General features: G+C 44.3%; 44 protein-coding genes and 1 tRNA gene (2 of these 45 cut by a window edge). 13 read left to right on the top strand and 32 right to left on the bottom strand.

Annotated elements, in window-relative coordinates; translation table 11 throughout:
* The 4 genes in view from RDN79_RS01590 to RDN79_RS01605 are tightly spaced (at most 22 nt apart) and all read right to left on the bottom strand, a layout consistent with a single transcriptional unit that may run on beyond the window.
* Positions 1-597, bottom strand: the 5' end (the start) of a protein-coding gene (locus RDN79_RS01590; RefSeq protein ID WP_308572796.1) for an OstA-like protein. Its footprint begins 1,083 nt before the window's first position; only the first 597 of its 1,680 coding nucleotides appear in the window; its start codon is at positions 595-597; its stop codon lies off the left edge, out of view.
* Complete coding sequence (locus tag RDN79_RS01595; protein ID WP_298550389.1) at positions 594-1,958, bottom strand: peptidylprolyl isomerase; 1,365 nt, start codon at positions 1,956-1,958, stop codon at positions 594-596. Before RDN79_RS01595 ends, RDN79_RS01590 begins: the two co-directional genes overlap by 4 nt.
* A 22-nt stretch (positions 1,959-1,980) precedes the next feature.
* Complete coding sequence (locus RDN79_RS01600) at positions 1,981-2,838, bottom strand: peptidyl-prolyl cis-trans isomerase (RefSeq protein WP_298550388.1); 858 nt, start codon at positions 2,836-2,838, stop codon at positions 1,981-1,983.
* 15 nt (positions 2,839-2,853) lie between these two features.
* Positions 2,854-4,416 carry a peptidylprolyl isomerase gene (locus RDN79_RS01605; protein WP_308572797.1) on the bottom strand — a complete coding sequence of 521 codons (1,563 nt, stop codon included), beginning with the start codon at positions 4,414-4,416 and terminating at the stop codon, positions 2,854-2,856.
* Between the two features lie 308 nt (positions 4,417-4,724).
* On the opposite strand from RDN79_RS01605, the gene lpxK reads away from it, so the two are divergent.
* From lpxK to RDN79_RS01620, 3 genes are all read left to right on the top strand, one after another.
* Positions 4,725-5,864, top strand: a complete 1,140-nt coding sequence (gene lpxK, locus RDN79_RS01610; RefSeq protein ID WP_298550384.1) for a tetraacyldisaccharide 4'-kinase — start codon at positions 4,725-4,727, stop codon at positions 5,862-5,864.
* Positions 5,830-6,861 (top strand): thiamine-phosphate kinase, encoded by a 1,032-nt coding sequence (thiL, locus tag RDN79_RS01615; RefSeq protein ID WP_298550382.1) that lies wholly within the window; start codon positions 5,830-5,832, stop codon positions 6,859-6,861. The genes lpxK and thiL overlap by 35 nt, the downstream gene beginning before the upstream one ends.
* 77 nt (positions 6,862-6,938) lie before the next feature.
* A tRNA-Phe gene (locus RDN79_RS01620) sits at positions 6,939-7,011 on the top strand.
* 171 nt (positions 7,012-7,182) lie between these two features.
* Here the strand turns inward: RDN79_RS01620 and RDN79_RS01625 are convergent.
* The 6 genes from RDN79_RS01625 to tig form a co-directional block, all read right to left on the bottom strand.
* Positions 7,183-7,611 carry a DUF3788 domain-containing protein gene (locus tag RDN79_RS01625; protein ID WP_298550380.1) on the bottom strand — a complete coding sequence of 143 codons (429 nt, stop codon included), beginning with the start codon at positions 7,609-7,611 and terminating at the stop codon, positions 7,183-7,185.
* A 145-nt stretch (positions 7,612-7,756) separates the two neighbouring features.
* The gene (gene guaB / locus RDN79_RS01630) at positions 7,757-9,232 is read right to left on the bottom strand and encodes an IMP dehydrogenase (protein ID WP_298550378.1); all 1,476 of its coding nucleotides are present in this window, start codon (positions 9,230-9,232) and stop codon (positions 7,757-7,759) included.
* A 28-nt stretch (positions 9,233-9,260) separates the two neighbouring features.
* Positions 9,261-11,441 carry a DNA helicase RecQ gene (gene recQ, locus RDN79_RS01635; RefSeq protein ID WP_298550376.1) on the bottom strand — a complete coding sequence of 727 codons (2,181 nt, stop codon included), beginning with the start codon at positions 11,439-11,441 and terminating at the stop codon, positions 9,261-9,263.
* Between the two features lie 27 nt (positions 11,442-11,468).
* The gene (gene clpX, locus RDN79_RS01640; RefSeq protein WP_298550374.1) at positions 11,469-12,698 is read right to left on the bottom strand and encodes an ATP-dependent Clp protease ATP-binding subunit ClpX; all 1,230 of its coding nucleotides are present in this window, start codon (positions 12,696-12,698) and stop codon (positions 11,469-11,471) included.
* A gap of 51 nt (positions 12,699-12,749) precedes the next feature.
* Positions 12,750-13,415: an ATP-dependent Clp endopeptidase proteolytic subunit ClpP gene (gene clpP / locus RDN79_RS01645; RefSeq protein ID WP_298550372.1), complete on the bottom strand. Its 666-nt coding sequence runs from the start codon at positions 13,413-13,415 to the stop codon at positions 12,750-12,752.
* A gap of 187 nt (positions 13,416-13,602) precedes the next feature.
* Positions 13,603-14,958 (bottom strand): trigger factor, encoded by a 1,356-nt coding sequence (gene tig / locus RDN79_RS01650; protein ID WP_298550370.1) that lies wholly within the window; start codon positions 14,956-14,958, stop codon positions 13,603-13,605.
* A 325-nt stretch (positions 14,959-15,283) separates the two neighbouring features.
* Between tig and RDN79_RS01655 the strand changes: the two genes are divergently transcribed.
* Positions 15,284-15,526: an RNA-binding protein gene (locus RDN79_RS01655; protein ID WP_298550368.1), complete on the top strand. Its 243-nt coding sequence runs from the start codon at positions 15,284-15,286 to the stop codon at positions 15,524-15,526.
* 69 nt (positions 15,527-15,595) lie between these two features.
* Positions 15,596-16,492 carry a CPBP family intramembrane glutamic endopeptidase gene (locus RDN79_RS01660; protein WP_298550366.1) on the top strand — a complete coding sequence of 299 codons (897 nt, stop codon included), beginning with the start codon at positions 15,596-15,598 and terminating at the stop codon, positions 16,490-16,492.
* A gap of 4 nt (positions 16,493-16,496) precedes the next feature.
* Here the strand turns inward: RDN79_RS01660 and lptB are convergent, their stop codons facing one another.
* Positions 16,497-17,249 carry an LPS export ABC transporter ATP-binding protein gene (gene lptB / locus RDN79_RS01665; protein WP_036658357.1) on the bottom strand — a complete coding sequence of 251 codons (753 nt, stop codon included), beginning with the start codon at positions 17,247-17,249 and terminating at the stop codon, positions 16,497-16,499.
* Between the two features lie 88 nt (positions 17,250-17,337).
* Positions 17,338-18,903 (bottom strand): ATP-binding protein, encoded by a 1,566-nt coding sequence (locus tag RDN79_RS01670; RefSeq protein WP_298550362.1) that lies wholly within the window; start codon positions 18,901-18,903, stop codon positions 17,338-17,340.
* Between the two features lie 237 nt (positions 18,904-19,140).
* On the opposite strand from RDN79_RS01670, the gene RDN79_RS01675 reads away from it, so the two are divergent.
* Both RDN79_RS01675 and RDN79_RS01680 read left to right on the top strand, forming a co-directional pair.
* The gene (locus RDN79_RS01675; RefSeq protein ID WP_298550601.1) at positions 19,141-19,887 is read left to right on the top strand and encodes an ABC transporter permease; all 747 of its coding nucleotides are present in this window, start codon (positions 19,141-19,143) and stop codon (positions 19,885-19,887) included.
* A 3-nt stretch (positions 19,888-19,890) separates the two neighbouring features.
* Entirely contained in the window at positions 19,891-20,679 is a 789-nt protein-coding gene (locus RDN79_RS01680; RefSeq protein ID WP_298550360.1) for an ABC transporter ATP-binding protein, read from the top strand.
* A 100-nt stretch (positions 20,680-20,779) separates the two neighbouring features.
* Here RDN79_RS01680 and RDN79_RS01685 read toward each other — a convergent pair whose 3' ends face one another.
* The 17 genes from RDN79_RS01685 to RDN79_RS01765 all read right to left on the bottom strand — a co-directional run bounded on the left by RDN79_RS01685 (position 20,780) and on the right by RDN79_RS01765 (position 48,343).
* Positions 20,780-22,888: a hypothetical protein gene (locus tag RDN79_RS01685; protein WP_298550358.1), complete on the bottom strand. Its 2,109-nt coding sequence runs from the start codon at positions 22,886-22,888 to the stop codon at positions 20,780-20,782.
* 47 nt (positions 22,889-22,935) lie between these two features.
* Positions 22,936-25,893, bottom strand: coding sequence for a glycosyl hydrolase (locus tag RDN79_RS01690; protein WP_298550356.1), 2,958 nt, complete (start codon positions 25,891-25,893; stop codon positions 22,936-22,938).
* 107 nt (positions 25,894-26,000) lie between these two features.
* Entirely contained in the window at positions 26,001-27,788 is a 1,788-nt protein-coding gene (locus RDN79_RS01695; protein WP_298550354.1) for a RagB/SusD family nutrient uptake outer membrane protein, read from the bottom strand.
* A 19-nt stretch (positions 27,789-27,807) separates the two neighbouring features.
* Entirely contained in the window at positions 27,808-31,032 is a 3,225-nt protein-coding gene (locus RDN79_RS01700; RefSeq protein ID WP_298550352.1) for a TonB-dependent receptor, read from the bottom strand.
* A 295-nt stretch (positions 31,033-31,327) separates the two neighbouring features.
* Positions 31,328-32,344, bottom strand: a complete 1,017-nt coding sequence (locus tag RDN79_RS01705) for a FecR family protein (protein WP_298550351.1) — start codon at positions 32,342-32,344, stop codon at positions 31,328-31,330.
* Between the two features lie 54 nt (positions 32,345-32,398).
* Entirely contained in the window at positions 32,399-32,974 is a 576-nt protein-coding gene (locus RDN79_RS01710; protein WP_298550349.1) for an RNA polymerase sigma factor, read from the bottom strand.
* 122 nt (positions 32,975-33,096) lie between these two features.
* Positions 33,097-36,009, bottom strand: coding sequence for a pitrilysin family protein (locus RDN79_RS01715; RefSeq protein WP_298550346.1), 2,913 nt, complete (start codon positions 36,007-36,009; stop codon positions 33,097-33,099).
* Positions 36,010-36,145: 136 nt separating this feature from the next.
* Entirely contained in the window at positions 36,146-37,432 is a 1,287-nt protein-coding gene (gene metK, locus RDN79_RS01720) for a methionine adenosyltransferase (RefSeq protein WP_298550344.1), read from the bottom strand.
* Between the two features lie 261 nt (positions 37,433-37,693).
* A complete protein-coding gene (locus tag RDN79_RS01725; RefSeq protein ID WP_008150011.1) occupies positions 37,694-37,885 on the bottom strand; it encodes a hypothetical protein in 192 nt (63 codons plus the stop codon).
* A complete protein-coding gene (gene folK / locus RDN79_RS01730) occupies positions 37,882-38,340 on the bottom strand; it encodes a 2-amino-4-hydroxy-6-hydroxymethyldihydropteridine diphosphokinase (RefSeq protein WP_298550341.1) in 459 nt (152 codons plus the stop codon). The genes RDN79_RS01725 and folK overlap by 4 nt, the downstream gene beginning before the upstream one ends.
* 12 nt (positions 38,341-38,352) lie before the next feature.
* The gene (gene queA / locus RDN79_RS01735; RefSeq protein ID WP_298550338.1) at positions 38,353-39,402 is read right to left on the bottom strand and encodes a tRNA preQ1(34) S-adenosylmethionine ribosyltransferase-isomerase QueA; all 1,050 of its coding nucleotides are present in this window, start codon (positions 39,400-39,402) and stop codon (positions 38,353-38,355) included.
* 36 nt (positions 39,403-39,438) lie between these two features.
* The gene (gene truB / locus RDN79_RS01740; protein ID WP_298550337.1) at positions 39,439-40,149 is read right to left on the bottom strand and encodes a tRNA pseudouridine(55) synthase TruB; all 711 of its coding nucleotides are present in this window, start codon (positions 40,147-40,149) and stop codon (positions 39,439-39,441) included.
* A 2-nt stretch (positions 40,150-40,151) separates the two neighbouring features.
* The gene (locus tag RDN79_RS01745) at positions 40,152-40,952 is read right to left on the bottom strand and encodes an undecaprenyl-diphosphate phosphatase (protein ID WP_298550335.1); all 801 of its coding nucleotides are present in this window, start codon (positions 40,950-40,952) and stop codon (positions 40,152-40,154) included.
* Entirely contained in the window at positions 40,949-41,191 is a 243-nt protein-coding gene (locus tag RDN79_RS01750) for a DUF3098 domain-containing protein (RefSeq protein ID WP_298550334.1), read from the bottom strand. Before RDN79_RS01750 ends, RDN79_RS01745 begins: the two co-directional genes overlap by 4 nt.
* 4 nt (positions 41,192-41,195) lie before the next feature.
* Positions 41,196-42,047: a cell division protein FtsX gene (locus RDN79_RS01755; protein WP_374044459.1), complete on the bottom strand. Its 852-nt coding sequence runs from the start codon at positions 42,045-42,047 to the stop codon at positions 41,196-41,198.
* A 99-nt stretch (positions 42,048-42,146) separates the two neighbouring features.
* Positions 42,147-44,201: an ATP-binding protein gene (locus tag RDN79_RS01760; RefSeq protein ID WP_298550330.1), complete on the bottom strand. Its 2,055-nt coding sequence runs from the start codon at positions 44,199-44,201 to the stop codon at positions 42,147-42,149.
* A gap of 251 nt (positions 44,202-44,452) precedes the next feature.
* A complete protein-coding gene (locus RDN79_RS01765) occupies positions 44,453-48,343 on the bottom strand; it encodes a DUF6383 domain-containing protein (protein WP_298550327.1) in 3,891 nt (1,296 codons plus the stop codon).
* Between the two features lie 700 nt (positions 48,344-49,043).
* Between RDN79_RS01765 and RDN79_RS01770 the strand changes: the two genes are divergently transcribed.
* Together RDN79_RS01770 and RDN79_RS01775 are read left to right on the top strand one after the other, a co-directional pair.
* Entirely contained in the window at positions 49,044-50,762 is a 1,719-nt protein-coding gene (locus tag RDN79_RS01770) for an AAA family ATPase (protein WP_298550325.1), read from the top strand.
* A 37-nt stretch (positions 50,763-50,799) separates the two neighbouring features.
* Positions 50,800-51,234, top strand: a complete 435-nt coding sequence (locus tag RDN79_RS01775) for a DUF6078 family protein (protein WP_298550324.1) — start codon at positions 50,800-50,802, stop codon at positions 51,232-51,234.
* 186 nt (positions 51,235-51,420) lie between these two features.
* On the opposite strand, the gene miaB is transcribed toward RDN79_RS01775, so the two are convergent.
* Complete coding sequence (miaB, locus tag RDN79_RS01780; protein ID WP_298550322.1) at positions 51,421-52,794, bottom strand: tRNA (N6-isopentenyl adenosine(37)-C2)-methylthiotransferase MiaB; 1,374 nt, start codon at positions 52,792-52,794, stop codon at positions 51,421-51,423.
* Between the two features lie 463 nt (positions 52,795-53,257).
* Here miaB and RDN79_RS01785 point away from each other — a divergent pair, with 463 nt between their 5' ends.
* The 4 genes from RDN79_RS01785 to RDN79_RS01800 all read left to right on the top strand — a co-directional run bounded on the left by RDN79_RS01785 (position 53,258) and on the right by RDN79_RS01800 (position 56,069).
* Positions 53,258-53,443: a type II toxin-antitoxin system HicA family toxin gene (locus tag RDN79_RS01785; RefSeq protein ID WP_298550320.1), complete on the top strand. Its 186-nt coding sequence runs from the start codon at positions 53,258-53,260 to the stop codon at positions 53,441-53,443.
* Positions 53,444-53,490: 47 nt separating this feature from the next.
* A complete protein-coding gene (locus RDN79_RS01790; protein ID WP_298550318.1) occupies positions 53,491-53,907 on the top strand; it encodes a helix-turn-helix transcriptional regulator in 417 nt (138 codons plus the stop codon).
* Between the two features lie 153 nt (positions 53,908-54,060).
* On the top strand, positions 54,061-54,495 hold the full coding sequence (locus RDN79_RS01795) for a hypothetical protein (protein ID WP_298550316.1): 435 nt from the start codon (positions 54,061-54,063) through the stop codon (positions 54,493-54,495).
* 77 nt (positions 54,496-54,572) lie between these two features.
* The gene (locus RDN79_RS01800; RefSeq protein ID WP_298550315.1) at positions 54,573-56,069 is read left to right on the top strand and encodes an acetyl-CoA hydrolase/transferase family protein; all 1,497 of its coding nucleotides are present in this window, start codon (positions 54,573-54,575) and stop codon (positions 56,067-56,069) included.
* A 186-nt stretch (positions 56,070-56,255) separates the two neighbouring features.
* On the opposite strand, the gene RDN79_RS01805 is transcribed toward RDN79_RS01800, so the two are convergent.
* Both RDN79_RS01805 and RDN79_RS01810 read right to left on the bottom strand, forming a co-directional pair.
* Positions 56,256-57,386, bottom strand: a complete 1,131-nt coding sequence (locus RDN79_RS01805) for an ATP-binding protein (RefSeq protein WP_298550313.1) — start codon at positions 57,384-57,386, stop codon at positions 56,256-56,258.
* Positions 57,387-57,667: 281 nt separating this feature from the next.
* Positions 57,668-57,671 carry the end of a gluconate 5-dehydrogenase gene (locus tag RDN79_RS01810; protein ID WP_298550311.1) on the bottom strand. Its footprint extends 788 nt past the window's final position, so 4 of the gene's 792 nt are visible here — the last part of the coding sequence; the start codon falls outside the window, past its right edge; its stop codon occupies positions 57,668-57,670.

Consider the following 57,671-nt stretch of genomic DNA (forward strand, 5'->3'; position numbering starts at 1 on the left):
AGAATATTGCCCGTAGAAAGAGGAGAGCTGATTGAGGGAATCCACGATCAATCCGCCTTCAAAATAATATCCGATATTCGGAATGCGTTCATAATTGAGGCTATCCGTGAAGAGCGTCACCTGCCCGTTCTCCATCCGGACATTCTCGCGCAGATAAGCGACCTGCGTGTTCCCGTCATAAAAAAGATAATCCCCGTAGACAAACAGGGTGTCACCCTGCTCCATCCTGACATTGCTGAACGCTTCGAGCGAATTGGTCTGCTCGAAGAAATAAGCGCTGTCGCAATACATATATGAACTGTCATGCCGGAAACACACATCGCCGTTCAGGATCTGCGCATCCGGCTTCACGGCCTTATCGAAGGACAACGTATTGGAATGGATCAGGTAGACTTTCGTTTTTTTGTCCGGAACGGTATCCGCCGCGACCAGCAAACTATCGGCAGCCACCAGGCTGTCCACCGGGGCGACCGTCACGTCCTGTGCGCTCATGATAATCGTATCTGCACGCACAATGCTATCTTGAGCCTGTGCAAAAGCACAGACCGTCAACAGAAAAAACAGGCCTGTTAAAATAAATCTATTTACACTCCTCATTCTTTAATCCAGCCGGGATACTGGAAGTCACAATTACGCCAGCCGTCGCTGATACGCACGTATGTGCTTTTCTGCTTCTTAATGATCCAGTCATGCAGCAACTCTTCCCGCTTCCGGGATTCGACGATCGACTTCAATGCCTGATAGTCATCCGATATGTTTGCCTTATGCTGATCCACTCTGGCTTTCAGTTTTACAATAGCAACAATTTCCTTCTGCTTGTCGTTGATCATGGTGAAAGGTTTGGAGATATCGCCCACCTGCATCGTGTAGACCACCTTGCCGATTTCCTGCGGCAACTCGGACATTCCGAATTTCGGAGTGCTATGGTTGTCACTTTCATAGTTCTGGTTCACCATCAAACCTTTATTATTTCTCGTATCCTTGTCGGCAGAGATAAAAGTCGCCGCTTCTTCAAATGTGAATTTCTTTGCCGTCAAGTCGTTGTACAACGAGTCCATGCGCGTCATGCACTCGTTCAATTCCTTGTCCGAAACTTTCGGCTTCAGCAGGATATGGCGGCAGTTGATACGGTCGCCACGCTTTTCGATCAATTGGATAATATGATATCCATATTCGGTCTGCACGATCTGGGAAATCTTTTTCGGATCTTTCAGATTGAAAGCAACGTTGGCAAACTCAGGCAACAAACTGGTCTTGCCCAAAAATCCCAACTCGCCACCTCTTTTGGCCGATTCCGGATCTTCCGAATACAAACGGGCCAATGTCGAGAACTCATATTTCCCGCTGTTGATATCATCGGTAAACTGGCGAAGACGCGCCTTGATGGCATCCGTCTCTTCAAACGGGATCTTCGGTTCCATCGTGATGATCTGCACCTCTACCGTTGTCGGGATATTAGGCAGACTGTCTTTAGACAACTGACTGTAATATTTACGGACTTCGGAAGGCGTCAACTTGATCTCACCGATCAGCTGGCGCTTCATCTGTTCCACGGTCTGTTGCTCCATGATCATTTCCTTACGTTCGTCCTTCAGCTGGGAAATCTTTTTACCGAAATATTCCTCCAACTTTTCCTTGGAGCCCAACTGATTGATTGCTAAATTGATCCAACGGTCCGTTTCCTGGATCACCTGGCTTTCGCTCACTTCCACACTATCGATCTTCGCCTGGTTCAGGAACAGTTTCTGAACGGCCATCTGTTCGGGGAGCACGCAATAAGGATCACCGTCGAAACGCTGCCCCTCGTTTTGCAGATACAAACGCTGGCTCTCGATGTCCGAACGCAAAATCGCATCATCTCCTACCACCCACACAATTTCATCGATCACATTATCCTGTGCATACACCACACAAGATAAACAGGCAAGAATGAATACTGTTAAAATCTTTTTCATCATGTACTTCTCTATAAACTGCCGATCACGGTTCCGCGTAAAACTTGACGTCACCGCTCCTGACTGCGTCATTATATAATTCTTCTTCAAATTTCTTCAAAAATTCCACCTTGCGCAGATTCGTCAGCATCTCTACGATCTGCGCACTGGCATAGTCATAAGGCGCCACACTTCCCACAGGCAGATATTCCTTAATATTCAACAGATAGCAATATGTACTATCCGAAACTTCGACAAACTTGTTTGCCTTCAGGAAGTCGTTTGCATTCGACACATGCACCGGAATATTATCCATCACCTGGTCGAAGTCCACCCATTTGTCGTAAAAGTAGTCATAAATACTGGCATTCTGCACACTATACTTCTCAATTTTTTCTAAAGAAGCCTCAGAAGTCGATCTATACCATCCCTTTACATCAGCGATCCCGGGGGCATCCACCGGGATTTTCAAGAAGAGGCCTTTTACCAAAGCCTTGTCCAACACAAACTTTTTCTGGTTTTCTTCGTAATAACTCAGCTTGTCGCTTTCCTGAAATTCGGAAGAAAGCCTTTCTCTTATCAACTGCTCCTGATACCGGTAGCGGATCAGCGAATGACGGTATTCCTCCACCAGCTTATCCACTTCCGCCTTGTCTTCCCCCTCCAAGTTGCGCAAGGCCACATCGTAGACCAACGCATCCTTCACCCATTTCTTTTCCAGGCTTTCGGCGAGCAACATGCTGTCAGCCGAGGATAATCCGCGCGGGATCAACTGTTTCACCTCCGAACGTCCGAGCGTCCGGTCCTTCACTTTTACCAGCACATCCGCATCATCCGCAGGCTGCGTTCCCTTACAAGAACACAGCAAAGATACGAATGCTATAAAAATGAAGCAATATCTCATATAAAATTCTCTTTATTATTTCTTTGTCATTTTACTCACTTTCTTCACCAGCTTCCAGTTTATCGTCACCGGATATTTCTGATTCAGCCGTTCGATCCACTCGGCTTCCGCCTGGGCCTGTTGGTCCATCGGCTTGTTCCAGATTTCCTTGTTGCTGATGTCGAACAGCAGGATGCCATCCCGATATTCTTTCATAAGAAGTTCGAACTCCGGATGTTTTGCCGTCAGATTCTTACGTTCGGCAGTGGTCACGATATCGCGGATAAAAAGGTCGTAAACTTCCTGCATGAAATCTCCCGCATACGATTTCGTTGAGAACGGGCAACGCTGTATATAATAAGCGAACTCGCTCTGGGGGAAATCCGTGCCATTCAGATGAAACAAGGTCTTGTTCATCTCTTTCGCCTTCTCGTAGAAAGCAGGATCGGACGGGAAATAGTCGTTGCACAAGGCTTGCAGTTCGGCGTATGCTTCGGGATAGAAACGATAGCCGTACTCTTTCTTCATCCGCTCGTCGAACGCTCCGTAATATTCGAAGTTCCGTTCCCCCTGCGCCATCTGGCGGGACCACCCTTTTTTCTTGTCATCGAAAGACGGAATGCCTTTCTTCTCGATCAGCCTTATGATGTGATAACCGAAACGGGTTTGCACCGGCCGTGACAATTCCCCCGGAACGTTCAAGGCGAAAGCAGCCGCTTCGAACGGTTCCACCATCTCGCCGACACCGAAAGCAGGCAACTCGCCTCCCCGCTTGGCCGAACCGGCATCGGATGAATATTCTTTTGCCAACCCGGCAAAGTCCGCCCCGTCTTTCGCTTTCCGGTACACTTCTTCCGCACGGGACAATGAGTCGGTGAGGACATGCGCCACACGCACCAGCCCCGGATTCTGTTTCCGGCTGTGTATTTTTATGATATGGAAGCCCATGGTCGTCCGGACCGGCAAGGAGACGGAACCGACGGGCATCGAATAAGCGACATTTTCAAAAGCCTTAACCGTCTGCATCGGCAGCAGGCAGTGTACATATTCATAACCGACATTTTCCTTATCGGCATCTTTCAGTTCGTTGCCGACAGCGGCAAAGTCCTCTCCCGCCTGAATGCGGTTATAAGCCTCGATCGCTTTCTGATAGACAGCAACCGTATCTTTCGACAACGTACGCTGCGGCAAACGGAACAAAATATGGCTCAGTTCCAGCACTTCGCCATACCGGTCATATACGGCACGCACGGCCGCTTCCTCTCCGTCCTTATCCGACAGATAACTTGAAGTCAATTGGGCCCGATAGCCATCCAATTCATCTTTGAACGCTTTCGTCTTGTCCAGTCCCAAATCTTCCGCTTCCGCTACTTTCAGCTTGAAGTTCTTGAACAACTCCACATAGGCGTTCACGGATTTACGGTCGGACAGGTTAACTTCGCTATTCTTTTGCGCAATAAAAATAAATTCATCCAAGGGAATCTGCTTTCCGGCAACCGTCATCACAACCGAATCGGCCGGAACTTGTGCATTTCCTGTCATACAAGCGAATACCAAAGATAATACAAGCAACTTCTTCATTAATCCTTCTTTTACCATATCACGATATCGTTTACAAAAATAACACTAATCTAACGGAGATGCAGCCTAAAAAGTACATTGTTCCGTTAAATTAGTGTTTTTTATCAAATACGATACCATTCAATGTCTGTCACACCTTGCCCGAAAGATCAGCCAACCAACCGTAATTATCGAGAGTACTCATCAGGCAGGCCATATTCACCTCATTCATCAGGAAAGAAATCAATCCGGGAACACACAAGAATGAAATTGGAGAAAAAATAAACAAATAAAAAGCTGATAGCCACCGATAAGTTAACTATATTTGTCAGCAGAAAAGAAGTTACATGCAAAAAAACGACGACATAAAACTCAATTTCTGTCTGAATCCTCTCTCTTTTTTATATGGGGTTGGGGTATGGGTACGAAATCGACTTTTTGATTGGGGTGTTTTACATTCCCAACAATATTCTATTCCTGTGATTTGCATAGGGAACTTATCTGTAGGTGGAACGGGCAAAACTCCCCATACAGAATATATCATTCGTTTACTGAAAGATAAATACCGAATAGCAGTTTTAAGCCGGGGGTACAAAAGAAAAACATCAGGGTTTATTCTTGCCAATCCGGAAAGCACCAGTTTAGAGATCGGGGATGAACCTTTTCAAATGAAAAACAAATTCCCGGATATACTTGTAGCTGTCGATGCTAATCGCCGCCGGGGGATCCAAAATCTTTTATCCCTACCGGAAAAAGACAGACCTGAAGTGATCTTGTTAGACGATGCATATCAACATCGGTATGTGCGCCCCTCACTTTCGATCGTGTTGAGTGACTACCATCGTTTGTTTTATCATGACAAACTAATGCCTACGGGACACCTGCGCGAACCGATAAGCAATATAAACCGAACGGACATTGTGGTTGTTACTAAATGTGACGAAGATATGAAGCCAATCGATTTCCGTATTATTGAAGAAAATATGAAGTTGCGGGCTCATCAGTTACTTTTTTTCACCCATATTGTTTATGGAGAAGTCGAACCTGTATTCCCCTCAGATGCTCGTTCCTTAAACCATAAGAATATCAGGAAAGATGATGATATTTTATTGATATCGGGAATTGCGGCTCCCACTCCGTTTATTCGTAAGGCAGAAGAGTATTCAAACAAAGTGGTACCGATAATTTTTCCCGATCATCATACATTTAGCAAATCGGATTTCAAAAAGTTGGAGGCGACATTCGAAAGGATGGCTTCACCGGGAAAACTGATTCTGGTGACAGAAAAAGATGCAGCACGTCTAAAAAACAATCCGCTTGTTCCGGAAAGTTGGAAGAAATTTTTATATTATCTGCCGATTGTAATCCGGTTTTGCAATGAGCAGAACTTTGATGAGACAATAAAAAAACATATCATCACATTCAAAAAAAATAGTATTTTACAAAACAAATATGAGCAACAGAACAGAAATATCAACATTAGGTGAATTCGGTTTGATCCGCCACCTGACTGACAGAATTGAAATAAAAAACGATAGTACGATAAAGGGCGTAGGTGACGATGCCGCAATCCTTTCCTATAAGGATAAACAAGTGCTTATCACCACCGATCTGCTATTAGAAGGTATTCATTTCGACCTGACTTATGTACCGCTAAAACATCTCGGATATAAATCGGCTGTTGTAAATTTCTCCGATATCTACGCTATGAACGGCCTGCCCAAGCAGATCACTGTATCGCTTGGCATCTCCAAACGTTTTTCTGTTGAAGATGTAGAAGATTTTTATGCCGGGCTAAAGTTAGCCTGCGATGTGTATGGGGTCGACATTGTGGGAGGAGACACTTCTGCATCTCTCACAGGACTTTGCATCAGTATCACTTGTATTGGAGAAGGAGAAAAAGACAAGGTCGTTCTTCGCAGCGGAGCCAAAGAGACGGATTTGATATGTGTTTCCGGTGATTTAGGAGCCGCTTATATGGGATTGCAGTTACTTGAACGCGAAAAGCGGGTATTCAAAGGTGAAAAAGATTTCACACCGGATTTTACAGGCAAAGAATATCTATTGGAACGCCAGCTAAAACCGGAAGCCCGTAAAGATATTGTCGAGATGCTTCATTGTGCAGGGGTTATCCCTACAGCAATGATGGACATATCAGACGGTCTTTCTTCCGAACTTTTACATATTTCAAAAGAAAGCAATGTCGGATGTCGCATATATGAAGATAGAATTCCTATCGATTATCAAACTGCTGCGATGGCTGAACAATTTAATATGAACTTGGTAACCGCAGCTTTAAATGGCGGTGAAGACTATGAACTACTTTTCACTGTTCCTCTCACCGATCATGACAAAGTCTCTGAAATGAAAGGTATTAAAATAATTGGTCATATCACAAAACCCGATCTCGGTAACTACCTGGTAGGCCGCGATGGAGGCGAAGTCGAATTAAAAGCACAAGGTTGGAATTCTCTGGAAGAATAAAAATTCAATAAAAAGTCGCTCCATCTATTGCAAGATTCAAAAAAGTCCGTATCTTTGCACCCGTTAAACAAAACAACGGTGCCATAGCTCAGTTGGTAGAGCAAAGGACTGAAAATCCTTGTGTCCCCGGTTCGATTCCTGGTGGCACCACTTTGTAAAAATGCTAATTGCTAATAATAAGGCGGTTAGCATTTTTACTTTATCTCGATTCTTGAACATTGATACAGTTTTGATACCACACACAATATCAAGCATCTCGTACATCGACATGTCTACTGTATATTTCCCGTCTTTCAGACAGTAGTAACAGAAGATACTTCTTTAAGATAATGATTTTCTATTTGGCAATCTTTTGATTTCTAAAAGGCGTTCTATATCACTAAACAACACGGTATTTTTCAACTCAAACATAATCCACTTACCGTCATGATAAATAGTAGCTTCATCATATAATGTTTGTACTTCTTTTGAGAACAGTTCTCGTTGCATTTCAAATTTATCACGTTCTCCTTTGCCTAATATAACCATAAAGCCAAAGGAATTTTCTTTAGCGTATAAAGCGCAGAGAGTTTTTCCACCTCTGCGATACTTATATTCATATTTCCATTTTTTCCCGCCACTGTTCCACAACCGTTCCATCTCATACTTATGCTCAATTAAAAGACAGAGGGTATTCCATATTTGATAAAGTCCTTTTCCTATCAAAGACTCTATAACTTCCGGAGTAGGTATTTGAAAGTCCTTCTCCATGATAAATTGTAACAACTTGATTTATATGGCAAAATAGCTATTTTTTTATTTATTCAGTTATCTAAAAGGTTGCCCTACATCAACCGGCTTTATAACCGGAATGCGGACAACCTTTTATAAAGTATAAGTATATTACAAGTCTTTACTATTCTCCCCTACTGTAATTCGGAGCCTCCTGCGTTATTGCCACATCATGCGGATGGCTTTCCAAGACTCCCGCATTCGTGATACGCGCAAACTTGGCATTATGCAATTCGCCGATATTATGCGCTCCGCAATATCCCATTCCGGCACGTAATCCGCCTACCATCTGGTAGATGACTTCATACAACGAGCCTTTATACGGAACGCGGGCAGCAATACCTTCCGGAACCAGCTTTTTCACATCATCTTCCACATCCTGGAAGTAGCGGTCTTTCGAACCTTTCTGCATGGCCTCCAACGACCCCATCCCACGATACGACTTGAACTTACGTCCGTTGAAGATGATCGTTTCGCCCGGCGACTCTTCGACACCGGCCAACAAGGATCCCATCATGACGGAAGATCCTCCGGCTGCAATCGCTTTCACGATATCACCCGAATAGCGCAGGCCGCCATCGGCAATCAATGGGACGCCTGTGCCCTTAAGCGCCTTCGCCACATCGTAGATGGCAGACAGTTGGGGAACACCCACACCTGCAATCACGCGGGTCGTACAAATGGAACCCGGACCGATACCCACTTTTACGGCATCCGCACCGGCTTCAACCAAGTATTTGGCAGCTTCGCCCGTTGCGATATTACCGACCACACAATCGATATGCGGGTACTGGGATTTGATCTGCTTCAACACATCGACAACTCCTTTGGAGTGTCCGTGTGCCGTATCGATCACCAGCGCATCCGCACCGGCTTCAACCAACGCAGCCACACGTTCGAACGTATTGAAGGTCACGCCTACGCCGGCAGCCACACGCAGGCGGCCTTTTGAATCCTTGCAGGCGGTCGGTTTATCTTTTGCCCGTGTAATATCTTTATAGGTAATCAGGCCGACCAGCTTGTTATGGCTGTCGACAACCGGAAGTTTCTCGATCTTATGCTGTTGCAGGATGCTGGCAGCAGCTTCCAAATCGGTCGACTGGTCTGCAACAATCAGGTTTTCTTTCGTCATCACCTCGTCGACCGAACGGTTCATATCCCGTTCGAAACGCAGATCACGGTTCGTCACGATACCCACCAGACAGCCCGATTCGTCGACGACGGGAATGCCCCCGATCTTATATTCCTTCATCATCCCCAAAGCATCGCCGACGGTCTTTCCCCTCGCAATGGTGACGGGGTCATAGATCATACCGTTCTCGGCACGTTTCACGCTCTGAACCTGCTTGGCCTGTTCTGCGATCGTCATGTTCTTATGGATCACACCGATACCGCCTTCGCGGGCGATCGCAATTGCCATCTTCGCTTCGGTAACCGTATCCATGGCTGCCGAAACCATCGGGATATTCAAAGCGATGTTACGGGAAAACCGTGTCGTAAGATCGACATTACGAGGGAGGACTTCCGAATAAGCCGGAATCAACAACACATCGTCGAACGTCAGTCCGTCCATAACCACTCTATCTGCAATAAATGACATAGAACTTATGCTTTAAAATTATTATTATTTAATTTGCCATCTCCGACAGGAACTTAATACGGACAAGACGGATCTCTTCTTCAGTATAGTCGCCGCCCAATTCCTCAATGGCATCTTCCAGATCGTCCGTTTCCGAATCCTTGAAGTATTCATAAATGTCGTCGATATGGTCTTCGTCCATCACATCGTTCACAAAGTAGTCGATATTGATGCGGGTTCCGGAATAAACGATCGCCTCTACTTCGTCGAGCAGTTCGTTAAACTCCAACCCGTTCGTCATGGCGATCTCGTCTAACGCCACCTTACGGTCGATGCGCTGGATGATCGAAACCTTCAGTTTGGATTTGTTAGCAACGGTGCGGACGCGAAGGTCTTCGGGACGTTCGATCTCGTTTTCTTCCACGTGTTTCTTGATCAATTCAACAAACTCCTTGCCATATCTCTTTGCCTTACCAGCTCCGACACCCGGAATATTCTGCAATTCCTCCAATGTCACCGGATAGGTGGTGGCCATCGCTTCCAGAGACGGGTCCTGGAAAATAACGAAAGGAGGCACTTCCAGACGTTTGGACAGCTTCTTGCGCAAATCCTTCATCATCGAATAGAGAATCGGGTCGACGGCACAGGTCGCTCCACCACGTACGGGGACTTCTTCTTCCTCTTCGTCGAATTCGTTGTCCTCGGTAATCTTGAAAGAGACCGGTTTCTTGATAAATTCTTTTCCTTTATCCGTAATCTTCAACAAGCCGTAATTTTCGATGTCCTTTGCCAGGTATCCGGCAATCAGGGCCTGACGGATAACGGCATTCCATCTCTTCTCATCTTCATCCGAACCGGAACCGAAAACTTCCAGTTCATTGTGTTTGTAAGATTGTATTTCGGAGGTCTCGTTGCCAACCAACATATTGACAATATATTCTGCCTTGAATTTTTCCTTTAACGTACTTATTACTTCAAGTACGGCGCTTAATAATTCCTTTGCTTCCACTTTCTTTTTGGGGTTCAAACAATTATCACAATTTCCACAATTTTCTTCCAGGTATTCTTCACCGAAATAGTGCAACAAGACTTTTCGCCGACATACGGAAGTTTCGGCATATGCGGCAGTTTCCAGAAGCAGCTGCTTCCCGATCTCCTGCTCGGCCACCGGTTTCCCCTGCATGAATTTTTCCAACTTCTGCAAATCTTTGTAGGCATAAAAGGCGATACACTGGCCCTCGCCGCCATCACGGCCGGCTCGTCCGGTTTCCTGGTAATATCCTTCGAGGCTTTTGGGAATATCATAATGGATGACATACCGCACGTCGGGCTTGTCGATTCCCATACCGAAAGCGATGGTAGCGACGATCACGTCCGCTTTTTCCAGCAGGAACGCATCCTGGTTACTCGAACGCTGCTGCGTCTCCATGCCGGCATGATAAGGGAGCGCCTTGATGCCGTTTGCTTTCAGTATATCGGCAAACTCTTCCACCTTCTTGCGGCTCAAGCAATAGATAATACCGGATTTTCCCTCGTTGGATTTAATATATTTGATAATCTCGCGGTCGATATTCGCCGTCTTGGGACGAATCTCATAATATAAATTAGGACGGTTGAAGGAGGATTTAAAAACAGAGGCGTCGATCATTCCCAGGTTTTTCTGGATATCGTGCTGCACCTTCGGAGTGGCTGTCGCCGTCAAGGCAATCAACGGGCGTTTGCCGATTTCGTTTATGATGGGACGGATACGACGATATTCCGGGCGGAAATCATGTCCCCATTCGGAAATACAATGGGCTTCGTCTACAGCATAAAACGAAATATCGATTTGACGCAGGAACTCCACATTCTCATCCTTGGTCAACGATTCCGGAGCCACATAAAGCAACTTCGTCCGGCCGCTGCGGATGTCGTCTTTCACTTGGTCGATAGCCGATTTATTCAAGGAAGAGTTTATGAAATGGGCAACCCCGTCCTCTTCGCTGAAATTGCGCATGGCATCCACCTGGTTTTTCATCAGGGCTATCAAGGGAGAAATCACAATGGCCGTCCCCTGCATCATGAGAGAAGGCAGTTGGTAACACAAAGATTTTCCTCCTCCGGTCGGCATCAATACAAAGGTATCATTTCCTGCCAACACATTTTCGATGATCGCTCTTTGATTTCCTTTAAAAGTTCCAAAACCAAAATGTTTTTTGAGCGCTTCCGTTAATTTATCCTTCTTCGCCATACTTATTCATATTTTAAAAACCGCCGATCAGGCCATCTGTAGACGGTTTACGTCCGATTTTTCAAACTTTTCCTTCGCATACTCCAGCGTAACATGGAGCTTCTTTTTATTTGCGGATGGCATACTGTACATGGCATCCATCATCACAGCCTCCACAATGGAACGCAAGCCGCGTGCTCCCAATTTGAATTCAAGCGCCTTGTCGACAATGAATTCGAACACGTCTTCGTCAAATGTCAGTTTAATATCATCCATCGCAAACAATTTGATGTATTGCTTGATGATCGAGTTCTTCGGTTCCGTCAGGATATTACGAAGCGTGCTCCTGTCCAACGGGTTCAAATAGGTCAAGATAGGCAGACGTCCGATGATTTCCGGAATCAGACCGAACGATTTCAGGTCGGTTGGCGTGATATATTTCAGCAGATTGTTACGATCCACCTGCGCCGTGTTTTCGTTTGCGGCGTATCCTACGACACGGGTATTCAAACGTTGGGCGATTTTCTTCTCTATTCCGTCGAAAGCGCCACCACATACAAACAGGATATTCTTCGTATCCACGGCAATCATTTTCTGTTCCGGATGCTTGCGGCCTCCCTGCGGGGGTACGTTCACAATGGAACCTTCCAAGAGTTTCAGCAAGCCTTGCTGCACGCCTTCGCCACTCACATCACGGGTAATAGAGGGATTGTCGCTCTTACGGGCGATCTTGTCTATTTCGTCGATAAAGACGATACCGCGTTGCGCCGCCTCCACGTCATAATCGGCCGCCTGCAACAGGCGGGTCAAAATGCTTTCTATGTCCTCCCCCACATAACCGGCTTCCGTCAGGACCGTCGCATCCACAATGGCAAACGGTACATGAAGCAGTTTGGCGATCGTACGGGCAAGCAGCGTTTTACCTGTCCCCGTAGCACCCACCATAATAATATTCGATTTCTCGATCTCGACATCATCCGATGTCACTTTCTGGATCAAACGTTTGTAGTGATTATACACTGCAACCGACAGATAACGTTTCGCGTCGTCCTGTCCGATCACATATTGGTCCAGAAAAGCCTTAATATCCTCCGGCTTCGGCAGGTCTTTCTTGTTCAACCCGAAAGAACTCCCTTTGCCAGGCATTTGTTCTTTTACTATTTCGTACGCTTGCTGTGCACATTCATCGCAGATAGCACCCGAGATTCCGTTAATCAACATATTAACGTCCCGGGCACTGCGCCCGCAAAACGTACAGCTATCGCCTGTTTTGGCCATTCCGTATTTGTTTTTTAAAAGGGGCTTTTGAGACAGCCCCTTACATTAATATTATTTGTTACGAACCAAGACTCTATCAACCATACCGTAGGCCAAGGCTTCTTCTGCCGTCATCCAGTAGTCACGGTCGCTATCGTGTTCAACCTTTTCATAAGGCTGGCCGGAATGAGTCGATATAATCGTGTAGAGTTCCTTCTTTACTTTCAGGATTTCACGGGCTGTGATCTCGATATCCGAAGCCTGTCCCTGCGCACCGCCTAACGGCTGGTGGATCATCACGCGGGAATGAGGCAACGCCATACGCTTGCCTTTCGTTCCGGCTACCAGCAATACCGCAGCAAAAGAAGCAGCCATGCCTGTGCAGATAGTCGACACGTCGCTACTGATAAACTGCATCGTGTCATAAATGCCATATCCTGCATAAACAGAACCGCCGGGCGAATTGATATAAATTGAAATATCCTTGCCGGGATCGCTTGAATCCAGATACAACAACTGCGCCTGGATTACATTTGCCGTATAATCGTCAACCTGTGTACCTAAAAAAATGATACGGTCCATCATCAACCGTGAAAAAACGTCCATCTGAGCAACGTTCAATTGGCGCTCTTCGATAATCGTCGGAGATATGTAACTGCTGGTTATATTCATATAACTGTCCAGCGCGTTACTGTTCATCCCTAAATGCTTCGTTGCATACTTTCTGAAATCTTCCATAATCTATAGTCTTATTGTGTTGCCGAAAAGTCATAAAAAAAGGGATTCCCCTCTTACTTATCGGAATAACAAAGTTATAAATAAATTTCTGAAAGAAACAACTTATTTGCTGTCCGATAAGATATTTTTTCGAGAGAAAGCCCTTTTTAGATAAAAAAAGCAGCTACTGCTGCTTTTTCTGGTCGTTTTATTCTTCAAAAAGTTTATTGAACTCGTCGGCTGTCACATCCTTAGTATCCAGCTCGACCTGTCCTTTCAACCAGCCTGCCAGTTTTTCTTCAACCGCACGGTCGATGATATTCTGCAGCGTCTGCTTGTTTTTCAAAATGTCTTTAGCATAGTTAGCCAATATGTCTTCCGGCACGGAAAGCATTCCATACTGGGCGAACTGTGCTTTCGCTACACGCTTGGCGAAGTCTTCGATGTCAGCATCTTCCACTTTCAATCCGTTTTCCTTCACCAGATTTTCTTTGATCAACTGATATTTCAAATCTTCTATGATCTGAGGATATTCCTCGTCGATCTTTTCTTTCGTGTTCTTGTCATTGGCAACCAGCAACCAACGTTTCAGCAGGTCTTCAGCAAATGCCATTTCACCGGCTTTCTGAACCAGCAGGTCACGGGCGTCAACCAGGAATTTGAAGTCGCTCTGCGGAGTAAACTGTTCAGCCAGAGCTTCACGGATCTTGTTCTTGAATTCTTCTTCGCTGGTGACGACACCTTCGCCGAAGACTTTGTCAAACAATTCCTGGTTCAGTTCTGCATTCTTATGACGAGTCACTTCTGTGATTTCAAAACTGAAATCGCCAGTGATACCGCTAACGGCTGCTTTGTCCACTTTCAGGAAAGAAGCGATTTCGGCTTCTGCACCTTCATATGCCTTGTTCGGATTGAATACGATTACGGAGTTCTTCTTTGCACCGATGAATTTGGCTTTTTCAGCTTCATCCTTAATATACATCGGCATCAAAACGGCATCTTCAACAACGATACCTCCTTCTTTCGGAGAACCGTTTTCCAGTTCGGCAACCGTACCTTTCACCAAGTCTTTTTCTTCTACATCCTCAACCTGGTCGTATGCTCCGAAGTTAGCCTGATAAGCCTCAACTTGTTTGCCGATCATTTCGTCGTCGATATTAACTTGGTAATAAGGAACTTTGTCATTTTTGGACAGTTCGATCTTGATTTCCGGAGCCAACGCTACATCAAAACAAAATTCGAAGTCTTCCTGAGTATCGAAGTTGATTTCTTTCTGTTCAGTTTCGTTAGGCAGCGGTTCACCCAAAAGGTTCAGTTTGTTTTCACGGATATAGTTGTACAGATTTTCAGAAACCAGTTTATTGATTTCATCAGCCAATACATGCTTACCATACATTTTCTTTACCATACCCATCGGGACCATACCTTTACGGAAACCCGGTACATCTGCTTTCTGACGGAAACTGCGAAGGCTCTTTTCAACCTTGTCTGCATAGTCAGCTTTCACTATTTCCAATTTCACAATGCCTTTTGTAGCATCAATGTTTTTAAACGAAACGTTCATTCTGAATGATTTATTTAATTAATAGTCTTGTTCGAATTTTAGGGTGCAAAATTAGACTTATTCTTTTAATCTCGCAAATTGTTTGCTTAATTTGTCATAACCGAGATAAATTTAGGAGCAATATTATTTTTTTCAAGCTAAAATGTTGTTTATCTAAAATAAATGCATTCCTTTGCGATGTGAAAGGGCATTAACCTTGAACGTACCTAACATTGTTTTTTATTTCTTCATTTACTCGTTACTTGTCGAATATCTCTCACTGTTACGAAATTCCGGTTTACAACTTTCATTAAGTAACAATTTTATTTTTAAATTTTCTATTTTTATGAACATTTATGTTGGTAACCTGAACTATCGTGTTCGGGAAGATGATTTGAAACAAGTAATGGAAGAATACGGTACGGTTGAATCCGTAAAGATCATCAAAGACCGTGAAACAGGCAAATCAAAAGGCTTTGGCTTCGTTGATATGCCGGACGATGAAGCTGCCAAGAAAGCGATCGCCGAGTTGAACGAAGCTGAATTCGAAGGCCGTCAGATGGTAGTTAAAGAGGCCCGTCCTAAATAATTACTTTTCCGGGAAAAAATAAGAAACTTCTGCTTATCTTTGGGCAGAAGTTTTTTTATGCTTAAAAATATGTTCTTAAAAGGTATATATGCCGGAAGGCCGGCCATCTTCCAATTGATCGTCCTGCTTCTGCTGGTTCTCGCAGGTGCAGTTTTTTCATCGCTGATTGTCATGGGGTCATTCTACATGATCTATGGTTTGCAGACCGAGATAACACAATATCCCGACATGATGCGTTTGCTGCAACTTTTTTCAGCTATCGGGACATTTCTCTTCCCGGCATTGTCACTTGCGTGGTTGTGCAGCAACAATCCGAAAGAATATCTGTCGATCGGGAAAGTACCTAAAGGGCATATTTTGTTTCTTACGTTTCTAAGTGTCTTTTTACTTTCTCCTACCATCAGCCTGACCGGATTACTGAACAAGCAGATGGAATTACCTTCTTTTATGGAACCTGTTGAAAACTGGATGCGGTCACAAGAAGAAACCGCCGAACGGTTAACCTTGACATTGCTGGCAGGGAAGGGGATCATAACCCTGCTTTTTAACCTGATCGTCATTGCCGTGGCTGCCGGAGTGACAGAAGAATTCCTTTTCAGAGGCGCTTTACAACGGATTATCGGGAAATGGACACATAATCATCATATCGTTATCTGGAGTGCAGCCATTATTTTCAGTGCTTTCCACATGCAGTTTTTCGGTTTCCTGCCCCGTATGCTGTTAGGCGCTTATTTCGGATATTTGCTCTATTGGAGCCGGAATATCTGGATACCGGTCTTTGCCCATTTCGTCAACAATACATTTGCCGTAATCAGCATGTCGGACGCCCGGTTGAAAGATAATGAATTTATCACCGGGGATATCTCCACAGAAAATCTGCTGCCTTACACAATTGTAGCCATTATCACGCTTTATCTGTTTCATTATTGTACTAAACACATAAAAAAACAACTCGCAGACCAATAAAAAGTCAGAAATCTTTTTTGCGAAGCACAAAGTCTTTACCCAGATATTTTTCACGCACAATTTCGTTCTCGGCCAACTGCTCGGCTGTTCCCTGGAAAAGCACTTTTCCTTCGAACAGCAGGTAGGCGCGGTCACAGATGCTCAAAGTCTCGTACACGTTATGGTCCGTGATCAGAATCCCGATATTCTTGTGTTTCAGCTTCGCGACAATACTCTGGATATCTTGCACGGCAATCGGGTCTACTCCGGCGAACGGTTCGTCAAGCATGATAAATTTCGGATCGATAGCCAGACAGCGGGCGATCTCGGCACGTCGGCGTTCACCTCCGGACAACTGGTCCCCTAAATTCTTCCGTACCTTATTCAAGCCGAATTCGGCAATGAGGCTTTCCAGTTTTTCTTTCTGGTATTCAGGAGTCGTCTCAGTCATTTCCAGTACGGAACGGATATTATCCTCCACCGTCATTTTACGAAAAATAGACGCCTCCTGGGCCAAGTAACCGATACCGTTACGGGCGCGTTTATACACAGGAAACTTCGTGATCTCCATATCGTTCAAGAATATCTTCCCTTCATTGGGAGTCACCAATCCTACCGTCATATAGAAAGTTGTCGTTTTCCCGGCTCCGTTCGGTCCGAGCAATCCCACGATCTCTCCCTGCTTCACATTGATCGAAACATGATTTACAACGGTACGCGTCTTATATTTCTTAACGAGATCCTCCGTACGGAGCACCATTTGTTGTTCGTCTGCCATATCCAATATCTTTACCGCAAAGAAACGGAATTAATTCCTTCTATACAAATTGTTTTGAATTTACAGAAAAAACGATTCGAAATACGAGTCAACCGACTATAAGCCAACTTCCCAAATTTCGCTCCTCCGCACTGAAAGAGACACCGACTTTTATCAACTTGCGGCCATCTGCAAAATAAGGGATCAAATAACCTTTTTCATCTATTTGCCGGAGCGCATCTTCGGCACTACCATCAAGTTTAAATTCAAAAACATAGATAAAGTCAGGAGTACGGACTACAGCATCTGCACGTCCCCGACAACTTTGTATCTCAACATCGGCATATTGTCCTAACAGTTTGAAAACCAAGTAAAAAACAACCTGATAGTGGCGTTCGGTCTTTTCATTCAAAGCATACGGAAAATCGGCAAAAAAGGATTTCAAGCGAGTGAGAAAAGCCTCGGTTTCGCCGGCCCACAATTCATCGTTGAATTTACCGATATAAAACGGACCGTCAGCACCAGATACCGGCGTGTAAAGCGGAATCAGAAAATTCAGGAATCCATATTTCACTTCTTCATTCGGATAGCCCAATTTATAGAGGGCATAGCGGTTATTAAATCCTTTAATTGTCAGATAACCACTCTGATAAAGCATGGGGACAGGATTTCGGTAATCCGCACGATAATCGGTCAGGCTTGCAGCCGTCACTTCGATTCCTTCCAAATCACGGAGATCATAGTTCGTCTTCTTCAACAAATCGACTAAAAAGGTTGGTGTACCGGTAGCAAACCAGAAATTAGCCAATCGCTTTTTTGATAATGCACTTAATACACTGAAAGGATTGAACATGCCTTCCACAGCATCTTCACAGAAATAATAACCATCATACATTTGAGCCATCTTAGCAAGGATTCCGTCAAAAGAAAGTTTTTCCTTTTCCGCCAATGCCCATAACTCAGGTTCGAAATTTTCAGCAATTTCCCGACAGGTCAAACCGCAAAGTTCTGCATATTGCTCATCCAAACTAATATCATTCAACTGGTTTAACGTACTAAAGACGCCTACCTGGGCGAATTTCGTGACTCCGGTTATAAATATAAACCGTATATAAGGATCGGCACTTTTCAACACCGTATAAAAAGCAGTCAAAATGCGACGAAATTCATCCTGCAAATCCGTATCATGAAAAGTCTGTAACAAAGGTTTATCGTACTCATCAACCAAAATGACAACACGCTGTCCTGTTTTCTCATAAGCTGTACGAATCACATTCATAAAACGAATGGAAGAACTAATCTCGACCGACTCTATACCATATCGTTTTTCCCAATTAAGCAGCTGTTCATTCAACTTACCCTCCAAACGTGCTCCAGAGTCATATTTCTCCGCATTCAAATCCAAATGCAACACCGGATATTCAATCCAGTCTTTCTCCAGTTGTCCTATCGCTAACCCTTCAAACAGCTCTTTCTTTCCCTGAAAATAGGCCTCTAATGTAGACAGTAAAAGACTTTTGCCAAATCTCCTGGGACGGCTCAGGAAATAAGGTTTTCCCATTGTGACCAATTGATAAACTAAAGAGGTCTTATCAACATAAAGATACCCTTCCTGTCTTAGGAATTCAAAACTCTGTATCCCAATCGGTAATTTACGCAACGTAACTGTACTCATATTTCTTTATTTTCAGAATAAGACAAATGTAAGAATATAATCTTGAATAATCGATTATATTCTATAAAACAAAATACTCAAAGGCTGTGTTTCCGAACAACTCGTCCATGCGTCCTTATTGACTTACAGCCCAGTTTAGTTTAGATACAAACCAGAAGTATCAAGCAGGAAATGAACAGTTGTTCCCAGATTTGCGTTATATTTGCAGACTGTAATTGAATAGAAACATAATAAATGATGAATAAAGCATTACATCAAGTAGGTGAGTATGTCATGTTGATGGGGAAATGTATCTCCGTTCCAAACCGGTGGAGCATGTTCTTCAAGCAGCTGATAAAGGAAATATACAAATTAGGAGTCGATTCGCTCTGGATTGTCATTATCATTTCCATTTTTATCGGTACGGTTATCGCCATCCAGATTTCGCTGAACATCAGTTCACCGCTTATCCCTAAATTCACGATCGGATACACGACACGTGAAATTATCCTGCTGGAATTCTCTTCTTCCATCATGTCGTTGATTCTGGCGGGTAAAGTCGGCAGCAACATTGCCTCCGAGATCGGGACCATGCGTGTGACGGAGCAGATCGACGCGATGGAGATCATGGGAGTCAACTCCGCCAATTTCCTGATCCTGCCGAAGATGGTCGGTATGATGACTTTCATTCCGGTATTGGTTATCTTCAGTATGTTCACCGGTATTTTGGGAGGTATCGCAGCCAGCCATTCCACGGGCACAGGTATGACTCCCGCCTCTTTCGAATATGGTTTGCAGTTCTATTTCAATGAGTTCTACATCTGGTACTCCATCATTAAATCCGTCGTGTATGCGTTTATTATTTCATCCATAGCCGCCTATTTCGGTTATAATGTGAAAGGCGGTGCACTGGAAGTAGGCAAAGCCAGTACGAACGCAGTCGTTATGAGCAGTATCATGATTCTGCTGGCCGACGTGATCTTAACCAACTTAATGCTGACATAAAAAATGGTAGAAGTAAAACATATCACCAAGTCCTTTGAAGGACGCGTTGTCCTGAATGACATCAGCGCCGTCTTCGAAACGGGAAAAACAAACCTGATTATCGGGCGAAGCGGCTCCGGGAAAACGGTTCTTATCAAAAATATTATCGGGTTGATGCGTCCGGATTCGGGAGAGATTTTGTATGACGGCCGTGACTTGACATCGATGGATAAGCACGAATTGAACATGTTGCGCCGTGAAATGGGTATGCTGTTCCAAGGATCGGCCTTGTTCGACAGCATGACGGTTTTGGAAAATGTCATGTTCCCGCTGGATATGTTCTCAAACGACACTTACAAAGACCGCCTGAAACGCGCCCAGTTCTGTCTGGATCGTGTGAACCTGTCGGAAGCCGGCCATCTCTATCCGTCCGAGATCAGCGGCGGTATGATGAAACGTGCCGCTATTGCCCGCGCCATCGCCCTGAACCCGAAATATCTGTTCTGTGACGAACCGAACTCCGGCCTGGACCCCAAGACTTCGTTGATTATCGACGACCTGATCCACGATATCACCGCCGAATACAAAATGACGACTATCATCAACACGCATGACATGAACTCCGTCATGAATATCGGTGAAAACATTATCTTCATCAAAGAAGGCGTAAAAGAATGGCAGGGTAACAGTAAGGAAGTCATCACTTCCAAGAACAAAGCACTGAACGACTTCATCTTCGCTTCCGACCTGTTCCGTAAGGTAAAAGAGGTCGAGGAAGAAGAGTTAAAAGAAGAAAAACTGAAAGCAAAGTAAAAAATTATCCGATGCCCATCGGATGAAAAAACTATGGGCATCGGATCGGAAAGGGATAGGCATCGGATTATTTACTGATGCCTATTTTTTATCTATACCTTTAAAGGGCCGGTTTCAAGCCCTCCCATTTCACATTCCACTGTCCGTTTTTAGGGAATCCGGGATTTCCTTCCGTACAACCGTCCCAACCGGCACACATCATCGCGACAACGGTAAGCAAGCCGCCATTTCCCGGCAGGTAAAGCGGAAGTCCTTCATTCTGGAAATTGTGTCCATTAGGCAGATAAGTATTTTTCTGTACACTCTTCAACAAGGCTTCCAACGCCCACTCCGGCTCATTCAAGCGGATGGCAGTCATGGCTATCAAAGGGAAATCCCATCCCCAAGTATCAGCCCAGTCCCAATTGTCCAGAACATGGCGCAACGTTTTACGCATAACTTCCTTATCCAAGTAAGCCGATGCCGGAAGGAAACCGTAAGCGGCCAATTGAGTCGGATGCCCTCCGTCTTTCTCCAATACTGATTCAGCCTCGACATAAACGCCATTGACAATAGGCCAGGGAGCCATCTGATCTGCCATCCGGTCCCAATCGGCATTCCGTTCCCGTCCCATCCTCTCTCTCCAATCATTCGCCTTTTTCAACCCCCAGCTCCAATATGCCAATTCGAAAGCAGGATTGATATTTTCACGGAAAGTTCCACTGTTTCCTTCACGGGCGGAGATGATCGGAGGTCCCAGAACATAGCATTTCCGGGAGGGATCCCAATGAGCATAATCAAACATAAACTCTGCCGTCGCATCTATCAGGTCGCCGAACCGGTTCAATGTCTCCTGTGTCGGATTTTCCCGATAAAGCAATTCCGCATAAAAAATCAGATGCGGCTGCTGCCAGACCAATAAGGGGCCGACACCGGAAGGAGCCTCCATACCGTCCGGACCGATCATCTTCGGCCAACGGACTCCCTTATATCCTTGCGTGGCAGCATAGGATTTTGCCACTTCAAAAATCTCATCGTACCAGCCTAAGGTATTCGACAAGTAGGCGGACCGTCCCCACAAAGCAAAATGAACAGAATGCCACCAATGCATCTCCAGATGGAATTTGCCATACCAGCTATTGCAGGTCAAACCCGTCTCCTGAGGCGGATACTGTTGCCGGGACTGGATAGCGGTCAAATACTGCGACAGAACGATCCGGCGTTCCAGTTCCTTCCACCGATGATCTTTACTCCCCGACAGATCGACAGCACCGCCGCTCATCCAGAAAGTTTCCCATGCCTGTCCGTTTGCCCGGACAGCAGAGGCATAATCATCGGAAGTATTCAACGTGTTTTCATCTGTAGAAAAATCGACTAACAGCGTAAACTCATCTTTACCGGAAAGTAATTCCAGGAAATAGTTATGACGGGATGTTTCTCTCAATGCAGCCTTCACGGATGTCCGTATACGGCAATAATAGACAAAATCATCCGTCTGATGTTTAATGATCCAATCGTTGTCACCGCATCGGACAATCCAGGACCGATGGCCGTCTTCCATATCCCAGACAGCCGGTTCCTTGCCAAATGCAACACTGGGAAAAGGGAAACAGATCCGTACTCCCAGCCTCTTTTCGGAAAAGAGAGGAGATTTCAAACGATAGGCCAACTCATCCTTATCGGGATGACAAAGTGTCGTGACTTCTACAGGAGAGCCTGACAGCTTAAAACGGCTTTCCAACGTTCCTTCCCAGACATTCAACTGTTGAGAAGGTTCGCTCAGTTCCCTCACAGAAAGCGTCTTTCCTTCCGCCTTCTGCAAACCGATCAAAGCCAATCCCGTTTGATGGGGATTGGCACGAAGATATTCACGACCGGGAGAAGAGCCGACCGGATAAGGGACTTTCTTGCCATAAGCATCCAGATATTTGAAGACATCAGGCAACTGATAGTTTTCCGTATTCGGAAAACGATGCCAGCCCCATTCCGACATTGTCGACAAAGGGATCCCTTCCCGGTACAATTCCGGAAAGGTTTGCATCCCCGTTATGTCGGCTGTATAGCAGAAACGCCCGTTCCCGACGGAAAAAGGGGAAAATTTGTCAATCTGCGTCTGCGTAACATTATGACGCATGACAAGCGCTTTCCGGTCTATCTTGTTACTTCCGGCCATTCCCGCACCACAACAGGCAAACAGGAAAAGAAGCATAATCAGTCTTTTTATATTCATATCCTGCTTTATTTTTGAATCTATTACATTACTGATATCCATTCCTCTTACATCTGTTCCACCGCCACCTGTATCGTTACGGGTCCCAACAGACCGGAAGGCTCCAACGCAATCTCGGATACGGCATTTCCCCTAAAGTCATTTCCCAAAACGATATTCGTTTGCGTATATTTAGTCGGGGACACCGCCATCTCATCACCCGCCACCCGGTTAAACCAAGAATTGGTCACTTCCACAACCACATCGTTTTCTCCTTCCTTCAAACCGTCTGTTATATCCACACGGAAAGGCTTTGTCCAGACAACTCCCCTGTCTTTCCCGTTAATACGGACAGAGGCAATCCCGACATCCTTTACATTTTCGAGTTGCAGGTAATACCGGTTTGCGGGATTCTTTTCAAAATTAGCAGTAAATTTCTTATTATAGACTGCTGTTCCCGAATAATATTTGATTCCTTTATCCGGATGCGTCGTCCAGTCCATTAATTCCGGGAAGACAGCAGATGACGGACCTCCCCATTCCGGATCGAAATTGACAGTCCAGGCACCATCCAACGTTTGCAAAATCTCATAATCAGGATCATTGCCGGCTTCCGTTCCTTGCTTGTTCCGACCAATCTCCTTATGGAACACCACGAACATAGAACCGTAAGGCTCCAGTGTCAAGGGAACGGTCGTCTTCTCATCTTTCTGAGTGAAAGCCCCGGCCTCACGCATCTCTCCGGTAAGGGCATCCCACAATTCCGGCTGTAGTCCCGATACACGGAAACAGGCGTCGATCTTCTGCCGTTCCGCTGTCTGATTGCTGACAAAATAAACATGAGTATCCTCGATCACATAATGGATGTAATCAAAATCCGTCTTGCTATCATTTCCTTCGACAGCGAAATCAACCGGTTGGTTTCGGGAAAGAAGATATTCCCTGGCACTTATCCCCCAAGAGACAAGCCCCTTTCCATATTGATTCTGTCCGGTTGTCCCGGTTGCCATTCCCCAAAGCAGGTCTGCCAATTCTTTGAATTCAGCACCTCCCTTCTCACCTCCGAGCAGCGATACGGCTTTCTGCGGTTTCGGACCGAGAACAGAAGCGCCTTCTTTTACCAACATTTCCAACTTCTTCAATACGGGTAACGACAAGATCCGATGATCCGGTAAAACCAACACTTTATATTTCCTGCCACCCGGAACAACGATATCTCCATCTTCGACACCTAATTTCATCAAAATGTTTTCATCCGTCACATCGTAATCAAAACCGAACATCGCACCGGGCATATCCGAATGTTTAAACGGATAGACATTCGGGACGTGATCGCCATAATAATAAAGGACATCGGCAACGAACGTTCCTTCCTGCGCCAACATCTGTACACGGTGCATGTAATCGATGAAAGGAGCCGATTTACTCCACCAGGTAACACGCGGGTTCACATGTGTACCGGCAAAATATTCCTGTCCCGGTATTCCCTGTTCCGCAGGGGAACAAGTAAAGGTATGGAAATACACCCGGTTCAGACCGGCACATATTTCATGGTCGAATGCCGATTTCTGGTCATGCCACAGTTCATCGTTCCAATGCGGGCCGATCGTCGTGAAAGACTCGGCTCCCACAATCTTCTTTCCATAAATATGGGCGGCGGAAGAGGCCTGCTTGATAAAGAAACGATCCTGCGGCCGCGGACGGTGCGGGGAGGGCGACCAGAACTCGCTCATCACAATATCACTGAAGCCATAATTCTTCATACCGTCCAACGGTCCGGCATGGGGTCCTGCCGACTCCGGTTGGATCCCCATGTTGTGCCGGTGGGCATGTTCGGCAAAGCGGGCATAATGATTCGTGGCGACCAGATGAGCTATCGTCTTGCGGAAGTCAGCCAGAAAAGCATTTGAAGTGTCGATATTATCCACGACATGCCCGGCTATAAGGGGCAAATATAATTTCAAATCGTATCCGCAATACGAACGGAACTCATCGGCAAACGTATCCGTCCAGTTCATTCCTCCGCATTCCCAGCTGTCCGTCTCCATAAATTTCAATGTCGATCCCACATGCTTTTCACCTGCCGCCAGAAGGATCGGTTCGACGATCGTGTTCCAATAATAATCGAATGCATTCCGATCCATATAATCCAGGACACTGCCTTGCCAATCCCTGCTGGAGGTCGAAACTTCGGACCGGGTACAAGTATAACCGATACGCATAATATTCCAGTCGCCTTCAGGTGCGTCCCAGCTAATCAAGCCCTTTTCATCCATCTGCCCTGTAAGGTCGACTATCCGGGCCATATCGACAAGATATACCGTTTTATCCGTTTTCTTTTCTCTGCCACGCACATTATTCTCCAATAAAAAACGGCAGTCGGGAGCAGAACCTCCTAATTCGTGAAAACCTAATTTCAGATCCAGATTACTGACCGGTTCGTCCGCTTTGTTTTCCTTATTCGATGGAAAAGCGAGGACGACGATATCCTTATAGAATCCTTTATGAATTTCAGGTTCCGCCAATTGCAAACGAAGCATTTTCCCGCCTGTCGCCTTTTGCTCGGAATAAGTCAGTTGCTTGGCTGCATACTGCGGAGTGACACACGGCCCCCCCAGGTTCCATCCACTCTGGATATTGAAACCGATTTCCAATCCTAAACGCTTGGCCTCATCCAAAGCAAAGACAAACAAATCTGTCCATTCCTCACTTCCGAAAAGCGGCCCGGCAGGGATATCCTTATTCCCCCGCTGATTATGTCCACCGGCATCAAAGATCATCGCTCCTTGGAAGTTCCGGGATTTCATCGCTTCCAAATCTTTTGTGATCGCTTCTTTTGTCACGTTTCCATTCAACCACCACCACCAGCAATTGACTCCATAGGTTCTATCCGGTTGCTGAAAATTGCTTTTCAAATAGTCATAGTCTATTTGCCATTTTCTATCCGCAAGATCCTTATCCGAACCCGTACAACTAAAGAGAAAGCCCAATAATATCGCTTCCCAACATATTGTTTTCCAACTCATCACTCACATCTATTATCTATCTTAATAATCAGACCCGCTAAAATTTTATTCATGGTCCGATTCATAAAACTTTAGCGGGTCTTAGTAAAAATCACTATGCTAACCTATTAATTCCAACCCGGATTTTGTTCCATCACTATATCCTTATTCGTATCGATTACAACCTGGGGAATCGGCCATAAATTGAAATTCTTGGTCAATGTCGTTCTCGGATCATCCCAGTAAGCGTATTTCTTAATCCGGTCTACGGCAATGGTTCCACCCATTCGCAAAAGGGTATTCCAACGACATTCTTCATACACCAGTTCACGGGCACGTTCATCCAGTATCAAGTCGACATTCACATCCGTAGCTTTCACCAGATAATCACATTGCGCACGCTTACGCAGCAAATTAATATCATCCGCCGCACCGGCATTATCCCCGGAGCGCATCTTGGCTTCTGCACGTAACAAGATGGTTTCCGGCAAACGGATCAGATACTCGTCACGAAACAAATTACTTCTGTTTTCCCCGGCATTTAAGCCTCTGTACTTATCAGTCGAGATCTTACAGGAAATGGGGAAACATTGTGTCCAAGCGCCATCTATCGCATCTTGGTTTTCACCATCCTTATAAATGACGCTCCAAGGAACGGGTACTCCATAATAAGGAGAAGAAGGCATGTTTCCTAACAAAGTTCGTCTGAGTACAGCTTCCGAATTACGAAGATCTTTCTCCCATTTACCTTCATAAACAAGGTCTCTCGTATACTTTGTCGGAGTCACCTGTACAATGCCGCGCCCCCCGACGTCCTCCAATGTCGAATTCAAATGGGCTGACATAGGATCTCTGTAAACAGGGCCAAAAGAACGGGAATACTGCAACTTTGACTGTCCATCTTCTGCTTTATAAGCATCATAGTCAATCTGGGCCACCCAAATCGCCTCTTTATTGCCTTCCTGGTAATTTTGGTTGCCTTCTTGAAACAAATCCCAATAAACATTTCCTTCTATCGGATAGCCGGCTGCCGAATATAAATGCTCCGGCGTTTGCATATCTTCCGCAGTCGCATAATAATAAACCGGATCTTCATCCGCCCTGGAGCCGAAACGTTCCGTCATCAAGCTGTAGACCTGCCCGTCGATCACGTCATTGCCATAAGTAATCGCTTTCTGATAAGCAGCAGGAGCCTCACCGCCCTTACCTTCCTCTTCCAGAGCCACCCCCTTGTCAAGATACAATTGGCAAAGATTGTGCTGGGCAGCACCTCTGACCAGACGCCCCGGAGTTCCAGTCGTCTCAGGCAAATCTTTCAAAGTGGCTTCCAACTCGTCTATAGCAAACTGATAAGTTTCAACACGGCTGCTACGCTTAAAATCATAACGCGGTGTTGTCGTAATTTCCGTCACAAGGGGAACACCTCCATACAATTCACCTAAATTACGGTAAGCAAAAGCTCTGAAAAAACGTGCCTGTGCGATCACGTAAGACTTTTCCGCATCTGAACTCCAAGATATCTGCGGAAGTTCTGCGGCATACAAGGCAAGGTTTGCTTTCGATATCAATTGATACCAATGAGAATAATTCGTATAAAAGACTTCCGAAGTCGAATTTAATATACTATAGTCATTGAAACGGTTGCTACGGCGAATCGTTGCCACATCAAACATATCCGTCCCGTTGCCTCCACGGAAGGCAAAAGCCGTGTTGCTCTCTTCAACCATACACATCATGACGCGTATGTGAGAATAGCAGCCTACCAGAACCTGGTCTACCTGTTCGGAAGTGGAAAAGACATTATCTATCGTATAAAATGTTTCAGGATCCTCTTCCAAAAACTTAGAATCATTGCAACTGCTGAACAAACCAACGCTCAGCAGACCATAAACACCATATTTTAATAAGTTCTTCATTTCTGTATTATTTTAGCCATTAGAAACTGATGTTAACACCCAAAGAGAAAGAAGTCAATACCGGATAAGTGTTTTCACTAACGGTAACACCAACTTCCGGATCTCCCCCCTGCCAATTAGTTATCGTAAACAAATTCTTTGCCGTAAAGAATACTTTCAAGTTCTGGATATTGGCTTTCTGTATCCAGGATTCACGGAACGTATATGACAAAGTCACATCTTGTAAACGTACAAACGCACGATTCTGCAAGCCCAAGAAACGACCGCCGTCACCATTAAAGGTTGCAGAAGGATATTCGTTGCTCTTATTTTCCGGAGTCCACCAAGGGATATAAATGCCATTGGTATTGAATCTACCCGAACCATTGGTCAAGTAAGCTCCTTTATTTGATTTTTGATAATACCCGCCTCCGCCGAATGTTCCGGTCAACATGAAATACAGATCCCAGTTCTTATATGAGATCGTGTTGCTCATATTCAACTTAAAGTTAGGAGTTGAATAACCCAAAATAACACGGTCGGACGATGTAATCACCCCATCACCGTCCATATCCTTATATTTAGGAATACCCGGAGTCGCTCCATTCGCCTTCATATATTCGGCATCCGATTCCTGGACTATGCCATCTTGTTGATAGCCATAGATAGCTCCTAATGGTTTACCGATAAAACGGGAATTAGAAATATCGTCATCTTCTTTACCATCACCGTCCAAATCATCTCCATACAGATGGGTTAATTTATTACGGTTCAACCAGAATGTCAAGTTCGTCATCCAATGCCAATCTTTCGTATCGATATTCACAGAACGAATCGTCAATTCCACCCCTCTATTATTTACCTGTCCCATAGAAGACTTCATGTTCTTAAAGCCGGTCATTACAGGGATATCCCTCGTGAAGATCTGATCCGTAGTCTTAGAAAAATAAAGATCCAGATCGACAAACAAACGATTACCCAACCAAGCGGATTCAAAACCGGTATTCCAGGACTCCGTTGTTTCCCAACCTAAATTGGCATTACCAAGTGCCTTCTGATTCAATCCATAAATAATATCGCTTCCTCCGAATTCATAACGGACGCCTCCGGAAGCCCCGTTGTTAATAGTAGACAATGTACCGTAAGGATCCAATCCCTGGTTACCGTTCTTACCCCAAGACAACTTCAATTTCAGATCATCCAAGAAAGAGAACGGCTCCATAAACTTTTCACCGCTCAATCTCCAAGCTCCACCGAAAGCAAAGAAATCTCCCCATTTCTGATTAGCACCGAAAACGGAAGCCCCATCGCGCCGATAAGAGCCGGTAAAGAAATAACGGTCAACGTAAGAATAAGAGACACGCCCTAAATATCCGATATTAGAACGCTGGTTATTATCCATATTGACTTTCTGTACTGTCGCTTTGTGCAAACCGTTAAGTCCCAAAGTCGTATTCCCATTTGCAGCATAATTGGAACCGGTAGTTTCTATTTTCTCATACTTTTTCCTATCGCGCGTTGCAACAGCTGTCAGATCAATCGTGTGCTTGCCAAAAGTATTTTTATAATTCAAGATATTATCGATCACCCAACTATCGGTTGTATTATTATTGACTTTCCCATTTGCACTGGTCAATAAGCTTTGGAGCGTGGCAGGGGAATAACGCGTTTCATCATCATAAGCCCCTTCCTTGACATAATATCCTTCATAATAGAAATCGCCCGACTGGTTTTTGCTTAAATTTCCAGCATAATTAAAGCGATAACTTAATCCCTCGACCCAAGGGAGCTTGACTACGGCATAAGCATTTGCACGGAAATTATTCCGAATATCCTTATTATCCCGAACTCTCCTGTCGGTATCCCATAAAGCATTCACACTTGACTGCGTATAGGGATATTTTTCCAACAATTTTTCTGATTCGTTTCTGTACATCACGCCATAAGGAGACGTTTGAGTCGCCTCACCGATGTTAGCTCCTACACCGGAATAGTCAGACTTCGTAAAAGCCGCATCCACTCCGATTTGCAACCAACTCGTAATATCCGTATTAATTTTTGCCAAAGCCGTAATTCTATTGTAATCATCACCTATGACCACTCCTTGGTTATCAGAATAGGCAGCAGACAAATAGTAGTTCATTTTTTCACCGGCCCCCGAAACAGATACCTGGTAATCCTGTACCCAGCCTGTACGGGTTGACGCATCCAGCCAATTAGTTTCCCGGCCTGCTTCCTTATTGGCCAGTTCTTGAGGTTTCAACCAGCTCAAATCCGTACTGTTATTTCGCGCCATAACAGATTCAAGCCATTGTTCGCCTTTCATCAGTTCAGGTTTATTCTGCCAGGTTTGCATACTACCTGTTGCATTAAAGGTGATGACCGGTTTTCCTGTTTTTCCTCTTTTAGTCGTTATAATAATCACTCCATTTGCCGAACGGGAACCATAGGCCGCTGCAGATGTTGCATCTTTCAATATATCGTACGAAGCAATATCGTTCGGATTTATATCGTTGATACTCCCCATAAAGATCACTCCGTCCACCACAATCAACGGATCGTTCGATCCGGAAATAGACTTTTGTCCACGCATCTGCATGCTCGGCTCCCCACCGGCAGAATTAGTCGCGCCGATATCCAGACCTGAGACATTTCCTTTTAGAGATTCCAATGCATTCAAATTCGGAGACAGGGCAATCGGAGAATTCTCCAATTTAACGGAACTGACGGAACCTGTGAAATCTTTTCTTTTTGTCGTTCCATAACCAATAACGATGACTTCATCCAATGTCTCCATATCTTCCTTCAATAATACATCCAACGTATTGTTCTTTCCTACCGGAATTTCCTGCGTAATGTATCCGATATAGGAAACAACCAGAATACTGTTCGAACTCACTTCAAGCGAATATTGTCCATCGATATCCGTAATCGTTCCATTTGTTGTTCCCTTCTCAACAATATTAGCCCCAATCACCGGTTCACCGCTTTGGTCCTTAATGATACCGGTAATCTTCCGGGTATTTTGTTGTGTCGACGAAGAAACATAACCGGGGGCAGATAATACAATTTGATTGTTTTCTTTAATTATATAAGTGATCTGTGCCTGTTGCTTTATCTGTTCCAACACCTCCCGGATATTTTTTCCTTGGGCGGAAACCGAAATCTTTGTATTCAGACCGGATAGATTGTCATTATAGAAAAATCGATAATCACTTACTTTTTCAATTTCGCGAATCACCTCGCGAGTGGATTTGTTTTGCATGGATAAGGATATCTGTGCAGAAAGTATAGTGCCCGAAACAAGGCAAAAACTTCCAATTGTGATTCCTTTCCGTAATAATTGCTTTAAGGTATTCATTTTTTTTAGAGTTCTTCATTAATTAGTAATAAATTAATCAGGTAACTTTGTTTCTGAAATCAAGTGGTGAGAAGCGATGATTTCAAATTAGCAAAATTACATTGCATAGATCTCAGGTGTGTCTATTCTTAATAGATGCACCTGTGTTTTTATACTTCCTTCCCCATAGGCATTCTGTTCATGTTAATATTCCATTCTATTATTTTCTCTCCTCTATAATAATCTCGCCACCAACCTTTTTGTACATAATCGGTGCCGTAAGACTAATCAATTCAATCACATTTTCCAGACTATTATTTTTGATAACTCCGGAAAAACGATAACGCCTTACCTTTTCAGAAGCGAACCGTACTTTCACATTGTATAAACGATCCAACATTACGGCTACTTCTTCCATTGTTTCTCCTTTAAAAACAAGCTCATTATCTTTCCACATCCGAGCGTAGGCTGCAAGGTCATCGGATACAATCATTCTGCGTGAAGACTTATCAAAACTCAAACTCTCATCAGGTTTCAAAATGACTTCATCTTTTCCTACCGATGTACGGACTTTCCCTTCAAAAAGGGTTGTTGTCAGCTCTCTATCCTCCTGATAGGCTCGCACATTGAAAGTTGTGCCTAACGCCTCGACCTCCATTTCTCCGGCTTTCACTATAAATCGCGAAGTGGAATCTTTTGCTACTTCAAAATAGCCTTCTCCAGACAACACAACCTGACGATTCCCTTTCCCGTAATTACCATTATAACTCAATTCCGTATGAGAATTCAACCAGACTCTTGTTCCATCCGGCAATATGACGCTGGCCCGTTGTCCTTTATCGACCAAAACCTTATAGGTCTGCGATGAATAATTTTCCGTTTTATCCGCCCAATTCATATATAGATGACCAAAAGTCGTTAAGATTAAAAGGAACACAACAGCTGCGGCATACGGCAACCACTGAAGAAACGATCGCTTTCGAACTGATTTTTGTTCCTTCTTCCTCTCTCTTCCTGCATGTATCCGGCTCTGAATATTCCGGAACATCCGATTCTGAATTTCGGCCGGAAGTTCTTTTCCCCCTGCCTCCGCCCAAGATTGGCGATAATGTTGAAACAATAACTCACGGGCTTCAGGTTGTTTGAACCATGCCCACAACTCATGTTCCTGTTCAGCAGGAAGTTCACCACGCACAAAGCGATTCAGCAACTCGATGTATATATCTTTTCTTTCCATCCTCTATATTGTATATCCTACATAAGGAGAAATCACTTACAAAGGCATTTATATTTAACACTGATTAACCAAATAACAAAAAAGGAGTATCCACCTTTTATCCGAAGGCAGTTTAGATCGTAAATATTGAAAAGAGCGATAAAGCTGTGTCTCTACCGTTTTTTCTGAAATGGATAATTTATGGGCTATCTCTTTATTGGAAAGTTGTTCGAAACGGCTTAAACGAAATATTTCTCTTCGGGCAGGAGGCAGGTTTTCAATTAAAAGTTCAATATATTCAAGAAGGGAATTCGTATCGTGTCGTTCCTCTTCTCTTGAATCATCACTTAGATCAATATTCTCAACATGCAACGTTGCATGTTGAGACAGACGGAATTCCGTCTCCTTAAAAACAAAATGCCGGGCAATCGTAAACAGGTAAGCCGTGATCCCTAACTCAAGCTCTATTTGTTCGCGCTTTTCCCAAATTTTCAGAAAGACATTCTGCGTCAAATCTTCTGCAAGAGATTTATCAAACAATAAAGAGTTGATGAAGTTATAAACTTGAGGGCTGTAAGTCCAATACAAATCCTCAAAAGCTTTTTCTTCACCAGCTTTCAAACGTTTCAATAAATCTTCATTGACTCTCATCTTATGTCGTTTTTTATAAATTCGCATTAGACAAATTTACCCAAGTATATAACAATAAACTATATACTTGGGTAATCTTATTCAGAAGAGACCATCTTCTTCCTCTACAAAAATTGCGACAATCAATATCCGAACAACTCTTCCTGCGTCAGCTTCTGGATCGGACCATATTGTGACAGGCCTTTCAGATCGAGATCCTTTTCATCGCCTAATACACAATAGATATAGGTACGCCCTTTTACCCATTTTTCCTGGAATGCCTTGATTTCGGGCAATGTCATTGTCTGCGCCTTCTCGAACAGTTCTTTACGGCTGTCCGTGTTCAGACCTAAATCCTGAGCATTCAGATAAGACCAAAGAACGTCCGATTTGGTAATACGCTCCGTACGCAAACGGGTGATAAGAGCGTCTTTAGCCAAATTGAACGCTTTTTCTGATTCCGGCATATTATTGATAATTTCGTCGAAAGCCTTCAGGGCATCGATCATCTTATCGTTCTGAGTCGCGATAAACGTACGGTAGACATACGGATATTTCAGTTTGGACGGAGTAATCAGGAAAGCACCTGCGGAATAAGCCAAGCCACGCGATTCACGCATTTCCTGGAATACGATCGCGTTCATTCCGCCACCGAAGTATTCGTTATACATGTCCAATGTAGGCTGGATAGCCGGATCGAACTTTTCGCCCCGGTTAGAGACTGCCGAGAAATAAATCTGTTTAGCATCGTACTGTGCAAGCAGGACTTTATTTTCAGGAGTTTCCTGCTGACTGAACTCGATGGCTGCCGGAACCGGTTGCAGCTGGTCGGGAACATTATGATATTGTTTGATGATATCCAGAACGGCCTGCGGTTTTTCCGGACCATAATACAAGATCTTATGATCGAATGAGTTGATCTTATGAATGCGGTCCACCAGTTCCTGCGGGTCCATCTGCTGCAACTCGGCAGTTGTCAGCACATTTGTGGCAGGAGACTTCGGGCCCCAGATAGCATACTGGATCAGCTTGTTGAAATTCTGTCCCTGATTCAATTTGGCATCAACCCGTTTCTTCAGGATATCACCGGCAAGATTCCCATAAGCTTCTTTATTAACCTGTGCATCGGCCAGGATTTCCTCAAACAGAGCCATTGCTTTCGGCATATTTTCCTTTAGGCCTTCCAGCATCACATACGTGCGGTCCGAACCGGGGAATACGTTGAAGTAACAAGCCAGTTTGTAGAACTCCTCATTGATTTCCTTCAAGCTCATTTTAGATGTACCCAAATACTTCATATATTCGAAAGCGGTACCCATTGCCTTATCGTTATTCGTACCCATATCGAATACATACATCAGAGAGAAGAGATCATTGGAAGTATTCTCCTTGTACAATACCGGGATATTGGATTGGGCAGTCAGTTTTTGCAAATCCTTACCATAATCCAGGAATACCGGTTCGATCGGAGCCACTTGTGAAGCCTGTATTTCTTTCAGGAACATACTTGAGCTGTCGCGATTCATCACGATCGGAGTGATTTTAGGTTTGTCGATCTTCTTTTCGTTCGGATCTTTGCCTTGTTTCTTATAGATAAGCGCATAGTTGTCACCGAAATACTTGTTGGCAAAATCGACGATCTGCTGTTTCGTCACTTTGCTCATGCGATCTAACGAAGCGACTTCATCTTTCCAATCGACACCGTCGATGAAAGAAGAGACAAACATATCGGCACGGCCGTCGTTACGATCCATCCGGTACATTTGCATCAGTTTATAGTTATTGATCGCAGCCTCCAACAAACCTTCGTCAAACTCCCCTTTCTTCAGTTTCTCGATTTCAGCCAGGAAAAGATCTTTCACTTCATCCAATGTCTGTCCCTGCTTCGGGCGGCCGTTAATAACAAAAGCATTGTAATCAGACATTCCGTATGTTCCGGCATAGCAGCTCAGCACTTTCTGTTGCTGGACCAAATCGACATCCAATAAACCGGCTTTACCGTTATTGATAATATCGCCTGTCAGGTTCAGCAAATCCTGGTCAGGAGAAGCAGCCCCAGGAAAACGCCAACCCAATGTCACGTTTTCGGCATCGACTCCCAACACTTCTTTGACAACCGGCGCCTTAATCGGAGACTCATGCGTCACCGGCAACTTCGGCAGGTTGGGGTTCGGTTTCAAGTGACCGAAATATTTATTGATCGTCCCGATCATCTGGTCCGGATCGAAATCTCCGGACAGACAGATTGCCATATTGTTAGGGACATACCAGGTTTTATGGTAGTTCTTGATATTCGTGATAGACGGGTTCTTCAGATTTTCCTGTGTTCCGAGGACAGTCTGCGTCCCATAAGGATGATCGGGGAAAAGAGCGGTCAGGACAGCTTCATACACTTTACGCCCATCACTGGTAAGAGACATGTTCTTTTCTTCATACACAGTCTCAAGTTCCGTATGGAAACCACGGATTACATTGTTTTCAAAACGGTCCGCCTGTATCTTTGCCCAGTTGTCGATCTGGTTGGAAGGAATATCTTCCACATAGACCGTCTGGTCAAAACCGGTGTATGCATTCGTTCCGGTCGCACCGATAGCAGACATCAGTTTATCGTATTCGTTCGGAATTGCCAACTTCGAAGCCTCATAGGACACACTGTCTATCTGATGATAAATAGCCTGGCGTTCCGCCTCATCGGTAGTCTTACGATACACTTCAAAAAGCTGTTCGATCTGATCGAGCATCGGTTTTTCCTGTTCGTAATTCTGCGTGCCGAACTGCTGAGTCCCTTTAAACATCAAGTGTTCAAAATAGTGCGCCAGACCGGTCGTTTCGGCGGGATCGTTCTTACCACCCACGCGAACGGCGATATACGTTTGAATACGCGGGGTCTCTTTATTCACAGTCATATACACTTTCAAGCCGTTATCCAGAGTATAGATACGGGCTTTCAGAGGATCGTTCGGGACCGACTCGTATTTGAACGGGGAAGTCTCTGCACATGCGGTAGCCAAAAGGAGAAGAAAGGCTAACTGAAGAAACTGAATCGTTTTACGCATAAATTTTAGATTTAGATAATTACAAGCATCAAATATATGAAATTTAAAATAAAAATAGCTCCCGCCCGAAAAAAAACGGAACAAGAACCGATTTTTTTCAGACGGGAGCTAATATAGGTTCGTACAAACGGTTATATTAAAGACCGAATGCTTCCTTTACCTTATCGACATAATCCAGTTTTTCCCAAGTAAACAGTTCCACTTCGCAGATGGTCGGTTCCGGATTGTAACGAGAAGTAAATGTTTTCGTCACAACCTGTGGTTTACGTCCCATGTGGCCGTAAGATGCAGTTTCCAGATAGATCGGGTTACGCAATTTCAGACGTTCTTCGATTGCTTTCGGACGCATGTCGAACAGGTTCCAGATCTTTTCTGCTATCTCTCCATCCGTCATTTTCACATTGGCACGGCCGAACGTATTGACAAAAATATTCATCGGTTTAGCGACACCGATCGCATACGATACCTGTACCAACATTTCATCAGCTACACCGGCGGCTACCAGATTCTTCGCGATATGGCGAGCGGCATAAGCGGCAGAACGGTCTACCTTCGAAGGATCTTTTCCTGAGAACGCACCACCGCCGTGAGCGCCTTTGCCACCGTATGTATCGACGATGATCTTACGGCCTGTCAGACCGGTATCGCCGTGAGGACCGCCGATCACGAACTTCCCGGTCGGATTCACATGATAGATGATATCCTCATTGAACAAAGCCTGGACATGAGCCGGATACTGGGCTTTCACACGCGGGATCAGTATGCACTTCACATCCTCGGCGATCTTTTTCTGCATAGCCAGATCCGCTTCTTCCTGTGTGATACCTTTTGCCGTGATAAATTCATCATGTTGTGTAGAAACAACAATCGTATCGATGCGCAACGGTTTTCCGTTATCATCATATTCAATCGTCACCTGGCTCTTTGCATCCGGACGGAGGTAAGGCATCAGGTCGTTTTCATTCTTGCGTATCTCGGCAAGCTCCCACAACAGGCTGTGTGAAAGATCCAAAGCCAGAGGCATATAGTTTTCTGTCTCGTTAGTGGCATAACCGAACATCATACCCTGGTCGCCCGCACCCTGGTTATAGGGATCTTCGCGCTCGACACCACGGTTAATGTCGCCACTCTGTTCATGGATAGAAGAGAATACGCCACATGATTTCGCTTCAAACTGGTATTCGCTTTTCGTATAACCAATTTTTTCGATCACGTTACGGGCAACATCCTGTACATCCACGTAAGCACTTGATTTTACTTCTCCAGCCAAGACAACCTGTCCGGTTGTAACAAGGGTTTCGCAAGCAACTTTAGAGTTCTTGTCATAAGCCAGGAACTCATCCAGCAAAGCATCCGATATCTGATCGGCTACTTTATCGGGGTGCCCTTCGGACACCGATTCGGAGGTGAATAAATAACTCATCGTTTTTTTAATTGAAAATTGAAAATTGAGAGTTGAGAATTAAAAGGCGTAAACCCGATAAAGTCAACAGACAATTTACAATTGACGGTTAATAAATCAAATAAATGGATTGACGAGGGGAAATTTGCTATGCCGGACGGCAGTAATATAAAGGCTTGTTTTTAGCATTTTTTCCTGTGGTTGCAAGCAATACAAATCTATCCACATCAATTCGAGCGCAAAAATACAAAACAATTGACAATTGCAATTGATAACTGCCAATTATTTTTTCTTTTTTGTGTTACGCAACGCTTTTTTATACTTGAACTCCGCTTTCATCTTGGCAGAACCCGATTTATGCGTGCCACGCAGGAAATCAGAAAACTTGATCTTTTTCTCTCCGGCATTTTCGTCTTTTCCTTTTTTCTTAAAGACCATGCCACCACCGGTCAATATCTTTTCTATATCATTCATAATCGTTCTTTTAAATCTATTATACGTTCTTTCAACACAGGGTGCACGACAAACGGAGCTATTTCGGACAAAGGATCCATCACGAACTTCCGTTCATGCATAAGAGGGTGCGGCAAGGTAAGTCCCGGTATCTGCAAAACCTCGTCCTCATACAGAAGGATATCGATATCGATCACGCGGTCATGATAGACACCGTTGCTTTTTTCCACGCGGCCCAATTCCTTTTCGATCTGCTGGGTTATCTGCAATAATTCCAACGGAGAAAGAGAAGTCTTCAATTTAACAGCCGCATTCAAGAAAAAGTTCTCCGACGCGAACCCCCACGGCTCCGTTTCATAGAAACCGGAAAGGGCGAGAATATCTCCCACCCTTTCAGCTAACAACGCCGCGGCTGTTATCATGTTCCGTCGCTTATTCCCGATATTGGTTCCCAGACCCAGGTATGCAATCGCCATAAGCACCCGTTTTTACAGGATCAACATGGCGTCGCCATAAGCGCCGAAACTATATTTTTCTTTCAATGCGACCTCATAAGCATCCATGATCAGGTCGTATCCGCCGAAAGAGGCCGTCATCATCAACAAGGTGGAGAGCGGCATATGGAAATTTGTGATCATGCTGGACGCCACACTGAAGTCATACGGCGGGAAGATGAACTTATTGGTCCACCCTTCAAACTCTTTCAGGTGACCGTCCGTACTGACAGCCGTTTCGATAGCGCGCATCACGGACGTACCGACCGCACAAATCTGTCGGCCGTTATCCTTTGCCGTATTCACGATGTTGACGACATCTCCGTTCACGACCATTTGTTCGGAATCCATCTTATGCTTGGTCAGATCTTCCACATCGATTTCGCGGAAGTTGCCCAGACCGGAATGCAATGTCAGGAAAGCGAACTGGCAATCCTTGATCTCCAGACGTTTCATCAGCTCGCGGCTGAAATGAAGACCTGCGGCGGGAGCCACGACAGCCCCTTCCTCCGTCGCAAAAATATTCTGGTAACGATCTTCGTCATCCGGTTCTACCGGACGGTCGATATATTTAGGCAGCGGGGTTTCGCCCAATGCGTACAATGCCTTTTTAAATTCATCATGGTTCCCGTCATAAAGGAAACGCAAGGTACGGCCGCGTGATGTCGTGTTGTCGATCACTTCAGCCACCATCGAATCGTCTTCACCAAAATACAATTTATTACCGATACGGATTTTACGGGCGGGATCGACCAATACATCCCAAAGGCGGAGATCTTCGTTCAACTCACGCAACAGAAAGACCTCGATACGAGCGCCGGTCTTTTCCTTGTTTCCGTATAAACGGGCAGGAAAAACCTTCGTGTTATTGAAGATGAACACATCTTTTTCGCCGAAATAGCTGAGCAAGTCTTTGAATACCTTATGCTCGATCTCTCCGGTCTTGCGATTGACAACCATCATCCTGGACTCGTCCCTGTTCTTTGCCGGATGGAGAGCGATCAGCTCCTGCGGTAAGTTAAATTTGAATTTCGACAGCTTCATAATATAAATTCTATTTTTATTTTATTCTTATCATTACTACTCCTCACAATCCTTCCCGATTGCGATATTTTCATCTAAAAAAGCATCGATATCATCGGGAGACATGCATTTGTCCAGCGTGATATCTCCTATACGAGTCCGTTCGAGAGCGGTCAGATGGGCGCCCGACCGGAGAGCGACACCGATATCACGTGCCAAAGCGCGGATATAAGTTCCCTTGCTGCAAACCACCCGGATCTTGATAACCGGCAGGTCACACTCCAACAGCTCCATCTCATCGATCACAAGCGTCTTGGATTTCAATTCCACCTCTTCTCCCTTGCGTGCCAGTTCATACGCCCGCTTCCCATCCACCTTGCAAGCCGAAAAAACCGGCGGGATCTGCTGGATCGTTCCCACGAACGACTGTAACACCCTCTCTACTTCCTCACGGGTAATATGTTCTGTCGGATACACTCCGTCTATCTCTTTTTCCAAATCAAAAGAAGGAGTCGTTTCCCCCAACTTCAAGGTAGCGACATACTCTTTCGTCTGATACTGAAATTCATCGATCCTCTTGGTGGCCTTGCCCGTACAAACGATCATCACCCCTGTCGCCAACGGATCCAACGTTCCGGCGTGTCCCACTTTTATCTTTTTCACCTTCAGTTTCCGCGATAATTTATACCGGAACTTGTTCACCAGGTCAAAGGAAGTCCACTTCAAGGGCTTATTGAAATATAATACTTCTCCTGCTATAAAATCCATTCTTATTTAAGTAACGTACAGGCAATCGTAACCAAACCTGCAATTGCACAATAGATGGCGAAATAAATCAGTTTTCCCTTCTTTACGATATTGATCATCCATTTACAAGCGATACATCCCGATACGAATGCAGCCATAAAACCGACCACCAATGACAGTGCCGGAATATCACCCGCTACCGCCTCGCCTTTTACCGCTTTCATGACATCCAGCAACGCTTCACCCAAAATCGGGGGAATAACCATCAGGAATGAGAACTGTGCCAGTTTTGCCTTATTATTTCCCAATAACAAACCGGTTGCAATCGTTGTTCCCGAACGGGAAAGTCCCGGCATCACGGCACACGCCTGAGCCAAACCGATGATGAAGGCATCCTTCATCGAGATATTCTCTTTCTGGCGGGGTTTGGCATAATAGGAAAATGCGAGCAATGCGGCCGTCAGCAACAACATACAGCCGACAATCAACAGTCCCGATCCGAAAATGTCTTCCACCGTATCCTTGAAGAACACACCTACGATACCGATAGGAATCATAGAAATCAGGATATTGATCACATAGCGCGTTTCTACGTTCATCTTGAACTTAAACAGCCCCCGGAATATCCATTCGATCTCTTTCCACAAAATCACCAGCGTACTGAATACGGTCGCTACATGGACAACGATCGTAAAGGCCAGGTTTTCTTCTCCCTGAATCCCGAACAAAGCAGAACCGATAGCCAGATGCCCGCTACTGCTGACCGGCAGGTATTCCGTAAGTCCCTGAATAATCCCTAACACCAAGGCCTCAAACCAACTCATTCCGCAACTTCCTTATTTTTGCTGTTCTTCAAAATACCGAAAATCATCAATATGAAACCGATCACCGTCACAGCCGGAGCCACCACAATACGGCGGGAACTGAAAATCTCAGGATTGAAACCTGCCGGATCCTGCGAACCGCCGCCGCTCATCAACATAAAACCAATCGCGATGACAGCAACAGCAACAGCGATCAAAATAAAATTTTCTTTTCCAAAAGCAAAATCTCTCTTAGCCATACATTTATATATAATATAGTTTATCAACACCCATTCGTAAATACTTGTTCACCGCAAAGACAGTAGCCGTAACCGAAAGCAGGATTCCCATTACCAACACGCCGGCATAAACAATTATCAACGCTTTAATATCCAGCAGCTGAATGAAACCGGACAATTCGTTCTGCAAATAATACAACGCTCCCGTCAGCATTAATATTGCGAGGATGGACGCAAAAATGCCACTGACCACATTATACCGCACAAACGGCCTCCTGATAAAACCGGGCGTAGCCCCCACCAGCTTCATCGTATGAATCAGGAAACGTTTGGAATAAATCAGCAGACGGATCGTATTACCGATCAGCACAAACGAGATTGTCATCAGCATCACGGCAAGGGTAAGCAAGATCAGGCTGACCCGTTTCACATTGTCGTTCACCATCTGCATCATATCTTTCCGGTAAAGCAAATCGGAAACGGAAGTATAGTTTTTTATTTTCTTTTCAATCAGTTGCAGACTGTCGGCATTGGCATATTCCGAATGCAATTTCACTTCAATGGAAGCCTGCAAGGGGTTAAAACCCAGAAAAGTTTCGGGGTTTTCGCCCAGTTCCTCTTCGAGTTCCTTAGCCGCCTGCTCTTTCGAGATATATTCGGTCGATTTGATATAAGGCAACGCATCCAGCGCCTTCTGCATCTTCTTTATATCCGCTTCTTTCTGATTATCTTTCAGTACGATCGAGAATGAGATGTTCTCCTTCACATATACGGAAAGTTTGTTTCCCAACAATCCTATCAGAAATACAAGTCCCAACAGAAAGAGCACCAACGCGATACTTATAATGGAAGTCAGACGAGAATGAAATTGAGACATAACCTTATTGTTATTAAATAAAGCGAGGAGATGCATTCAGAGAATACACCTCCCAATTTTTCTGCAAAAGAACAAATAATTTATGAAATAGTGGTTACTTTACAATTCTTTAACTACAGTCAACGAGCATGGATGGATAAAAACAAACCGGGCGCCTTCCGCATAAGTCACATCCAGATAGATTTCACCTTTCAACCGATCGGCTATGAGCCGGCAGATGGACAACCCCAACCCGGTTCCCTGCGCATATTCGTTCAACTTTTCGAACCGCTCGAAAATCTTCTCCCGCATATCCGGCGAGATGCCGCATCCCGTATCTGTCACCACAAAGCGGACCTGCCGTTGCCCATCCTCGACTTGCACCGACAACTCGATCTTTCCTTTTTCCGTAAACTTCGCAGCATTCGAAAGCAGGTTTATCAATAACTGCTGCAAGCGAAGCGGATCCGTAATCAATTGAAAAGACTCGTAAGGGCAATCCAATAGCAAGCCGACACCCGGCGAAACACGATGCGCCACGCTTTTGACCGCTTCCTGGACGCATTGCTTCAAATCGACTTCTTTAAGGACAAACTTCATATTTCCGGATTCTATACGGGAAAGATCGAGCACGTCATTTATCAGGTTCAGAAGCAGATCCGAATTATTCCGGATCGTTTCAATAAACAACACCCGCTCCTCCTTCGAGTAGTCTTCGGCTGCCAGCAATTGGGAGAAACCCACGATCGCATTCATCGGTGTCCGGATTTCATGGCTGATATTCGCAATAAACAAACTCTTCGAAGCATTGGCATGCTCGGCCTCCTCTTTTGCGACACGCAACTTCTTTTCCGAATCCAACAACGACTCTTTCTCCTGCTCTATTACCTTTTTCATCCGCAATTGCCTGCGGTATAAGCGATAGAAGACATACGCCATTCCGATCAACAGGAGCAGCAACGTAGAAAGGAAAAACAACTGCCTGTTCTTTGCCAAGAGCTTCGTCTTTTGCAACTCGATTTCCTTCGATTGCAGTTTCTGCCTGTTCTGATCATACAGCGAGTAAAAGCGGTTGATCTGGTTCGTAAACGTCATGTCGTGCTTATAGCCGACCACTTCCAACAGACGTTTATAAACCGCCAAAGCGCCCTCCATATCGCCCCCGCACACCAACAGTTCCGCCTTTAAAAGAAGGACCTCTTCATATTCATCTGTTTCAAGGACAAGATTCACATACTGCAAAGCTTTCTTACGGTCTTCGGTCAATTCATAATACCGGGCTTTGACAAAATTCAGTAAATATCCGACATACGGATCTTCTTCGGCTCCCCCATTCGCATCCGCCTTTTCCAAGCAGCTATGCGCTTCCCCGGCATTGCCCATACTGATTGCAAGATCAGCTTTATACACAAGCAATTGGCAGATATTGGCATCGATCGGATATGAGCAGTCCAATTTTTCTCCTTCTATCTTCCATTTCTCCAACAAATCTTCATACCGGGCTATATATGTTTCACACTCAGGCAGTCGCTTCAGCCGTAGCAAAGACTCGAGAATATCGCCTACATATTGCATCTTATACCCAATATTGCCGTCCTCCTTGTCTAAAAGATCGAATCCCTCCTTATATATCACCACGGCATCGCTGTCTTTCCGCAAATACTTGTAAATGCCTCCCAAGATCTCGGCACTGCAAACAATACCGTATCGGTCTTGTTCGCCCCGCGCTTTATTATAGGTTTCGAGTGCGATATCTATGGCAACTCCATATTTCCCCTCCCAAAGGTTCGATTGCGAGATATAAGTCTTCATAGTATAGTAAAGTTCCCGGTATTCTTCGCTATCGGATGCTATCGCCTCGGTCCGGGCCATCAGATCGCAAAGGGCCTCCAGCCTGTTATTGTTATAATAAAAACGTCCCATGCTCGATATGGCTTCATACATCATAGCAGTGTCACGTGAATGTAAAATCTCATGAAGCGCACTGTCCAATGTCGCAATATCCGTCGTCGAATCGGCAAACAGGAAGCTGATCTCGTCCAAAACGGCACATTTAGCACTCAAGCTGTTTTCTTTTTCAAGCATAGCTCGCAAACTATCGATTTCTGTTGCTTTCGAAAGGGATGCCAGCAGTAGAAAAAGAAGCCAGGTCAAAATATATTTCTTATCAAGCATAAGATACCTCTATTATCCTACAAAAATAGCATACTCGGCTTAAATAAACGAATCCCCGACGATAATATTACCGCCGGGGATTGTTTTTTAACTGCTTTCGGCCTTCACAGGTGTACTGACAGAAGAACTTTATTTCAATACTTTAGTATTAATAATACGATCGCTTGTTCACCTGTCGCAGGATACTTGAACCTTACGGCCCGCACGACCTTATTTAGAATTATTTGATTATAAATTTGATTTACAATCGTTTATCTTACGATAGCCTTGACAGCCTCTTCACCTTCAACAGCCACTACAACCACACCTGCAGGAACAGCGATAGTAGCGTTGTCAGAAGTGATCACCGTATTGGCAACTGTCTGGCCCAAGATGTTTGTGATAACAACTTTCTTGCCGGAGGCACCTGCAACTTGTACAGAACCGTTACCAGCGATTACTTTCACTTCAGAAACTGTAATATCATCGTTAGCAGTAGCTTCATTTGTCGTTGTTTCGAAGTAGAATACACCGGACTGACCGATCTTTTCAGCAATAGCCGCACCTGTTCCATCTTCATGCTGGCCGTTTGCTGTCTCAACCTTGGCCAAAACAGGAATACCATTTTCAGATTTAACCCACATGCCTTCAAAGGCAGCAACATCATCACAAGCAGATTCCAACAGGAACGGTTCGCTTGCTGTCTTATCGTAAGTACCGTCAGCGTATGTATTAGTCTTACGCAAAGAGAATGTATGATTTGTATTCAGATCACCCTTAATGCTGTGACGTTTAACATATACACCTTTATTAGTAGTTGCATCAACTGCCAACTTATTCGGATCCAATACGAAACCAGCTTTTGTGTATTTAGCATGGCCACCGTTGTCTTTTACAGTCATCAAATCGTTCAAAGTATAACCCGGATTCACGATGTAGAGATATTCTTCGTCACCATCTACCTGATGGATACCTTCAACGAAGCCCAGACGAGTATAGTTGTTGAACTTATACAAGTCAGCGTTATCCATCATATTAATGCTTGAACGGATAGAATCTTCCAAGTTTACAAGGAACCAGCCAGAAGTATAACCGTTGTACGGTTTGTAGTGAGTTTCGCCATCGTCTTCGGCATTTTCCTCGCTATCCCAGTAACCGTGAACCATTGTAGGATCATCGCAAACAAAACCGTCAGGAATTGAATCCACACGAACACCGAACAAATAACGTTGCATCAGAGCGTAGTCATTAACCACTTCGTCGACATAGAGAGCAGCATTCTTTTCTACATCCATCGTACGGCTTTCAAGACCCAAATAATGGAAATCTTTGTTGATATCCTGAATCATCTGCACATTGTTGTGGTCTTTACAGTCTTCGAACAGGTAATTCTTAGCAGCCAACTGTTGATAGATCTTAATGTTGCTATTCAACTGTACATCATAATCGGCTGCGACATTTATGTACTGCGGGCGAACTTCATGAGTTGTGTAGAATGCATCTGCAACATCGTTCGGCTCGTCATTCAAATCGTTGTCACGTACATTACCCATCTTGTAACCGGCTTCAACAGCAGCCTGCATCCAACCGTTTTTAACGTCCAAATCATAAATAGACGTGCTCAAGGTACCATCATAAGCAACCGGAGTTGTAGTCGGCTTGTTGATATCCACCAATACATAACAAGTATCCATGATTGCATTATTGTCGTCCAGACGAACCTGGTTGGCTTTCAGATAGAATACAGCCAATTTCTTGTCTACGTTGTTCAGCTCAGACTGTTTAACAGCACGATAGTAATAACGGCCATCGGCAGCTTTGACAGAAGCGATATACAAACGGTTGTTATCGATCAGATTATTATCTTTCACCTTGATCACATAAGCTTTTCTATGCAACTGAACCAAAGAAGTATCTAAGTCGCCAGCCTGGTTGACAAATTCGATTACGCTACCAAATTCATTATAGATCGCGCCTTGGTTAGTCGGCAGAGTAGCTTCAGCGATTTCATAATATGTAGGTGCGGATGCTTCATTGATATAAGACATTGTATCTATAGTGCTCTGCAGATACAGCTTATCATTCATGAAGTTATTCCACTTAATCTGATAGTTGTTTTCAATACCGTTGTTCAGTTCGTCTTTCGTAAACATCTTATAACCATGTTCGCGGGTATAAGCTACGGGATCAGTAACTTTTGTGAAAGTTAACGAGTCGGCAACACGCAGCAAATCCTGACCTCCAAACATACCGGAAGAAGCAACATAATTGCCAGAATGACCACCTTCACGGTTGATAAAGCGATAGTTTACTCCATCTTTAGAATACAACTGACCTTCAAATACGACTCCCGGATATTCACGGTTCTGAATCTTCACATATTTAGCAGAGTCAGCCTCGCCCATCTTTTCACAACCCAACTGTTCTACAGTCCACATTGCAGACGGCATCAAGTCATAACGCTGGTTCATTGCTTCAGTATCATACATCAGATTACCAGCCATGTTCTTAACGATCCACATACCTTTGGCACGCTGTCTGTCATTATGATTAGCCAAGTTGATGAAATACAAACCAGATTTTTTGGTTGCACGGTTCAGGTATTCGAACGGACGGTCGATGGTTGTTTTAACTTTGAATTCGTTTCTACCATCTTTTGCAACTGTCAACACTTCACCTAAACCGTTAATCTGAGTTGCTGTCAGAGAAACTGTTTTAGAAGTATAACCGGCATAATCATTTACCAATGTATTAGCTTTCGAATAATCGGCAGTTCTTGCAAATGATTTTGTTGCAGCTGATTCTTTCCAATATGTATGGGCATCCCATTCGAAATCAGCCTGAACAGCAGCATTCAAGGGTTCGATTACGATGCTATCATTTGTCGGGAAATAAGTAGCACGGAAATAATAACGTGCTTTCATAAATACACCATCAGCGGCACTCGGTTCTTTCAACGCAAATTTAACAGCCGGAGATTCAGATGGAGCAAGAGTCGTTTCCTGATAACGAGCTGTATCTGCCAACAAATATGTACCAGCAACAGTTTGAAATTTCAGATTAAATCCGTTTGCTATAGGAGTTAATGCCACTTGACTTGCTGTAAAAGCGTTTCCAGTAACATCTAATGTATTAACATTATTTCCTGCATTTAGATCCGGATCCTGTAAATTCAAAATAGCTCCCACTTGGTCAATTGCATGAAATTTCTGTGCCAACAGAACATCTGCTCCAACAAGGTTCTTATTCATCTTAAATGTGAAACTGTCAGCATCAACCTTATTATCAGCATCCATACGAGTATTGAACTGCTGAGCTGTCATAATGAATGGAGCTGCAATAACCGGTTTTATTTCCAATACATCAGTCAAATTTCTCAAATCATCTCCAGCAGCAGTCGAACTAACAACTTTAGCTTCAACATATTTGGATGTTGCTTCACTAATGATAAAGCCAGTGCCAGAAGGATCACCCAATTTAGTTCTTAGAGCAGCTACAGTCTGTCCCTCCCATTTGTCTGCTTCCTTTGCAAAAGACAGATACATTACCTGATTATCAGACTGATTATGCAAATAAGAATAAACTTTCTTAAAACCTAAAACAGTACCATTGTCTTTGTTTACCGTATACCAAGACCAGTCAGCAATACCAGCACGCAATTCAGTGATTGAATCATTTGCTGCAGGAACGACACTATGGTCGAATGTCAGAGCCAATCCGGTTTCCTTATTGATGTAACGGAAATAACCACCACTCACGCCGTCCTCTTTGCTATACTCAATTCGCCACAAAGAAGCATTTAACGGAGCAGTCTTTTTGTCCATTACACGCAAATAAATCTTGCCTGTCTCATAGTCGCGTTCCTGAACCAGAACATCCGGATAAGTTGTATCATCATTTTTCACTTCCAACTGATAATACAGGTTACGATCAATAGAATAGACATTTTTAGTCCATACACCACCTGTAGCCAGATTATATTCTCCGGCCGCAGTAGTAGCTGCAATTACTGCATTGTCCGTGTGATTTGATGGTGCGGACTTTGTCTCAAACGTACGATAAGCACCCTGCACTGTAGCATTAGTTGGATCGTTCCAGTTTTGAGCGGAAACAGACCCTGCTACCAGCGCAAGCGCCATCAGAGTAGAAAACTTTTTGTTCATAATCATTTGAATTAATATTAATAATACATATACTAAAAGTTCAATCAGCATCACGTACATCCCTGTGTTTTCGTCTTTTAACTAAACTTCTGTATTTTGACGAGAGAAAACGTACGTTTTTTTTAGTCATTTTTCGGGGGCTTCTGAAAGGTTTGTATCAGAAAGACGGTTTTTCGTACATCTTAAGCTATCTAATTGATAAGAAAGAATATAGAAAAGGAAAAATAATTGGGAGAAAGGATTGCAGGTTTAAAAAGTAGTTGTATTTTTGTGCAGTGAAAATGACAAATAAAAACGTACGTTTTCTTTAGTCATTTTGAAATTGCCTCCTATTCCTCTATCCAACAAGCATTTATATCCATAAAATCGTACAAATCAAAGCAGTTACTATATATGTACGCGTGTACATTATACAAAATTCCAAATCATAGATAATCAAGCAGATATCGCCAAACACGACCTACATCGATTTTGCCCGAAAAGACCGGTAAAATGGCCGATTTCAGAACACTACAGAAAAAAATGTTACTATTTCTTTAAGAAAGAACTGTTATTAACATTCTCATCAAGGAGAAGAAAGAGACTTTTCCTCGCTGTTACTTAAAATATGAGTTTGCAAGTTTGGAGAAATAGGACTGACCGGTAAGAAGGAGTGAAAAAATAATTCCTATATTTGTGTTAGTAATAAAAACAATGACGTATGGACCGGAAAAAGTTACCGATAGGCATCAGCGATTATAAGATGCTGATAGAAGAGGACTATTACTATGTAGATAAGACCGATTTTATCCGCCAGATCGTAGAAGAAGGAAGTTTTATCACGCTTCTTCCGCGTCCGCGCCGTTTCGGCAAGACACTGAACCTCTCCACGCTCCGCTATTTTTTCGAGAAGACGGAAGGTAATATATATCGTCCGCTTTTCAACGGGAAAAACATCGAACAGTGGAAAGACTTCGCCCGATATCAAGGGAAATATCCGGTGATACTGATCACGCTGAAAGATTGCAAAGGCGAGACGTTTGAAGAGATGCTTTTATTGTTAGCGCGTGAGTTGCAGTCGGAATTCATCCGTCACGATTATTTACGTGAACATATCGAACAAAAAGATTATCTGGATCAGTTCGTCCGGCTACAAAATCGGAAAGCGACTTCGGATGAAATGGCCGGTTCACTCAGACTGCTTTCCGAACTGCTCACTTCTTACTGGGGCACGCCGCCACTTGTACTGCTCGATGAGTACGACACTCCGATCCATGTAGCTTTCGATAAAGGATATTACGAGCGTATGATCGGTTTCATGCGTAACTTCATGAGTTTGGTGTTCAAAGATAACAAGGATATCTTCCGCGGCGTCATTACCGGCATCTTGCGAGTCAGCAAGGAATCGATCTTCAGCGGGTTGAATAATATAACCGTATTTTCATTGTTGGACCGTCCGATGTGCACAGCCTTTGGCTTCACCCAAGAAGAGACAGATACGCTGTTAAATGATTATTCTTTAAGTGAAGAGAAAGATGCGGTAAAACAATGGTATGATGGTTATTTATTCGGAGGATTGACAGTCTATAATCCCTGGTCCGTACTAAATTACATCATGTACGATGGTACTTTCGCTCCTTACTGGGTAAACACAGGTTCGGATGTCTTGCTCCGACACCTGCTTGCCGACGGTCCGTCGCAAATACGCATGGGAATGGAGTCACTCATACAAGGTGAACCCATCCATGGCGTGATCAACGACAAACTGGCATTCCCGGATTTGCTGTCAGAAGCATCCAATATCTGGTCATTCATGCTTTTTAGCGGCTATCTGAAAGCATCCGACCCGGTAAAGGACCATGACGACCTGATGGAATACACTTTACAAGTGCCCAATCGTGAGGTAAGAACCGTTTTCTTTACCATCATTCGCAGCTGGATCAACAATGGTCCGGTCAAGAACGAACGCTTAGAACTGATGTTACAAGCATTGAAAGAAAAAAATATGCCAATCTTCCAGCGCACCCTGAACGACTTTGTTGTCAACACATTGTCATATTATGACACAAACGGCCGTGAGCCGGAAAAGGTCTATCAGGCTTTTTTGCTGGGTATGCTTGTCAGTAGCGGCGCTTACGAAGTGAGCAGCAATCGTGAATCGGGACTTGGCCGGTATGATATCCTGCTACGTCCACGCGACCCGAACGGACAAGGCGTAATCATGGAATTGAAGCTTTATGATCCGGTGTACGACAAATCCGTCGAAAGTGTTTTAGACTCCGCTCTTCAACAGATTGAAGACAGGCAGTATGCCGCCACGCTTCAGGCAGCCGGCATCACCGACATCCTCAAAATGGCTATCACATTCGACGGCAAACGAGTCTGGGTAAAAATGGCCGGATATAACAATTGTTTGCATCCGACACAGATGCAAAAATAAGATACGGATTCAAATATAATCCGTACATTTGTACATTATGAAAAATAATTTTGATTATCAAGAAGTTCCATACGACTTCGCGCATTGTTTCAACACACAATGTACGCAAGCGGACAATTGTCTACGCCACCTGGCAGCAGCCAACAGTACCTCCATCCGCAAATTCCTCCCGATCGTAAATCCGGCCCGTTTCCCAAAGGAGGGGGACGAGTGTCCTTTCTTCAAATCGCAAACTAAAAAACGAATTGCTCTGGGGATTACGAACTTGCTTGATAATGTGCCGCATAAAATGGCATTGCATCTAAGAAGGCAGATGGTCGGCCACTTCGGGAAAACACTTTATTACCGCTTCCTGCGCAAAGAGAACGAGTTGTTGCCCGAACATCAACTTTTTATCGAACAACTCTTTAAACAAAACGGGATCAACGAAGAACCGGTTTTCGATTCATACAGGGAAAGCTTCGACTGGTAAAAAGTTTCAGCGATTTTTTTTCATGAAACTAAAGTTTCAAACAGTTTCCCCCTTTGAAACTTTAGTTTCATCCGAGGAAACTTTTGTTTCACCGGTCGAAACTTTAGTTTCGAGCCTTGAAACTAAAGTTTCGACCGCAGACACTTTTGTTTCTGATATTGAAACAAGCGATCGGGCCAATAAAGATCATCCCTCCACCGGCTCTCCGAACAGAGTGGCGGACGAGGCGCGGTTGATGCGTACCTTTATGAATTGCCCGACATGATAATTCCCCTTGTCGAAGATCACGACCTTATTCTGGCTGGTACGGCCGAACAACTGCTCGCGCGAACGTTTGGAGAAGCCTTCGATCAGGACCTCGAACACTTTGCCGACATCACGCTTGTTGCTCTCTTCCGAAAGCCGGTTCTGCAAGTCGATCATGCCTTGCAGGCGGCGGACTTTCTCTTCTTCACTGACCGTATCGGGAAGATGCTGGGCCGCATAGGTTCCCGGACGCTCGGAATATTTGAAAAGGAAAGCGCTGTCGTAGCCCACTTCGCGCATCAGGGAAAGCGTTTCCTGATAATCCTCTTCCGTCTCGGAATGGAAACCGCAAAACAGGTCGGTCGAGATAGCACAGTCCGGCAGGATACGGCGGATCGCGGCGATACGGTCCAGATACCATTCGCGCGTATATTTACGGTTCATTACTTTCAAGATGCGGGAACTCCCCGATTGTGCGGGAAGATGGATCATCTTACATATATTATCGTGTTCAGCGATCACGTGCAGGGTTTCATCGCTCATATCCTTCGGGTGCGAAGTGGTAAAACGGACACGCATCTCAGGCACTTCCTCGGCCACGCGCTTCAGCAAAACGGGAAACGAAATTTTCTCTCCCTCTTTCTCAAAGAGATATGAGTTTACGTTCTGTCCCAACAAGGTCACTTCCTTAAAACCTTTATCGCGCATGTCGCGTATCTCGTTCAGGATACTCTCGATATCCCGGCTGCGTTCCCTTCCGCGGGTATAGGGCACGATACAATAGGTACAGAAGTTATTACATCCGCGCATGATGGAGACGAAGCCAGAAATATGCACACCTCCCAATTTCAGCGGGATCACATCCTTGTAGGTTTCCTGCGTGGAAAGCTCGACATTGATCGCCTTTTCGCCGTGTTCGACCGCACCCACCAGGTTCGGCAGATCCATATAGGAATCCGGACCGACAACCAAATCGGCATGGTGCACTTCGATCAGTTCCTCCTTCACCCGCTCCGCCATGCACCCGAGCACACCGATCACTAACGTTTTCTTCTTTCTTTTTAAAGACTGGAAGTACTGAAGCCGCCCGTAGATTTTCTGTTCGGCATTATCGCGAACCGAACACGTGTTGACGAAAATAGCATCGGCGTCTTCAATCTTGTCCGTCACCGCATACCCATCCATTTTCATGATGGAAGCGACTACTTCGCTGTCTGCCACATTCATCTGACACCCGTAGGTCTCGATGAACAACTTCTTTTCTTCCGTTACGGCTGCGGATTTTAAGTCCGCGCCATTCTCTTGATTTGCCATCTTATTTGCTAATTACTGTTAAATATGAATGTTTTTGAAAAATAATTCATCAAATGCTTGCACAGTAAAAATACCACGCCTATATTTGTAATCGAAAAACGTAAATTTTTTCATAGTTAAGGTTTTGGTTAAATCGAATAAGGGTGGCTGTGAAGTTACCCTTATTTACTTTTATACCTATTATATGTATCCTTCCTTTCACTTCTAAATAATATTTCCTACATTTGGGAAGACAAAGAAAACACTTTTCTTCTGAGGATCCAAAGAAGCCGCAAGAATTCCTTGAAGATAACTTTGCATTATCAATACAATGAAACAAGATCTCCGATATGGAGAACTCGTTATTAAATCCTACCTTCATCGTTAAATGATACTAATTCGGATATCATTTAACAATAAAGCCGCTTGTAATGATATTCAAATGAGTATCTTTGCAATGTGTCAATCAAGTGAAATTAAAATAATGAAATACAATGAATTGGAAAGATTAGTAAAGAAGTCCGGCTGCTATGACACAGGAAAGCAACAAGCAGGCCATCCGTTATGGTATTCCCCCAAAACCGGGAAAACGTTTCAAATGAGCAATCATGATAAACAAGAGGTCGCAACGGGAACATTAAAAGCGATCAAAAAAGCGGCGGGAATCTAATCCACCTGTTTTTATATCAAAGAGTATTAACTAAACAAGTGTTCGATATGGAAAGTGAAAAAAGGAAAGTAAAAGCGATCATAGAGAGAGCTAACGATGGAACATATAGCATATATATGGATGCCGATGACATGAACTATCTGGTAACCGGAACGGGAGAAACGGCTGAAGAAGCCATTAAAACATTTCTTGCCGGATATGAAGACACAAAGCGGTATTATGAAGACAAAGGGGATAATTTTGAAGAAGCAGAATTTGAATTTGTCTACGACATGGCTTCATTCTTGTCATATTTTTCAAAGGCATTCTCTTTGGCTGGTTTATCCCGCATTACGGGAATAAACAAAGGGCAATTAAGCCATTATATGACAGGTCGACGAAATCCATCACGCAGTACAGTAGAAAAAATTCAAGAATCCGTCAAATCGTTTGCAAACGATTTAAGCCAAGTGCATTTCATTTGATTGGCACTTTCATGGATCCGCAAGGCAAGGGCGGTATGTTAAGACTTCGAATCGCAAAATATTGATATTCAGAAAAAAGTTGTATTTTTGCCAAACTCTAATAAAGGAAACATAGTGTATCCTTGTTTGGAGTGCAAACAATAATCAAAGTTTATGGATAACGCAGGTGATTGGCTATATATTGTGTTCCTGATAATTGCAGGGATCAGCAGTTTGTTCAGTTCCAAGAACAAGAAAAAACGCCCGAAACAGATATTGGGGCAACCGGACAGGGAAATCATTACTAAGGATGAAAATGTTCCCGACAAAGGTTTCTGGGAGGTTTTGGAAGAGATGCAGAATCCGAAACCCGCCCAACATCCTGTCACCGTCTCCAAACCCAAAAGAGAACAGAAAAAGCAGCAGGCAGTAAAGCCCAAGCCATTCCTTACCGCCGAAAATACAACGGAAAGGCAATCCTTTGACGGAAATCGCCTTGTCGTCCCCCCGGCCGAAGAGGAAAATCCGCTAACCGATATCGAGTTCGACAATGCCGCCGAACTGAGAAAAGCAGTTATTTACACTGAAATACTTCATCGCAAGTATTAATCTATATTCTTTTTTAATACCTTTGCGCCGCACTGTTAACTGAAAACAGAATTACTAATATAACAACAAATAATATCATGGCTTTAAAATTTATCACAGCTGAAGAAGCAGCTTCATTCGTACATCACAACGACAATGTAGGCTTTAGCGGATTTACTCCCGCAGGATGCCCTAAAGTTGTGCCGGGCGCAATTGCCAAAAAAGCAATTGCCGAACATGAAAAAGGGAACCCGTTCCAGATCGGTATGTTTACCGGCGCCTCGACAGGCGACAAACTGGATGGCGAACTGGCTCGCGCCAATGCAATCAAATTCCGTACACCGTATCAGTCCAACAAGGACCTGCGCACCCTGCTGAACTCCCACGGCGCACAGTATTTCGACATGCACTTGTCTGAACTGGCACAGAGCCTGCGCTATGGCTTCTTGGGCAAGATCGACGTGGCCATCGTCGAAGCAGCCGATGTGACGGAAGACGGCGAAATCGTTCCGACAAGCGGTGTGGGTATCCTGCCGACAATCTGCCGCATGGCCGACCGTATCATCGTCGAGCTGAACTGCCGCCACCCGAAAGAAATCCGTGGAATGCATGATATTTACGAACCGGCTGATCCTCCTTACCGCCGCGAAATCCCCATCTACACCCCGTCCGACCGTATCGGTAACGACTGTGTGAAAGTCGATCCGGCCAAGATCGTCGGTGTTGTCAAGACCGACGAACCGAACGAAGGCGGCAAGTTCTCTCCGCTGGATGACGTGACAATGGCTATCGGCCAGAATGTTGCGAACTTCCTGGTCGGCGAAATCAAAGCCGGCCGTCTGCCGAAAGAATTCGTTCCGTTGCAGAGTGGCGTAGGCAATGTTGCCAATGCCGTTTTAGGCTGCATGGGCGAAAACAAGGATATTCCGGCATTCAACGTTTATACGGAAGTTATCCAGGACGCTGTTATTGCTTTGATGAAACAGGGACGCGTCAAGTTTGCCAGCGGTTGTTCACTGTCTGTCAGCAACGAAGTGATCCGCGACATCTATGCTAACCTGGATTTCTTCAAAGATAAGATTCTGCTTCGTCCGCAGGAAATCTCCAACAACCCCGAAGTAGCCCGCCGTCTCGGCCTGGTGGCCATCAATACGGCTTTGGAAGCGGATATATTCGGTAACATCAACTCCACTCACGTATCGGGTACAAGGATGATGAACGGTATCGGCGGTTCCGGCGACTTCACCCGTTCGGCCATGTTGTCTATCTTCACGACTCCGTCTACGGCGAAGGAAGGTAAGATCAGCGCATTCGTGCCGATGGTTTCCCACTTGGATCACAGCGAACACTCTGTCAAAGTCATCATCACGGAATATGGCGTTGCCGACCTGCGCGGCAAATCACCGATCCAGCGTGCACGTTGCATCATCGACAACTGCGTTCACCCGGATTACAAACCGTTATTGGAAGAGTATCTGGCTATGGGCATCAAGGGGCACACTCCCCAGAACCTGAAATGTTGCTTCGCTTTCCACGAAGAACTGGCAGCCAGCGGCGACATGCACAATGTTGACTGGAGCAAATACAACAAGTAATCGTTGTATCATATATACAGAAAAGGAAGGTATGTCAAAATATAAAATAGAGCGCAGATGACACAGATTCAACAGATAACCGCAGATTTTTATTTTATTGATTTGCAATAATCAATCTGTGTGAATCAGTCTCATCTGTGTTATCTGTGCTCTAATATACAGATTAATGACACACCCCCCTTTTCTTTAGAAGTTCCGCCTCAACCACAAAGAGAAAAAGCGATCGTAAACCATGTAAAAGTTTCCTTCTTTTGTTATGAAGTCCTTTTCCAACAGCCCTCTTAAAGCCGATTGAACCGAACTGCTTGACGGCAAGCTGTATTTATGGATAAATTTTCCGGAAGTCAATGCCGTTGCTTTCCCTTCTTTACAAATGGCAATCATCAGCTCTTTCTGCTTTTCCGGCAATTGATAAAGCAACTCAGAATAGGTAAAGGAATAAGAATCCAAAATGAAGTCCACTGCCTGTTCAATCATCTCGCCACCGCACACCTCTCCTTTCGGAGTCATTGCAAAAAGAATATTCAATATCTTTTGCAGATACCAAGTGATTCCTTCAAAACGATTATACAAAGAGTCAAAGACTGTAATATCAATATTCTTTTGCGCCATCCTGAAAAGATGTTGTACAAACTCCATGTATTTCTGTTTATCGATTGCCGATAAATGCAGGATAGATACACTCTGATAAAAAGGACGGGCAGGACTAATAAACATTTCACCCATCAAATGACGTTGTGAACCGGCAAATATAAAATGAGCCTTGTCGCAATGCTGGACATAAGTACGCAACAAAGCCTCCGTATTCTTTTCCGGATATTGTGCAACCTGTTGAAACTCATCGATAGCAATAATACAAGGCTTATCAGATACAGCCAAATAATGAAAAATTTCATCCAAAGTCGTTTCCGGCGACTTGATATCGCCCAATTCCAAATTCCATTGCGGCATTCCCGACATATCCAATGAAAAACCGGCCTTTAAAGAGACCAAACTATTAACAAACAACTCCCAAGCCTTTTGTCCTTTCGGTTTTAAAGTCGCCAAAATCACTTTTCCCAACTGAAAAACGAACTCTCGGAGTGTCTTGGTCGCATAAATATCAATCAGGAAGGTATAATAATTCTCCTTTATTTCTTTCAAATGGAAACAATGCTGGATTAGCCCGGTTTTTCCCATACGGCGGGTAGAGATGATGGCTACATTGTTTTCATTGACCAGCCAACGAAGCAACTCTTCGGTCTCCCTCTCCCGATCACAGAAATATTCGGGAGCGATGTAACCACTTGTAACGAATGGATTATTTAACAATGTCATGTTGTTTTCTTTTTACGCAAAGATAATTATTATCTTATAATAATCATCATAACGTAATCAGATTCCGATTTGGAGTCCTACCCTAAAAAAAGCGGTGTGTCAAAACTCCTTTATCACGATCTTTAAGGCACGGATTTCACGGATTTACACGGATAAATTTATTATCTTTCCGTGTAATCCGCGTAATCCGTGCCTAAATTGTGTCTATTGTAAGCAGGATTTTCTTTTTGACACACCCTCCTTTTTAACGCAGAAAGGCAATAAGAGCCAGTGCGACCTTATCAG

The sequence above is a fragment of the uncultured Parabacteroides sp. genome, from assembly GCF_902493135.1.
Taxonomy (GTDB): domain Bacteria; phylum Bacteroidota; class Bacteroidia; order Bacteroidales; family Tannerellaceae; genus Parabacteroides.

Coding starts and splice junctions, on each gene's coding strand:
- RDN79_RS01670 (WP_298550362.1), bottom strand. CDS start 18,903: ATGAGTACAGTTACGTTGCGTAAATTACCGATTGGGATACAGAGTTTT.
- RDN79_RS01790 (WP_298550318.1), top strand. CDS start 53,491: ATGGAAAGTGAAAAAAGGAAAGTAAAAGCGATCATAGAGAGAGCTAAC.
- folK (WP_298550341.1), bottom strand. CDS start 38,340: ATGGCGATTGCATACCTGGGTCTGGGAACCAATATCGGGAATAAGCGA.
- queA (WP_298550338.1), bottom strand. CDS start 39,402: ATGAAGCTGTCGAAATTCAAATTTAACTTACCGCAGGAGCTGATCGCT.
- RDN79_RS01795 (WP_298550316.1), top strand. CDS start 54,061: ATGGATAACGCAGGTGATTGGCTATATATTGTGTTCCTGATAATTGCA.
- RDN79_RS01785 (WP_298550320.1), top strand. CDS start 53,258: ATGAAATACAATGAATTGGAAAGATTAGTAAAGAAGTCCGGCTGCTAT.
- RDN79_RS01690 (WP_298550356.1), bottom strand. CDS start 25,893: ATGAGTTGGAAAACAATATGTTGGGAAGCGATATTATTGGGCTTTCTC.
- RDN79_RS01765 (WP_298550327.1), bottom strand. CDS start 48,343: ATGAACAAAAAGTTTTCTACTCTGATGGCGCTTGCGCTGGTAGCAGGG.
- truB (WP_298550337.1), bottom strand. CDS start 40,149: ATGGATTTTATAGCAGGAGAAGTATTATATTTCAATAAGCCCTTGAAG.
- tig (WP_298550370.1), bottom strand. CDS start 14,958: ATGAACGTTTCGTTTAAAAACATTGATGCTACAAAAGGCATTGTGAAA.
- RDN79_RS01715 (WP_298550346.1), bottom strand. CDS start 36,009: ATGCGTAAAACGATTCAGTTTCTTCAGTTAGCCTTTCTTCTCCTTTTG.
- miaB (WP_298550322.1), bottom strand. CDS start 52,794: ATGGCAAATCAAGAGAATGGCGCGGACTTAAAATCCGCAGCCGTAACG.
- RDN79_RS01755 (WP_374044459.1), bottom strand. CDS start 42,047: ATGTCTCAATTTCATTCTCGTCTGACTTCCATTATAAGTATCGCGTTG.
- thiL (WP_298550382.1), top strand. CDS start 5,830: ATGAGCAACAGAACAGAAATATCAACATTAGGTGAATTCGGTTTGATC.
- RDN79_RS01625 (WP_298550380.1), bottom strand. CDS start 7,611: ATGGAGAAGGACTTTCAAATACCTACTCCGGAAGTTATAGAGTCTTTG.
- lptB (WP_036658357.1), bottom strand. CDS start 17,249: ATGGCAGACGAACAACAAATGGTGCTCCGTACGGAGGATCTCGTTAAG.
- guaB (WP_298550378.1), bottom strand. CDS start 9,232: ATGTCATTTATTGCAGATAGAGTGGTTATGGACGGACTGACGTTCGAC.
- recQ (WP_298550376.1), bottom strand. CDS start 11,441: ATGGCGAAGAAGGATAAATTAACGGAAGCGCTCAAAAAACATTTTGGT.
- RDN79_RS01705 (WP_298550351.1), bottom strand. CDS start 32,344: ATGGAAAGAAAAGATATATACATCGAGTTGCTGAATCGCTTTGTGCGT.
- RDN79_RS01805 (WP_298550313.1), bottom strand. CDS start 57,386: ATGACATTGTTAAATAATCCATTCGTTACAAGTGGTTACATCGCTCCC.
- RDN79_RS01745 (WP_298550335.1), bottom strand. CDS start 40,952: ATGAGTTGGTTTGAGGCCTTGGTGTTAGGGATTATTCAGGGACTTACG.
- RDN79_RS01700 (WP_298550352.1), bottom strand. CDS start 31,032: ATGCAAAACAAATCCACTCGCGAGGTGATTCGCGAAATTGAAAAAGTA.
- RDN79_RS01760 (WP_298550330.1), bottom strand. CDS start 44,201: ATGCTTGATAAGAAATATATTTTGACCTGGCTTCTTTTTCTACTGCTG.
- RDN79_RS01595 (WP_298550389.1), bottom strand. CDS start 1,958: ATGATGAAAAAGATTTTAACAGTATTCATTCTTGCCTGTTTATCTTGT.
- RDN79_RS01655 (WP_298550368.1), top strand. CDS start 15,284: ATGAACATTTATGTTGGTAACCTGAACTATCGTGTTCGGGAAGATGAT.
- RDN79_RS01695 (WP_298550354.1), bottom strand. CDS start 27,788: ATGAAGAACTTATTAAAATATGGTGTTTATGGTCTGCTGAGCGTTGGT.
- lpxK (WP_298550384.1), top strand. CDS start 4,725: ATGCAAAAAAACGACGACATAAAACTCAATTTCTGTCTGAATCCTCTC.
- RDN79_RS01800 (WP_298550315.1), top strand. CDS start 54,573: ATGGCTTTAAAATTTATCACAGCTGAAGAAGCAGCTTCATTCGTACAT.
- RDN79_RS01680 (WP_298550360.1), top strand. CDS start 19,891: ATGGTAGAAGTAAAACATATCACCAAGTCCTTTGAAGGACGCGTTGTC.
- clpX (WP_298550374.1), bottom strand. CDS start 12,698: ATGGCCAAAACAGGCGATAGCTGTACGTTTTGCGGGCGCAGTGCCCGG.
- RDN79_RS01605 (WP_308572797.1), bottom strand. CDS start 4,416: ATGGTAAAAGAAGGATTAATGAAGAAGTTGCTTGTATTATCTTTGGTA.
- RDN79_RS01710 (WP_298550349.1), bottom strand. CDS start 32,974: ATGAGAGTCAATGAAGATTTATTGAAACGTTTGAAAGCTGGTGAAGAA.
- RDN79_RS01750 (WP_298550334.1), bottom strand. CDS start 41,191: ATGGCTAAGAGAGATTTTGCTTTTGGAAAAGAAAATTTTATTTTGATC.
- RDN79_RS01685 (WP_298550358.1), bottom strand. CDS start 22,888: ATGAATATAAAAAGACTGATTATGCTTCTTTTCCTGTTTGCCTGTTGT.
- RDN79_RS01770 (WP_298550325.1), top strand. CDS start 49,044: ATGGACCGGAAAAAGTTACCGATAGGCATCAGCGATTATAAGATGCTG.
- RDN79_RS01660 (WP_298550366.1), top strand. CDS start 15,596: ATGTTCTTAAAAGGTATATATGCCGGAAGGCCGGCCATCTTCCAATTG.
- RDN79_RS01600 (WP_298550388.1), bottom strand. CDS start 2,838: ATGAGATATTGCTTCATTTTTATAGCATTCGTATCTTTGCTGTGTTCT.
- metK (WP_298550344.1), bottom strand. CDS start 37,432: ATGAGTTATTTATTCACCTCCGAATCGGTGTCCGAAGGGCACCCCGAT.
- RDN79_RS01775 (WP_298550324.1), top strand. CDS start 50,800: ATGAAAAATAATTTTGATTATCAAGAAGTTCCATACGACTTCGCGCAT.
- RDN79_RS01675 (WP_298550601.1), top strand. CDS start 19,141: ATGAATAAAGCATTACATCAAGTAGGTGAGTATGTCATGTTGATGGGG.
- clpP (WP_298550372.1), bottom strand. CDS start 13,415: ATGGAAGATTTCAGAAAGTATGCAACGAAGCATTTAGGGATGAACAGT.
- RDN79_RS01725 (WP_008150011.1), bottom strand. CDS start 37,885: ATGAATGATATAGAAAAGATATTGACCGGTGGTGGCATGGTCTTTAAG.